The organism is Actinomycetes bacterium (genome assembly GCA_022396035.1).
GTDB lineage: Bacteria > Actinomycetota > Humimicrobiia > Humimicrobiales > Humimicrobiaceae > Halolacustris.
In genome coordinates this window covers 1-57671 of record JAIOXO010000007.1, presented here as the reverse complement: position 1 = coordinate 57671, position 57671 = coordinate 1, and the positions used below count along the sequence as shown (strand labels likewise).

The following is a 57671-nucleotide window of genomic DNA, read 5'->3' as shown; positions in this document are numbered from 1 at the left end:
TTGCCCCAGAGTTATGACCTCCAGTTGTTCGGATATCTGGAGAAAGGGGATAAACCTTCAGCCTCACAACTCAAAAAGAGGCATACTGAAGATGAAAGACGGTTGCTGTATGCGGGAATGACCAGGGCTAGAGATTATCTGTATATAACTTCCAGTAAAGTCCGGCCTTATTCAGCTTTTTACCTGGACCTCAAAAAGATAGCCAGGGATATGGAAATAGATACAGTTGATCATGAGCCTGGCTTTGCTATGGATAAAATGAATTGCTGGCAGATAAAAAGAAGGGCTCTGGTGCTTGCCTACAGAAGAGATAAGGGCTTATATTATTCCCGGTATAAACTTAAAAAATATATAAATTTTTTAGATAAATGGTGGCCTCCCCCAGGCTGGTGGGAAAATATTGAGGTTACCACCAATTCCAATCATCCTTTTCAGGTATTCTGGCCCAGCTTTTCCTATAGCGCTCTGGATGCTTACAGGAAGTGTCCGTTAAGGTACAAGTATGATTATTTTTTTAGGATTGAAACCGGGTTTAATCTGGCCATGCAGATTGGGAGTTTGTATCACCTGATAATCCAATCATTTTTCCAGCAAAAGGAGTTTACCTGGAAAAGATTAAAGTCAATTATAGAAGAGTTATTTGAGGCAGAAGATTTTGAATTTAAAGCAGTAAAAAAGGATGCCCTGGACAGGGCTATGGCTGATTTTGAAAATTTCTATTGTAATCTGATGCCCCCATTCCCACAGCAGTCAGTAAATGAAAAACCTTTCAGCTTTAAGCTGAACAATTATACTATAAAGGGCAAGGTGGACCAGATAAATTTCATTACCGATAATGAAATTGAACTGATAGATTACAAGTCCAGCTCAAAAAATTACAACCACAATGATTTACAGGACGAAATACAGCTTAAAATTTACCGGATGGCCCTGGACCGGAGCCCTGATTTTGAGTTTTTAGAAGGTAGCAGGGTCAAATTAAAATATATCTGTCTAAGCAATGAAAAAAAGCCGGTAGCAGAAATGCCTGACCATTATTATGAGGAAAAGGAATTGGTAGCGCTGATAGAGGATATCATCGGCCATATTAAGCAGGAAGAATTTGGCCCGACCAGGGATTATTTTAACTGCAGCAATTGTGACTACAAGATATTTTGTGAGAAATATTATGGGTAAAACTATAGAGCTAACCGATGAACAGGCCAGTGTAATAAACAGCCAGTGTGGGATAAAGAGAGTGATTGCCTGCGCCGGATCGGGCAAAACCTGGGTTATAACTAAAAGCATAATCGACACCATAAACAGGGGCAAGTGCAGTCCTTCCCGTATCCTGGCCCTGACTTTTACCCGGAATGCAGCTGAAAATATGAGGACCAGGATAAGGGATAATACTGAGAGTGCTGATTTTGATGATATAAACATATATACCTTTAACTCCTTCGGCAATGAAATTGTAAAGGAGAACAGTTTCCAGTTTACCCTGGGAAGAGACTTCCGGGTGTTAACCAGTGCAGAGACCTGGCAGCTGATATACCAGATATTTAAACAACATGAATTTGAATATCTAGACATAAAGAAATCACCGGGTAAGGCGGTTCAGGATATAATGTCCTATATTGACAGCCTCAAGAACAACCTTATTACTCCTGATGAATTAAAGCATTATACCGAGAATAATTCTTCCTTTATAAAGGATTATAAAAGCAGTGCTTTATTAAGAGAGGAAAAGGAAGCGGTAAAGGTACAGAAAGACCTTGCTTTTATATACAGCAAATATGAACAGTTAAAGAAAGACAATAACTGCATAGATTACCAGGACCAGGTGTACCTTCCTTACTTTTTATTTAAGGAGAATAAATCTATAAGAGAGAAATATAAAAAAAGGTACAGCTACATTTTTATAGATGAATTTCAGGATACCAATATCGCCCAGGCTTATTTTCTGGCCATGCTTAATGGCCCCGATAATAAGATGACCGTAGTGGGTGACGATGATCAGGGCATATATTCTTTCAGGGGAGCATGTGTTGAAAATATTCTTAATTTTCACCTCTGGGATTTATTTAAGCAGTGCCGGGTAAAAGATTTTTATCTAACGGTTAATTTTAGGTCAGGCCAGAACATAATTTCAGCTTTAAATAAGGTTATAGCAGCCAATGAAACCCGTTTTGAAAAGCAATTAAAGCCTGCGGAAGATGCCGGGCAGTCAGAGGTAGGCTTTTTTTACCAGGAATCCCACCAGCAGGAAGCATCCACTATGGCCAGCCTGATAAGCAGGCTTAACCAGCAGGGGGTAAGATTGAAAGATATGGCCATTTTAAATCGCCGGAAACAGTTTGATACCATCATCAGGCAGCTGGAAAAAATGGATATAAGATATGAGATAATTGGAAGCAAGAGTTTCTATTTTGAAAAGGAAATACTTTTTTTACTGTCCTGGGTACGTCTGGTTTATGATGTTTTTGACCAAGTCAGTCTTCTCTATATCTTAAAATCAGATAAGTACAAACTGGGAGACAGGGATATATTTTTTTTAAAAAGAGAGCCGGACCAGGGAAGGACAGTAAGTTTGCTGGCCGGAGTGCAAAACAGCAGTGAAAATACTCATGTGAGCAACCAGGCTAAATCAAGGCTGGCCGGATTTTTACAGGAGTTAAATTTTTATTTACAGAAATCAAGTCTTCTTAAGCTCAAAGAGCTGGTTAGCCTGATTTACCAGCATAGCGGACTGCAGAATCATCTGAAATCCAACTTTGGTTCTTCCTATAAAAAAAAGATCAACAATGTAGAGACTCTAATTAAAATAGCCAGTGATTTTGAAGATGATTTTAGCGGCAATAATTTAAGTGCTTTTAATACTTACTTAAGCCAGGTTGCCAAAACAGATTATGAGGGTCCTGACAGCATTGAATTCGGCAGTGAAGACTCGGTAAAAATTATGAGTATCCATGCTGCCAAGGGTCTGGAATTTGAAGTAGTATTCTTACCCATGCTATGGGCCAATGATTACAAACAAAAGAGTAGTAACTCAAAGTTTGTATTACCCTCCAGCCTAAGAAAAGATAGCCGTATATGGCAAAAGAAGGGCAAGTTTGGCAGCCAGGCTAAATTTAAGCAGGAGTTAAAAAAGATCAGGGAAGAAGAGGAGAGAAGAATCTTTTATGTCGCCTGCAGCAGGGCAAAGAAGTTGCTAGTATTATCCCATAGCCAGTACAGGGACCGGTATGATATGGAAAATGAAAAATCCAAAAAAAAGATAGTTCCCTTTTTTAAAGATCTGTCGGATTTTGGCAATCTAAAAGTTCTTAACCAGGCAGGCAGCGATTATCTTCAAGACCTGATTCCTGGCCAGGCTTTTAAGGTAGAAGACAGCGGAATTTTTAAATTTCTGGCTGGTAAGAAGAAAATTAGTTATCCCCAAATTGATTTTAAAAAAGCAAATCAGTATATAATGACCCGGGCGGGGAAAAATAAAAAAACAGAGGTCCACCCCCCGGAGGGTAAAATTAGAACCAAGAAAAAAACCATAAACCAGAATGTATTTTCATTGACCTCTATCCTGGATTATTTAAAATGCCCTGCCATGTACAGGTATAAGTACGTTATGTCTTTGCCCGAACCGCTGAATAAGTCTATAAAAACAGGACAAAAAGTTCACAAACTGCTGGAGAAGGCCGCTCTGGCCAAACTTTCCTTGCCGAAAATCGGACAGCAGGAATTAATTAAATTAACCACCGATAAAGATATACAGAACTATCTTGGCTTCTATGCCCGGAGTCCGTTTTTTAATGTAGATCAGGTAGAAAGAGTATGGCTGGAACAGCTTATCTACCTTAAGCTTTCTGAAAACATAGTTACTTCCAAAGTGGACCGGCTGGATAAACTAGATGGGGAAAATTACAGAATTATTGATTACAAGGTGGCTGAGTGCAGAAACAGCAAGATGAATATAAGCTATATGCGCCAGCTGGCCGCATATGCCCTGGCCTGTTCGGAGATATGGTCAGTAAGTATTGACAGAATAGAGTGCTTCCTGTTCTTTTTAAAAAATAATCATAAGCAGAGTATATGTTTTACCCCCGGTCATATTAAGGAGATTAAGCAGAGCTTTTTAGAGGCAATATCCGGGATTAAATCGGGTAATTTTTCAGCAAATAAGACTCAGGCATGCTCCTATTGCAGCTATAGCCGGTTCTGCGGGCTTTAAACCTCTGTGCACCAGTGGGAATATTTATCTACTTCATTTTTGACTATGGAAAAGTATAGTTGCTGCAATTTTTTAGTTACAGTACCCATAGTGTTGTTACCAATAATCCTCTTATCTATTGATCCTATGGGGGATATCTGGGCGCCTGTACCGCAGAAAAAGAGTTCATCTGCGGTATATAATTCTGTCCTGTCCACAGATCTTTGCTCTACCTCTATACCCAGTTCATTGGCTGCCAGTTCCAACACCGTATTCCTGGTTACTCCTTCCAGGATATCATCGGTAACAGGCGGAGTTATCAGAACCCCTCTTTTAACTATGAAAATATTCATGGCACTCCCTTCACTTACATGCTGACCGTCAGAGGTAAGGACTATGGCTTCATCATAGCCGTTTAACAAGGCTTCGGTTTTTTGAAGGGCTGCATTTACATAGGAACCGGCAATTTTTGCTCTGGGAGGTATGCTGTTATCATTTATTCTGGTCCAGGAGGAGGTACAGACACTAATGGGTTTACTGGTTTCCAGGTAATTGCCCAGAGGTATGGTATATATAAAAATATCCTGGGGATTATCCACCAGTTTTGGCCCTATGGTTAATCCGCTGTTATAGGCGTAAGGCCTGATATAGGAATCTTCATGATAATCTTCTTTTTTTAACAATTCTATGGTTATTTCTGAAAGCTGCTGTATGGATTTATCCAGGTTAATCATTAGAATCTGGCCGCTTTCCAGCAAACGCTGGTAATGATCTTTCATTCTGAATATATAATTTTTTTGCTGGTACTGGTTCCAGTAACTTCTTATGCCTTCAAAAACCGCGGTTCCGTATTGTAGTGAGTTGGTCCTGATATCTACTTTTGCTTCGCTTATTGGTACAATTTTCCCCTCAAAATATGCAAACTTGGGATTAACCATTGATTGCCCCTTTACCCCTTGATAGTAATTTTAATATTTTACTTATTTTAACATGTTTTTGCAATGTAATGGGGCAGGGGATATAAAAAAGTCCCAAGTTATCTTTCACCTTTGCTCACACTTTAGGTTACTTAACACCTTGGGACTCAACCTTAGGACTTTTCTTAGGTACTATCCAGAATTTTAGCTTACTTTCCTACTTCCTTTCGGAGGTCAATTTCAGCTACTCCCAGATGTTGCCTCCTTTTCCTAAGGCAATAATAAATATACCAAAACCAGCTGCTGGTGTCAATATCTCTGGAAATATTTTTTTATTTTTTTTGTTTCTTGCATTATTATTTAGCTTAATGAAAAACATACTCATACTATGTCCCACCCTCAGGGATCTTAGAGAAATCCCACGGCTGGGATATAACCATAATTATATCTATGAAGGTGCTGATACCAGAGAAATATTAAGCAGTTTTGATCCCCTGGTGTTTATTGAATATGTTATAAAAAAAATTAAACATGAAAAAATAGACGCAGTAATTGGCACCCATGATTATCCCGCATCTATAATGGCCAGTATAATAGCAAACATGATAGGGTCGGATGGGGTAAACGTGGCGGCAAATTTTTTATGCCAGCATAAATACTATTCAAGAGAAATGCAGTCAAGATTATTTGGGCCCATGGTGCCGGAATATAAATTACTGGATCCATTCCAAAAAGAGGATCCCCCTTACGGTTTTCCCTTTTTTCTAAAACCGGTAAAATCTTTTTTTTCCATACTTGCTTGCAGAATTGAAAATACCAATCAGTTTTTAAAATATATGGAAGCCAGCAGGGCCCATATACAAGAGTTTGTTGAGCCTTTTAACCGAATGCTAAAAAAATATACCCTGCTGCCAGTGGGTGCCGGTTATGTTATGGCGGAAAAAATATGCACTGGTCAGCAGGTTAACCTGGAAGGTTATGTGTATAAAGGCCAGGTTTTTTTCATAGGAATAACTGATTCTATTATGTATAAAGATACCCAGAGCTTTAAGCGCTTTGATTATCCCAGTTCTATAGACAGTGCAGTTCAGCAGAGGATGATGGATGTTTCCAGAGTATGGTTGAGTCACCTAAATTATGGAAACGGGCTTTTTAATATTGAATTTTTCTATAACCGCAGAAATAAGAGTTTGAGTATTATTGAAATAAATCCCAGGATGTGTTCCCAGTTTGCAGACCTGGTAGAGAAGGTCGACGGCATAAATACTTACCGGCTGCAGCTGGATTTATCTCTGGGCAAAAAGCCTGATTACAGTTTTAACCGGAAAGGAAAATTTAAGTTTGGTTCCAGTTTTGTACTCAGAAAGTTTTCAGACATGAAAGTACTGAGTGTGCCTTCCCCCCAACAGATAAAGCAGGTAATGAACAAATTTGAAGAGGCCAGAATAGAAATTTATGCATATCCGGGTAAAAATCTCTCAGCAACTCTCCAGGATGCCCGGAGTTACCGGTACGGGGTAATAAATCTGGGTGGTAATTCCAGGGAGGAGTTGAAATCAAAATTTGACTTTTGGCGGCGTGCCCTCAAGTTTAAATTCCAGAAAATTTAGTCCCGAGGGGTTGGACATTCTTCCAGTTCCAGCATTATAGACAGGTAGTCTCCGTCTCTGTAAATCTTTAATTCAACTTCCTGGCCACAATCTTTTCTTAACAGCTGGGACAATAGGTCGAATGGAGTGGTTATACTTTTTTGGTCAAACTCAACAATGATATCACCGGTCCTGATTCCTGCTTTGGATGCCGGAGAATTTTCAACTATGTTGCCTACAGCCACTCCTGGTATTTCAGTATTATTGGCGGTTATTTCAATGCCTATAAACGGAATTCTGGCCCGGCCGTATTGTATGATTTGGTCGGCAATATTGGTAGCAGTATCACTGGGTATGGCAAAACCAACCCCGGAACTGGTTCCGGAAGCACTAATACCCATGGTGTTTATTCCGATAACTTCTCCATTTATATTTATTAGCGGTCCCCCGCTGTTACCAGGATTAATAGCTGCATCGGTTTGCACTGCATCCACAATAGGCAGCTGGTCGGAGGAAACAGGCAGTGTCCTTCCCTTGCCGCTGATGATGCCCATAGTAACTGTCTGCTGTATGCCGAAGGGGCTGCCTGCTGCTATTACCAGGTCTCCAACATGCTGGTCTTCAATAGAGGCAAAATTTGCCGGCTTCAGACCGTTGCTGTCTATCTTTATAACTGCAATATCGGTATCCCGGCTGGCTCCTACCAGTTCTGCTTCAACCTGTGTTCCATCATTCAAGGTTACTATTAGCTGCTGGGCATCAGCCGCTACATGGCTGTTGGTTATAATATAGCCCTGTTCATCATATATTACTCCCGAGCCCACTCCTTCCTGTAGCTGGGTCTGGCCCAGTATATTTTCTTCCAGTATACCTACTCTTATGTTTACCACTGAAGGAAGTACTTTGTTTACCAGATCTCTTATATTCTGATTAAACTGTTCAAGGCTGCCGGCAGCAGCAGGTTGGGAATCGGTAGCCTGTGGCTGTTGGCTGGTTCTTAAAAAATCAGGGATACAGGCCATTACCCAGGCCATTAAAAACAATAAGGCGGCAATGGCTATTATCTTAAGTATGATGGTTTTGTTCATTTTGCGTATCTCCATTATTTATATTCATCTTTTATAAAATTTTAACAAAGCGGACCTGTAACAACAATATTTCAAGAATTTGGCCTAATGTTATGGCGGTTGAATACCTGGGGTGGGTAATTTATACTAATTATGGGGTGCATTTAATTCATGAAATCAAATTTGGCGCAATACCTATATAACCATTTAAAATCCAACAGGGGTAAAGTTGTAGCCCGGTCCGAATACAGGGAAAAAACTGCAAGCTGGCAACAGGTGCTGGAATATAGTCTCAAGTTTGGCTCTTTCTTAAAACAGCAGGGTATCAGTGGGGGAGACAAGATACTTCTTAAAGGCGAAAACAGCCTGGAGTGGGTAGTGGTATTCATTGGCTGTATTCTGCAGGGGGTGGCAGTGGTACCTGTCGATAACCGGTCAGGGAGGGCTTTTATCCGCAGGATTCAGGAAAAGGTAAAGGCTGCCTGTATTTTTTGTAAAAATGAATCCGATATTGATATTCAGGAAATCCCCAGGTACTTTCTGAAAGACCTTTTTGGTTATATAAATGACATGGAAGCTGCAGAACCCGGATCCACCAGCCCGGATAGTATGCTGGAAATAGTATTTACCTCCGGTACTACCTCCAGGCCTAAAGGAGTGGTTATTAATCACAAAAATATTTATGCTAATTTACAGTCCGTACAGCCTGCTCTGGATAAATGGAAATGGGCTTTCAGGTTAATGCTGGGGTTTAAACTACTTTCACTGGTTCCCTTGTCCCACATGTATGGACAACTGATTGGAATATTTGCCCCCCTTATAATCGGAGGTTCTGTAGTTTATACCAATATGCTTAATCCTGCCAGAATAATCAAAATTATAAAACAATACCGGGTATGGGCTATAGGGGTTTTACCCCGGATGCTGGAAATTTTAAAGGACTATGTAAGCAGCAAATATGGGCTTGATGACGAAGAATTTAGAGAAAAGTTTGAACAGATTAAACAGAAACACTGGCCCTACAGGTTTCTCTCACTGTGGAGGCTGCATATAAGGCTGGGATGGAGGTTCTGCGCCATTATAGTGGGGGGTGCTTATCTGGAACCGGCAGTGGACCAGTTCTGGAGAGGACTGGCCTATGCCCTTTTCCAGGGTTATGGTCTAACCGAAACTGCGCCCCTGGTAACCCTTTCTGATCCCAGTACTGAAGCCGGCACCATAGGCAGGGCTTTAAAAGGGCAGAAGGTAAAAATCAAAGATGGCCAGATATATGTAAAAGGCGATAATGTCAGCCCCGGCTATTACCTTGATTCCGGGCAGACCAAAAAGGCCTATAGCGGCGGGTGGTTTAAAACGGGAGACCTGGCAGAAATAGATTCACAGGGAAATATAATATATAAAGGGCGCGGGGATGATGTTATTGTGCGTCCGGATGGAACCAATGTGTACCCCGAAGATATAGAAAATGAAATAAAGAAACACCCGGATATAAAAGACGGGGTGGTTTTTGGTTTGAAAAATGAAGATTTTGTACAGGTATATGCGGCGCTGCTCCCAAAATCTTCTGAAGTGGACTTAAGCCGGGCAGTAGAATCAATTAATCAGAACCTGGATACCCATCAAAAAATAGATAACTGGACGGCTTGGCCGGAACATGATTTTCCCCGGACCTCAACCCTAAAGGTGAAGAAGGCAGAAGTAGCCAAAATGATAAATAGAAGCAGCGAATCCAGGGAAGAAGGAGATCAGCTGTACCGTTTGCTGGGATCAGTTCATAATATTAGTGGAGAAAAGTATAAGCCGGAGTCCAGGCTTTCAGGGGACCTGGGACTGGATTCCCTGGATACCATAAAATTGGCGGTAGAGATAGAAAATGAATACAATATAGATGCTGACCAGATACCTATAAGCAGGGATACTACAGTGGGGGAATTGAAAAAATATATTAATTCTCCCCAGAAGACAAGCAAGAAGCTACCCTTTTATAATTTCCCTTACTGGTTTGCGGTAACGGTGGTAAGGACAATCTTTCAGTATATTATATACCCCTTTATACGGATATTGATAAAACTGAAACCATATGGTATTAAAAATTTAAAACAGGCCAAGGAGCCGGTGGTATTTGCAGCCAACCATACCAGCCATCTGGATACGCTGGTTATACTTTATTGTTTGCCCTTGGCCCTGAGGCGTAAGGTTACTGTACTTATGTCCATAGAACATCATTTTACCCATTTCTTTTACCGCCAGGGCTGCTGGGTCAGAAGGTTTATTGAAGCTGCAGGCTTTTATTTACTGGTCAATCTGGCCATGAATACCACTCCTCTTTCCCGTACTTACGGGTTCAAACAGAGTATGGAAAATATAGGCCGTTTGCTGGACCAGGGCTGGTCAATCATAATATTCCCCGAGGGCAGGGTTACTCCTGATGGTAAAATAAAATCATTTGAGCCGGGAATAGGGATGATCTCCAAAGATATGGAAGCAACCGTAGTACCGGTAAAGATAAATGGCCTGTATGGATTATTGAAAAATGGGTTGCTGCCTTTAGGGCATATGCCAAGGAGGCCCAGGGTCTCGGTGGTATTTGGAAAACCTGAAAAATACTCTGAAGGTGACTACCAGAACATAACTGAAAATATTGAGGACAAGCACGGGAAGTTAAAGCGGGATGACTAAATTTTTTAAAGACAGAAAAGATGCAGGAGCCAGATTGGCGATGGCTCTTGAAGAATATATGGATAGAGAAGTGCTGGTACTGGCTATACCCAGAGGCGGGGTAGAGATAGGTTTTGAAGTAGCCAGACACTTAAAGGCATCATTGCATCTTCTGATAACCAGGAAGCTTCCTTTCCCTAATAACCCGGAATCGGGATTTGGAGCTATTTCCGAAGATGGTTCCACCTATATCCACAGGCAGGCTGCCAGCTGGCTTTCTGCCGGGGAAATAGAAAGGATAAAAGAAGAGCAGTCTGAAGAAATAAAAAGGAGAATAAAGATATTAAGAAAAGGCAAACCCCTGCCCGATATTTCCGCAAAGACCGTTATGCTGGTAGATGATGGGCTGGCCATGGGTTCCACCATGCTGGCTTCAATAAATTATTGCCGCCACCAGAAAGTAGCAGAAGTGGTGGTTGCGGTACCGGTAGCTGGGCTACGGGCAGCATCCCTGGTTTCTCGGAAGGCTGACCGGCTGGTGGTGCTTGAGATGCCTGAAAATTTCAGGGCGGTAGCCCAAGTTTACCAGAACTGGCATGATGTTACTGACAGCCAGGTCCTTTCAATTTTAGATCAATGGGAAAAGCTTAAGAAAAGCTATTAATATTCGATGCCGTTCTATGGTAGAATTATTCATATTTAGAATAATATGAGGCTTGGTATTAATATGATCCTCCGTTTTCCTGGTACCAGGGGAGAAATTGAAGAGAGTAGTGAACTTCACCGTTACCATTCTTCCATTATAGTTGAAGAAGCAGACACTAGAATTTTAATAGACTACGGGCAGAAGCATGACCCCGACCTGCACAGAGAGATATCAAATTTTGATGCACTGCTTATTACCCATGCCCATCCGGATCATTATATGTGGACTGTGGAAGAAAACAAGGCTGTAGAAATACCGGTTTATTTGACCAGGGAAACTCTGGAATACAGTCGGAATAAGCCCCTGAACTATAGGATTATAGAACCGGGGAAAAAATTTAGCATAAAGGATATATCAGTAGTTGCTTACCGGGTTATTCACTCCCTAAGGTGCCCGGCAGTATGTTTCAGGCTGGGGGGTAAAAAGACTATAGTTTATGCTCCGGATATAGTGGATACCGAAACTGACAAATCCATTGTATTTAAAGGCGTGGATACGCTTATTGCTGATGGATCAAGCTTAAACATTAACATGGTTAGAAGAAGGGACGGTAAGATCTTTGGGCATACCAGGGCCAGGACGGTTATCAACTGGTGTAAAAAATATGGTATTGAAAACCTTATACTTACCCATTTTGGAAAACAGATAGTAACCATGGACCTGACAGAGCTGGAGCAGAAGTTAGGCCAATATTCAGAAAACAGGGTAAGGGTAGAGGCTGCTTTTGACGGTTTTAAAAAAAATATATAGAAATAATAAATTGTTTAGAAGATAAATACATTAAAAATGCAGACTGAATCAAACAAAAGCCTGGTACAGGCAGTAATAGATGAAATTGTATATCGGATAAAAAAGGGTGAACTTAAACCCGGGGACAGGATAGATTCCCAGAGGGAGCTGGCAAAGAAGTTAAATGTAGCCCGAAGCTGTATAAGGGAGGCTATCCAGGCTTTAAGTCTGGCCAAAATTGTGGATGTCAGGCACGGCAAAGGAGTTTTTGTATCCTCTATTTCCTTAAACTCCATATTAAATCCGGTAAATATGAATGTTTTTATGAACCAGACGGAGTTACTGGATTTACTTAAGGTCAGAATGATTTTAGAGACAGCAGCCATAAAAGAGGCCACCAGGAATATAAACAGTTCTGATTTGGAAGTTTTAAAAAAGCACCTGGACCAGTCCAAAGAATTCTTAAAACTGGGTCAATATGAGGATTATTATGTTGAAGATTATGAATTTCACCGGACTATTGTAAGGTGCAGCCAGAACAATGTCCTTTCCAGTATTTTTAACTTTATTTTTGATTTATTGATCCAGGGGATGAAAACCATTTCCAGGGTTCCGGGCTCTCCTGGCAGAGGACTTAAATGGCATAATGAAATTTATCACAGGATGAGTGTTACCGATATTGATGGTTCACAACAGGCCATGAAGAACCATATAGATCAGGTTATTGAAGATTTAAACAAATTAGATGATTAGGGGGGATTTAAGGTTGAAAACTATCTTATGCTATGGCGATTCCAATACTTATGGATGCAAGCCCATTGGATTTGATCAGCTGGGAGAGGAGGTAATAGCCTCTGATTTAAGGTATGGCCCGGAACAGAGATGGCCGGGAATATTGCAAAAAGAGTTGGGTTCCGGGTTCAGGATTATTGAAGAAGGGCTTAATGGGCGGACTACGGTGTTTGATGATCCGGTAGAGGGGGTACATAAAAATGGAATGACTTATCTGGTCCCCTGTCTGGAGTCTCATGCGCCCCTGGATCTGGTGCTTCTAATGCTGGGTTCTAATGATTTTAAGAAAAAGTTTTCTGCTTCCGCATACGATATTGCCCTGGGACTGGGTAAGCTTGTAGATATGATACAGGGCAGTGGTGCCGGGCCTGGAGGCAGCAGTCCGGAATTGTTGCTTATGTGTCCCCCACCGGTAGGAAAACTGATCCAGTTTGCGCTAATGTTTGAGGGAGCCGGGCCAAAGTCAGAACAATTAGCCGGTTACCTTAAAAAAATAGCCAAACAAAAGGGCTGCCATTTTATGGAGGTAGCCAATGTTATAGAGCCCAGCGATACTGACGGACTTCATTATGAGGAATCCAGCCATAAAATACTGGGGCAGGCGGTAGCCAGGTACATAGAGTCAAATATTTTTTAAATATTGTAAATTTTAAAATTTTAAAAAAAAATTTTAAATAAAGGAGGATACATGGAACAGGAGAAAAATGATAATAAAAATTTAGGCGGCAGTTTTGGTGAGATGATGAAAGAATTTGGAGAAGCGGTATCCAAGGTTTTTAATGATCCGGAACTTAAAAAGAAAGCCAGGGAATTCAGTGAAAGTGCTTCCCGGTCGGCCAGGGCTTTTGGGGACAGATTCAAGGATGAGGAAGTTAAAGAAAAGTTCAGGGAAGCAGGAAAGGCAGCCAAAAAATTTGGTGATGATGTAGCCGAGGTATTTAAAGAAGAACAGGATTCAGATACCAAACAGGAAGAGAGCAGTTCAAAAGATGTGGTCCCAACTGTAGAAAAAAAAAATTATAAGCAGGAAGGAACCAGGGGAAGCAGATTAACCGGATACAGTATGTCCATAGCCTGGAGTATAGTATTTCTGGTATTTTTTAATTTTTTCTACCATTATATTGCATATTATGAATATAATTCCGCACTGCAAACCTGGACCAGATACCCGGTGCTTACCGATGATTTCAGATTTTGGTTGCCTATCTTCACGGTAGCGGTGGTGGTTTCTATTATAGGCAATATAGTGATGATTATAATAGACCATTACTCGGTAAGGCAGATAACCAACATAGTAATGAATATTTTTGGCATTGCCTCGGTATCAACCCTGCTGTCAATTTTTCCTTTTGACTTCAGCAATATACCGGCAGAAAATATTGCCAGTATCCTGATCCCGGTTGTAACTGTGGCTCTTATCCTGGTAATAATTGGTTTAAGTATCGCCACTGTGGTTAGTTTTGTAAAACTGATAGTCTTTACCATAAAGAAAGAAATCTAAGGAGGGGACCATGGATGAAAAAGAAAAATATATAAAAGCAAAGAAAAGGGTAGAGGAAATTAAAGGATTTTATGCCCACCTTATAACCTATATATCGGTTATAATAGTATTGATGGTCATAAATCTGGTAACCTCTCCCGGTTTTCTGTGGTTTCTAATTGTAGCCGGGGCCTGGGGTTTTGGCCTGTTTTGGCATGCTATGGGCGTATTTGTGTTTACCAAGAGTTTTGGTGCCAGCTGGGAACAGAGGAAGATAAAAGAAATAATGGATAAAGAAAAAAATAATGAATAATCAGCTTTTTTTATAAGTATTCAACCATTTTTTCATTGTTTCCAAATTTTCGCTGTGGCTGTATATGTTTTTCCAGGGGTCTTGTTTCTGGCCTAATCTCCGGAATATATTGCCAATATTGTAAGTTTGTGGTCCGATACCCGGCTTTTGGAGCTCTTCCCAATCAAGGGGGGTGGCTATGGGGGCGGTGGGGAGAATCCTTAAAGAGTAGGGACAGATGGTAGTCTGCCCGAAAGAGTTTCTTGCGTAATCCAGGTATAGTTTTCCCTGCCGGTTTTTCTTTAATGGTTCCAGGGTGAATTTGCCGGGGAATTTGCTTACCAGGATTTCTGCTATTTTTCTGGCAACTTCACGGACTTCCTTGAAACTGTATTCAGGGGTAATAGGTATTACTACATGAAGGCCTTTGGAGCCGGTAGTCATAACCCGGCAGTGTACGGACATGGAGGCAAATGAATCCTTTATAATAAGCGCTCCCTCTATGACCGACCTGAAGTCTCCTTCTGGCGGCGGGTCCAGGTCAAAAATCATTTTATCCGGTTTTTTTATATTACCAGCTGTGCTCAACCAGGTATGAAACGAAAGTACAGCCTGGTTGGAAAGATATATCAGCGCTGCTTTTGAATTGCATATGGCATGGCTTAATCTGGTTCCATCAGCCCTGGTAACTTCTATCAGGTCTATCCAGCGGGGGAAATAGTCCGGAGCATCCTGCTGATAAAAAGTTTCGCCTTCTATGCCGTCTGGAGCCCGGTGCATATTTAGTGGCCGCCCTTTTAGGTGGGGCAGCATGATGGAAGCAATTTTCTGGTAATAATCCAGTATGTCCTGTTTGCGGATTTTCTGGCCAGGATAGAAAATTTTTTCCAGATGGGAGGCTTCTATGATTTTACCTTCAATTTTATAGGTTCTTTTGTTCATTATTTCTTTCTGACCTTGTGGGGCGGTTTATCTTCCCTTAAGCTCTTATAGCGGGCAGGTATTTCTTCCGGGTCAAGGCCGGCCAGCCTTTGTTTTGAAAATATATTTTCAAGCAGTGAGTTTTCAGTCATTTTGCTTTTCCAGCTCTTCAATGGTTTTGCCGCTAATTACTGACCGGGGTTCAGTGCTGGTGGGATTTCTGCGGGCATCTGCATGCTGGTCTTTCATTTTTATAAGCAGCCATCTGCTATTATCATCATTTTTCTTGCCTGTCTGGAGCAAAACATAGGCGCCCTGCAGCTTTTTACCCTGAATGAAAAACTCCAACTTTCCCTGCTGCAAAGACTCTGCTGTGCTTTTGTCCTGTTTCAAATTTCGGTAGGTGCCTTTATCCCATACTATTACTGTACCTGCCCCGTATTGCCCTTCCGGAATGATGCCTTCAAACCGGGCATAATCAATAGGGTGGTCCTCGGTGGGAACAGCCAGTCTTTTTTGTGACGGATCGGTAGAAGGGCCCTTGGGGATGGCCCATGACTTGAGTACACCGTCCAGCTCCAACCTTAAATCATAGTGAAGGTTTCTTGATTTATGTTTCTGAATGGCATAAATCAGGCCCTGCTTGCCGGGTTTGACTTTTGCCTGGGGTTCTGTAGTTTTTTTAAAGTCTCTTTTTTTCTTGTACTGGTCCAGATTGTTCATGTTATTCCTTTCTTTGATATTCAGTTTAGGATCATCAAAAGGATATGGCAAGAAAATGAAATTAAGGAGTACATGTTTTTTATGTATTTAAAAGAAATTAAATACAAACCTTAAATATTACTTAAAACTAAAATATTGGCAGCTCAGGGTATCTACAGGTATTTTAAAAATTGCAGTTGCAGCTGTTATGTAATTATGCCTCCGCCCAATAGAAGGTTATCCTGGTAGAAAACCGCTGACTGTCCGGGAGTTATGGCCAGCTGGGCAACATCGAAACAGCATTTGGCACATTGGCTGTCCAGTAATTCTATGGTAGCCGGAACCGGTTTGAAATTATACCTTATCATTATTTGGGCCCTGAATTTTTGGGAAGGGGGATTTCCGGTTAAAAAATTCAATTGATCTGCCCTGAATTCTTTTTGCAGCAGTTCTTCTTTCTCTCCTACCACCACAGCGTTCTGTTCTGGTATTATTTTCTTTACATACAATGGCCTGGCGTGGCTTATACCCAGCCCTTTTCTCTGTCCAATGGTGTAATAGGGGTAACCTTTATGCCGGCCCAGTACCTGGCCCTGGCTGTTTAGTATATTTCCCTCTCCTGTGCCAAATTTGGCAGCCAGATAATGCTGATAGCCTTGGGGGCTTATAAAACATATATCCTGGCTTTCGGGTTTTCCTTTAAGAAAGGGAAAATACCGGGAGCCCATTTTTTTAATATCCCGTTTATGGTACCCGCCCAGTGGGAATTTAATATGGCTTAGCTGATGTTGATTCAGCTTCCACAGCATATAGCTCTGATCCTTGGTCTGGTCTACACCTTTTTTTATAATGCAGGTGCCCTGTTTTTTTTCCAGGATACAATAATGGCCGGTAGCCATATAGGCAGCACCCAGCTGTATGGCCCGGTCAAGAAGCAGCCCAAATTTTATCCGGGGATTGCAGTCTACACAGGGATTGGGGGTTATGCCCTGCATATATTTATCAAAAAAGGTATCTATTATTGTTTCCTTAAACTCATCTGCTATATCCAGCACCAGGTGGGAAATACCCAGCTCCAGGCATACCCGCCGGGCCAGAGTGATATCGGTGGGAGAACAGCAGGTTCCTGATTTATTCTGGTAGTTGAAACTGTCAGGTAAGAGTTTAAGGGTTACCCCTATAACCTGATAACCTTCCTCTACCAGCATTTTAGCGGTTACGGAACTGTCTATGCCTCCACTCATGGCAACCACTACCCGGTTGTCGTCAAGGGGGTAAAGCTTTTGGTTTGCAGACGACCAGTAGCTGGAAAGCATATCAGAAAAAGCACGGAGGGCAGTCAAGGCTGCCGGTTTTAAGTTGCCTGGAACAGCATTAAAATATGGCTGCAGATATCTATAGCTAATAAATGCTGCTTGGAATATATCTTTTCCTTTAACCAGGCCGACGAGGTAGCTGGCAAAGACTGCAGCCGAATCTTGTCCGCAACAGGTAAACTTTATATCTATTATAGTGGTCTGGCTGATACGGGAAGTGAAACCAATCCTGGTTTGTAAGCTGGCTGAATCTGCATTACCTGCTGCATCCGCATTTTCTATTACCCCGCGATATATTGATTTGGGGTGGTTTTTATATATATGGTTTATATTATCCATTTTATCTGTTATATATTATAGTATGCCTATATTATAATTTTTAAATAATTTGTAAAAGAGTGGCCAATTTAAATAACTTCATTATAAAGGATAAGCGTTTCTACTATAACCAGCTGTTTTATGACTATCTTTTTAATTTCGGGCATCTCAAGGATTTCTACCATTATGATTACCGCTCACCGGCCAGCTATCATGAACGGGCCGGACAGGTTTTAAAAAATTATAACCGGGGGTACAGAAAAAGGCTGGCTGGAGCCCTAAAAAAATATAATGGTGAGTTGGGGGCCGGCCAGAAAACCTTAAAAAATATAGGCAAGCTTTCCAAAGAGAATTCACTGATGGTGATTGGGGGACAACAACCGGTTTTTTTGGGCGGGCCCCTGTTTATGATTTATAAAGCTATAACCGTTATCAAGCTGGCTGCTTGTCTGAAACAGGAGCTTGGAGTGGAAGTTATACCCTGTTTCTGGAATGCTTCAGATGACAGCAACATATCCCAGGTAGATCATATAAATTTAATAGGCCGCAATCTGAAGAATATAAGCATAAAGAGACTGCCGGAAAATATCAGGTACTCAGACCTCGGCTTAAACCAGGACCAGATTGATGAGATTATAGACCAGCTGGATAGAAACCTTATACCTACTGATTTTAAACAGAGCTTGGTTGATTTTATAGGGGAGTCCTTGAGCTGTGCAGAGCAGAACGGAAAAATCAGTTTTTCCAAAACATTTTCTTCTTTTATGTTAAAGCTGTTTTCCAGATGGGGCCTGGTGATAATTGATCCGGCAATGGAGGAAATAAAACAGCTGTCATCAGACTTGATTGAAAAAGATATTGATTTAGGTATAAAAGCAGGGGAGCTGATAGATGACGCAGGCATAAGACTTAAGGATGGCGGGTACCATGCCCAGCTGAAAAACAGGGGGAATTACCTTAATTTTTTTGTAACCCGGGATGGTAACAGAGAAAAAATTAAGACTGATGGCCGGCAATACAGGTGGGAAGGCCAAATTTTTAGTGCCGGTCAGATTAAGGAAAAATTTGCCGGCTGCATGTCTGACCTTAGTTTTAATGTAGTGCTCAGGCCCATAATTCAGGATAGCCTGTTTCCGGTAGTGGCAACGGTTTGCGGCCCGGGTGAGATAAGTTATTTTGCCCAGCTGGGGCCAGTTTATAAGCTCTACGGGGTGCAAATGCCGGTAATCTACCCCCGTTTTTCGGCTACTCTGATAGAGAAGAGAGTAAACAAGAGTCTGGAAAAATATGGGATTGATTACCGGTATATATGGGAAGAGCTGGGATTTATAGAGAAACAGGTGTTAAAAAGGCACATGGATGTAGATATAAACCGGGCAGTTCAAGACCTGAACAGCAAAATAACAGAAAATATAGAAGAAGCTGAAAAAGCATTGTCTGAAAGCCTGATGAATATTTCTTCAACTTTTGATAGAATTAAAAGAAACATAGACCGTGAAACTACCGTCCTTGGTCATAAGCTGTACTCACAATACAAGAAACAGAACCAGCATATTAAAAAAGCAGTAGAGAAGATAAAATTAAACCTGTTGCCCCATGGTAATATGCAGGAAAGAGAGATAAGCGTTATTAGTTATATAAACAAATATGATTTCAGGTTAATAGATGAAATCTATAATGAATTCAGATGTTTTGATTTTGGTCATAAGATGATAGAGGTGGAGTAATATGGACATAGGTGTACTGGCTTTTGGGGCTCATCCTGATGATGCTGAAATGGGCTGTGGAGGGTTATTGCTCAAGATGAAGGCTGCCGGTTTTAAGACAGGCATTGCAGATCTTACCCATGGTGAGCTTTCCACCAATGGAAATCTGAAAATCAGGGCCAGGGAATCAGAACAGGCAGCAGAAATATTGAAACTGGATATCAGGGAAAACCTTGGTCTGGAGGATGGCCATATAGTCAATGACACTCCCAGCCGTACCAAAGTAGTGGACCTGTTAAGAGCCTGCAGACCACGCCTGGTCATAACCCCCTATCATAAAGACCGACATCCGGACCACGAACATGCCTATCAATTATTAAAAGACAGCATATTTATATCCGGGCTGGCAAAATTTAGGACATCGTTACCCGCTTACCGCCCACGGGTGGTTATAAACTATATGATGCATTATGAGTTTGAGCCCAGCTTTATAGTAGATATAACCCATTATTTTAAAACCAAGATGGAAGCAGTAACCAGTTACCGGTCCCAGCTTTACAGTGATTACCAGAAACAATCCGAAACCAGGCTGTCTTCAAAATATTTTATGGAGGTTCTAAATACCAGGAACAAGTACCATGGCTTAAAAATAGCTGCCGGGTATGGCGAGCCGTATTATACAGAATATAATATTAAGATTGACGATCCCTTGAACTTTTTTAACTATATTCATATATAAGCATGAAAATAGGAATTACATGTTATCCTACCTATGGCGGCAGCGGGGCAGTAGCTACTGAGCTGGGAATTGAGCTGGCTAAAAGGGGTCATATAGTTCATTTTATAAGTTATGGGCTGCCCTTCAGGCTGAACAGTTACTATGAAAATATATTTTTTCATGAAGTGGAAATCCTGGAGTATCCGCTGTTCAAGTATCCTCCCTACAGCCTTTCCCTGAGTGCCAAGATGGCGGAAGTAATTGATTCTGAACATCTGGATATACTCCATGTGCATTATGCTATTCCTCATGCGGCTTCAGCTTACCTGGCCAAGCAGATATCCAATAGGAGATTAAAATTTATTACTACCCTTCACGGTACGGACATAACTATTGTAGGCAATCATGCCTCTTTTTATGGAATAACCAAATTCAGCATAGAGCAGAGTGACGGAATAAGCTGTGTTTCCAATTATTTGAGGGAGGCTACTGACAGCATATTTAAAGTAAGTAAGCCTATGAAGGTAATCTATAATTTTGTGGATACTTCTCTGTATAAGAGAGGAAAAGCGGCAAAAATGGATTTTATAGGCCAAAATGACCGGGTGCTGATGCATGTTTCCAACTTCAGGCCGGTAAAAAGGGTGGACAATGTAATTCGTATATTCAGCCAGGTAAGAAAAAAGGTGCCTGGTAAATTGATAATGGTGGGAGATGGTCCGGAAGCGGGAAACTGCAGGCAACTGGTTAAGCAGCTGGGATTAAAAGACAGTGTATATTTTATGGGCAGGCAGGATAATATAGTGTCTTTGCTGAGTATGGCTGATTTATTTCTACAGCCTTCCTTAAGTGAGAGCTTTGGTCTGGCCAGCCTGGAGGCTTTAAGCTGCGGGGTCCCGGTAATAGGGACATCGATTGGAGGGCTTAAAGAGGTGGTGGAAGGTTATGGCTGCGGGCTGGTTTTTAATCCTGAAGACATTAAGGGGATGTCTGAAGCGGCCATAAATATATTATCTGAGCAAAAGCTTAAGGATAAGATGGCCCTGGCAGCCAGAAAAAGGGCTATGGATTTTGATTGTAATAAAATTGTTCCTGAATATATTGATTATTATCATAGGATATTGGAATAAATACGGAGGTGTTTTATGGAGCTCTTTGGTGAAGAGTTAACCAAAAGTGAAGTTACCCGGAGGATAGGCGACATCACTCAGCTGGGCGGAATTAAGTGTTACCAATTTTCTGAAGGTCAGCAAAAGGGGGTAAGAGGCATAGATATTAAGACGGTTAGCGGTATTGATATGACTGTGCTGGCTGACCGGGGACTGGATATATCCTCGCTTTCTTACCGGTCCATTCCGGTAAGCTGGCGTTCAGTGGTAAGAGAAACCTCCCCTGCATTTTATGAGAGCAGGGATCTGGAATGGTTAAGGACTTTCTTCGGGGGTCTGGTTACCACCTGCGGTTTAACCTATATGGGTTCTCCCTGTGTGGACCAGGGTCAAAAATTAGGTCAGCATGGGCGTATATCAAACCTTCCAGCCTATAGTGTCTGCGCTGACGGTGAATGGGTAGGAGATAATTACCGGATGACTGTACAGGGGAAGGTAAGAGAGGCTAGCGTTTTTGGAGACAAGCTTGAACTGAGCAGAAAAATAACTGTATGGATGGATTCTCCTAAGATTACTCTGGAAGACAGCGTGGAAAATATTGGCAGCGATACTTCACCCCTGATGGTACTTTACCATATCAATATTGGTTATCCCATAATTGATGAAGTCACAGAACTTCTGGAAGGAAAAGCAAAGGTATGGCCCAGGGATGAACAGGCAAAGCAGGGTACTGACAGCTATAACCGGTTTAGTAAACCAGTAGATGGTTACAAAGAGCAGGTTTTTTTCCATGACATAAATGCTGACCGCCAGGGCTACAGTAATATAGCTCTGGTGAACCCACAGTTTAACAGCGGCAGGGGACTGGGTATCGCGGTTAAGTTTAATAAAGACAGCCTGCCCCATCTGGTGCAGTGGAAAATGATGGGTAATGGCGAATACGTATGCGGTCTGGAACCTGCAAATAGTTTTGTGAGGGGAAGGGCAATTGAAAGGCAGGAGGGAACCTTGAAATTCATACAACCAGGCCAGAGGGTAAATTACCATTTGGAGTTTGAAGTGCTGGATTCCCCGGAAAGTATCAACACTTTTAAAAAAGTATTGATATAAATATTAATAATATTTATAATAATTTATTGACATCAAAGGGTAAAAATATATAATTAAATTATGGGAATCTAAATAGGAGAAAAAAATGGCTAAAAAAATATTAAGGGGTTTCGTTTTCGTTTTTGTCCTGATGCTGGCACTGGGTTTGTCTTCGGCACTATATGCACAGGATGCTACAGATTATGAGTTTACTGCTAAAGACAAGTTGATACTGACCCAGCCCAGTATCTGTTATGTAACCACCATGTATTACGGGTACGTTTATGATCCCAATTTTGAGGATTGGTCTGTGGAGTATATGTACGGTCCGCTGGGAGGTACCGGTTTTGGGGTTAATCCTGATACCGGCCATATTGTTACTGCTGCCCATGTTATCCAGGATGATTATGTAAATATCAAATGGTCGATATTGGATGCCTATATTTTTGACACCTATCCTGATGATTATTATGATCTGACCGATGCTGACTGGAACTGGATTTATGACAATTACAAGGTGGAAGGCCAGAATACCCCAGAACCTGACCATGAAGTGTGGGTGCAGTTTAATACTGCTACTGCCGGGTTGCCGGATAATCCTGATACCACCTATATAAGGGCAGAAATAATTGATTACAGCCCCTGGGACCAGAGAGATATAGCCATTTTAAAGATACAGCCGGTTACCGGCAGGGCTTTATCCAGTGTTATTATTGGTGATTCCTCCATGGTAGAAATACAGGATCCTCTCACCATAATTGGTTATCCCTGGAATGCAGACATAAGCTGGGAATCCGTAATGACTCCTACGGTTACTTCTGGTATGATTAGCGCCAGGAAAATGCTGGAGGGTACCGAGGTGCTTCAGGTAGACGGTACGGCTGCCCCTGGAAACAGCGGGGGACCAGTATTGAATGAAAATGGTGAGGTAATTGGCATACTTACCATGGGAAGCTCTGAGAATATTAATTATTTAAGGCCGTCCAATGATGTAAAAGATTTGCTCAGCCGTAATGGTGTAGAGAATAAGCTGGGAATGGTTGATGATAATTTTGACAAGGGCCTGGCCATGTACAGGCAGTCTCATTATTCTGAGGCCATGAAATATTTTGATGCGGTTCTTAATTCCAGCCAGGGTCATTTGCAGGCTCAGGAGTATAAGGCTAACAGTCAGGCAGCAATAGATCGCGGTGAAGATGTTCCCCTGGCAGAAGAAACGGAGCCGTTGGCTGCTACTGAAGAAGAAGCTGAAGCGGTAGCAGAAGGGGAAAGTCCGGTAGCCGAAGAGTTGGCCCAGGAAGAAGAAGGCGCTGAGGCTGAAGCTGGCCCGGTAGGGGAAGAAGCAGCTGAGGGTGAAGATACAGGCTCGGTTGCTCTGGGAGTAACCCTTATAGTACTGGCTATAGTTATTCCTTTGCTGATAATAATTGCAGTTATTATTATTGTAGTGGTAGTTTTAAGAAAGAGGAAAACTCCTCCGGCAGCAGCTCAACCTGAGCCAGAAGTTAAAAAAGAGACCAAACCGGCAGCAAGATTCTGTCCTTCATGCGGAAAAGAAGTAGGCCAAGATCAGAAATTCTGTGATAATTGTGGCCAGAAAATAGAATAAAGTACTGGTTGAAATTAAAGGGCTGGTGAAAACCAGCCCTTTTTTATTTAATTTTTATTGTTATAATAATACAATTATGATAGTATAATTGGCTAATTATATTTCCTTTTATGAATTATGGATAATAAGGCAATAGCAGGAAAATTGAACAGCTGTTTTGCTACTATTTGGTGTGATAGCAGCGTGTTTTGTGTTGCCATTATTTCTTTAGTCTTTCTATTACTAGTCGGTATTCTATCCTAAACCTTTAGGGTTGCCGGTAGTTACTTTGCTATTCAATCCTATTTTTTTCGGAGGTTTACCTATTTGTATTATTTCATTTAGATATATTAAAAAATACATAAAATTTGAGGAGGAAAATTGAGAAGTGATGATATGAAAAAGGGCATAGAGAGAATGTCCCACCGTTCATTGTTAAAAGCCACCGGGCTAACCGATGAAGAATTATCACGGCCAATTATAGGGGTAGTTAATTCAGTGAATGAACTGGTACCCGGCCATATTAACCTGGACAAGATTGCGGAAGCAGTGAAGGCAGGAATAAGGACGGCAGGGGCTACACCCCTCGAATTCAGTACTATCGGGGTTTGTGATGGAATTGCCATGAATCATAGCGGCATGAAGTATTCCCTGGCTACCAGGGAAATTATAGCGGATAGTGTAGAGGCTACTGCTATGGCCCACCCTTTTGACGGCCTGGTGCTTATACCCAATTGTGATAAAATTGTTCCCGGCATGCTAATGGCTGCCTTAAGGCTGAATATTCCTTCGGTACTGATTAGCGGAGGCCCCATGCTGGCAGGAAGTCTTGGATCTAAGTCCATAGATCTTTCCAATTGTTTTGAAGCAGTAGGAAAATATAAGAAGGGTCAATACAGCGATCAGGATTTGTATGAGCTGGAGGAAGAAGCCTGTCCTACCTGCGGAAGCTGTTCGGGGATGTTTACTGCCAATTCCATGAATTGTCTTTCAGAAGCTATTGGTCTTGCTTTACCCGGTAATGGAACCATCCCTGCGGTCCTGGCCAAGAGGATAAGACTGGCCAAGCAGGCAGGTTTTAAGGTGGTGGAGATGGTGGAAAAAGATATCAAGCCCAGGGATATAGTTAATATTGAAACAGTTAAAAATGCCCTGACTGTAGATATGGCACTGGGTTGCTCTACTAATACTGTACTTCATCTTCCGGCTATAGCTCATGAAGCCAAGGTTGATTTTTCTCTGGAGCTGGTAAATCAGATAAGCAAGGGCACTCCTAATCTGTGCAGGCTCAGTCCTGCTGGCCAGTACCATATAGAAGACCTGTATGCTGCCGGAGGAATACAGGCAGTGATGAATGAGCTGTATAAAAACGGTCTTTTAAACGGTGAGATGTTAACGGTAACTGGTAAAAAGGTTAAAGATAATGTTGAAAATTCTGATATTAAAAACACAGATGTAATAAGGCCTGTTTCCAGTCCTTATTCAAAAGATGGGGGGATAGCAATACTCTGGGGCAACCTGGCACCAGAGGGATGTGTGGTGAAAAAATCTGCAGTGGATCCGGACATGATGAAACACAAAGGAAAGGCCAGGACTTTTAATAGTGAAGAAGAGGCTATGGAGGCTATATGGGCCAATAAGGTAGTGAGTGGTGATGTAGTGGTAATAAGATACGAAGGTCCCAAAGGTGGTCCTGGAATGAGGGAGATGCTTTCTCCTACTTCTGCTATTGCAGGTATAGGTCTGGATAAAGAAGTGGCATTAATTACCGATGGCAGGTTTTCCGGCGCTACCAAAGGAGCATCAATTGGCCATATTTCCCCGGAAGCACAGGCCGGGGGTCCCATTTGTATCGTTGAAGATGGCGATATTATTGAAATAGATATACAGGCAAACAGCATAAACCTGTTAGTGGATGAACAAACCATAAATCAGAGGCTGGATAAGTGGAGCGCTCCGCAACCCAAAATTACTGAGGGTTATCTGGCCAGATATTCGAAAATGGTGACTTCAGCCCATAGGGGTGCTGTATTGGAATAATTAGTAAATGATAATTTAATTAATTGAAATTGTAACAAAAAATGATATAATCATTTAAACTGTTATAAAGTTGTTACTAACTCAATTATTTAGGAGTTGATATGAGTAAAATAACTGGAGCACAGATGATAATAAATTGTCTCAAGCAAGAGGGTGTAGAGGTAATATTCGGCTACCCCGGCGGCAAGGTAATACCGTTATACGATGCTCTCTATGATTCAGACATAAAGCATATACTGGCCAGGCACGAGCAGGGTGCGGCACATGCTGCCGATGGTTATGCCCGGGTTACCGGCAAAACCGGGGTATGTGTATCCACTTCGGGGCCAGGAGCTACCAACCTGGTTACCGGTATTGCCAATGCCTATATGGATTCGATACCCATGGTAGCTATAACCGGCCAGGTTTCTACTTCGGAGATAGGAACTGATGCTTTTCAGGAAGCTGATATTACCGGTATAACTGCACCCATAACCAAACATAATTACCTGGTTAAGGATGTTAAGATGCTGCCATCCATAATCAAGGAGGCTTTCTATATTGCTTCCACCGGACGGCAGGGCCCGGTATTGATAGATATACCGGTTGACATATCCCAGGCAATGGTAGATGAAAATATTACAGCAGAGATAGACCTGCCCGGTTACAAGCCTACTTACAAGGGAAACCAGAAACAGATCAAACAGGCGGCTAAAAAGATATTTGAAAGCAAGAAACCGGTTATCTTTTCCGGGGGAGGAGTGATCTCTTCCGGGGCCAGCCAGATCCTTACTGAGTTTGCCGGCAAGGCTAAAATCCCGGTAATAACTTCATTGCTGGGTATAGGTTCTTTTCCCGAGCATAACCCGCTTTCTTTGAATATGGCCGGTATGCATGGCACCAAGTATGCCAATATAGCTTTTACTGAAACTGACCTCATAATTGCTGTAGGGGCCAGGTTTGATGACCGGGTTACCGGCAAGGTGGCTGGATTTGCTCCCCATGCGGATATAATACACATAGATATTGATCCGGCGGAGATAGGCAAAATAGTAAACACCATCATACCTATTGTTGGTAATGCTAAAGATGTGCTGGCGGATTTAAGCCAGAGATTTTTTGAACTGGATAATAAAAAAAGTATGGACAGGAAGAAGCTCTGGATTGACTTTTTAATGGATCTTAAGCAGAAATACCCTCTGATGTATGATAAGGATTCACCAAATTTAAAGCCTGCCTATATTGTAGAAAAGATTTATGAGGTTACCAAGGGCGAAGCCATTATCTGTACTGAAGTGGGGCAAAATCAGATGTGGGCGGCCCAGTTTTACAATTATACCAAACCCAGAACCTTTGTTTCATCCGGCGGTCTGGGGACAATGGGGTTTGGTTTGCCATCAGCCATAGGGGCTAAAACAGGTCGGCCGGATAAAACAGTAATAGATATTGCCGGTGACGGGAGCCTGCAGATGGTTTCACAAGAACTGGCAACTGCGGTTAGTAATAATATTCCCATAAAGATAATGCTTCTAAATAATGGATATCTGGGAATGGTGAGACAGTGGCAGGAATTGTTTTTCAATAAACGGTATTCACATACCTGTATACGGGAGTGTGTTGATTTTGTTAAATTGATTGAGGCCTATGGTGGGGTAGGGATAAGAGTTACCGACAAGAACCAGGTGGAGAAAGCTATCAAGGAAGCGGTAAATCTGGATAAAGTGGTTCTGGTTGATTTCTGGATTGAAGCTGAAGAAAATGTTTATCCCATGGTAGCCCCGGGAGCTCCCATAAATGAAATGCTAGAATGGAAATATTAAGCAGGTGGTATATATGAATCATATAATTTCAGTATTAGTAGAAAACAAGGCTGGAGTCTTGGCCAAAATTTCAGGGCTTTTCAGCAGAAGGGGGTTCAATATTGACAGCCTGGCGGTTGGCCCCACCGAAGATGACCGGGTATCCAGAGTAACTATTACCGTGCATGCGGATAAGCAGGGTATAGAGCAGGTGATAAAGCAGCTGTATAAATTGATTAATGTACTAAAGATACAGGAGCTGGATCCTAATAATATTGTAGAGAGGGAGCTGGTATTAATTAAGGTGGCTACTGATGCCAGGAATCGTGCCGAGATACTGGAAATAGTAAATATTTTCAGGGCAAATATCGTGGATGTAGCCAAGAAATCTTTACTTATAGAGATAACCGGTACTTCCAGTAAAGTTAATGCTCTCAAGGAGCTGCTGGAGCCTTATGGAATTCTGGAGTTGACCCGCACGGGCAAAATTGCCTGCAGCAGGGGAAGCAGGAAGATTTAATCTCTATCAATAAATAATAACCGAGGAGGTAAAATGATTAAAAAATATATAATGACTCCAGGACCTACACCCATATCTGAAGATGTTCTGCTGGAGCATGCCAGACCGCTCATGCATCACCGGTCTCCTGAGTTTTCTGAAATATTTACCCAGGTAACTGATAAACTGAAGAAACTTTTAAAGACCGAAAACGATGTTTTTTTTCTTACCTCTTCAGGTACCGGGGCTATGGAAGCTGCAGTAGCCAATGCATTTTCCGCCGGTGATAAGGTACTGGTTGCCAGTGTTGGTAACTTCGGGGAGAGATTTAAAAAATTAAGCAAGATGTATGGCCTGGATTTAGTATCTATTGATTATGAATGGGGAGAGGCCATAGATCCGGAAGATGTACGAAAAGCCCTGGAAAATGATAAGGGTATAAAAGGGGTTATGTTTCAGTTTAGCGAGACCTCTACCGGAGTATTAAATGACGCAGAAGCTATTGCCAAAATAGTAAAAGAATATGACGCCATAAGCATAGTGGATGCCATAAGTGGTTTGGGGGCATCTGACCTGGAGGCAGATAAATGGGGCCTGGATATGGTTATAGGGGGTTCCCAGAAGGCGCTGAGTGCTCCCACCGGCGGCGCTTTTATCAGTGTCAGCCAGAAAGCCTGGGAGTTGATAGAAAAATCAACCACTCCCCGTTTTTATTTTAATCTGCTTAATGCCAGGGAAGCAGCCAGAAGGACTCCTCCACAGACTCCCTGGACCCCGGGAATTTCTATCATAGTGGCCATGAACAAAGCCCTGGATATGTTGCTGGAAGAGGGCCTGGAAAAGGTTTTTGTGAGGCATCATGTACTGGCTATGGCTACCCGGACTGCAGTAGAAGAGCTGGGACTGGAGCTGTTTGTAAGCAAACCGGAAAACCGGGGGGACTCAGTAACTGCGGTTATGGTTCCAGAAGATGTTGATGGAAAAAAGTTGACTACTGTAATGAGGACCAAGTATGGAGTAACCATTGCTGGTGGTCAGGGAAAGATGAAAGGCAAGATATTCAGAATCGGCCACCTGGGTTGGTTCGGTATGTTTGACACCCTTACTGCTATTTCAGCTCTGGAGTTGGCACTGGCCGAGCTTGGGTATGATTTGGAGATAGGTTCCGGTGTGGCTGCCGCCCAGAAAGTATTCTATGAAAATAATTATTTTTAGAAACAGGAAAGAGAATAGCTATGAAAAAAAAGGTATTAATAACAGATGGAATTTCCCCCAAACCTAAACAGGATTTGGAAAAGCACTTTACGGTAGATGATAAAAAAGGCATAAGTCCTGATGAACTTAAAAAGGTAATCGGTGATTATAATGCTATCATAATCAGAAGCGCCACCAAACTACCTGCCGATGTTATAGAGAAAGCAGATAGTATGGAGATAATCGGCAGGGCAGGAATCGGTGTGGATAATGTAGACCTGGATGCAGCTACCAAAAAAGGAATTGTGGTAGTAAATGCTCCTACCAGTAATGCGGTTACTGTTGCCGAGCATACTATAGGTCTTCTGCTGGCAGTGGCCAGGAAAATACCTTTAGCCGATATCTCACTTAAAAGCGGCAAATGGGAAAAGTCTAAATTCAAGGGTATGGAAATAGAAGGCAAAGCCCTGGGTATTGTAGGCTTTGGGCAGATCGGAGGGTTGGTAGCCAAGAAGGCTATGGGCCTGGGCATGGAAGTAATTGCCTTTGATCCGTTTGTATCTGAAGACAGATTCAAGCAGCTGGGCATAAAGAAAGCAGATACCCTGGAAGATATTTATAAGGTGGCTGATTTTATAACCATACATCTTCCCAAGAACAAGGATACCCTGGGTATGTTTGGGGCAGAGGAATTCAATAAGATGAAAAAAGGCACTATTATTTTAAATGTAGCCCGGGGAGGCATAGTAGTGGAAGCGGATTTAGCCCAAGCCATAAAGGATGAACAGATAGCGGCTGCTGCAGTGGATGTTTACGAGAAAGAGCCCTGCACCGATTCACCATTATTTGAACTGGACCGGGTGGTATGCACTCCGCACCTGGGAGCTTCCACCAAAGAGGCACAGGACAGAGCAGGAAGCATCATTGCAGATCAGGTTATATCGGTATTAAACGGAGGCAACCCTGCCTTCCCGGTCAATGCTCCTTCGGTGGCTAAAGAGGTTATGGAGGCTTTATCTCCTTATTTTGAACTATGTGATGATATGGGGATTCTATTCAGCAGCCTTTTTGAAGGAAACCTGGAGTCTATAAAAATTATATTCAGCGGCAAGGTTGCTGATTATGACACCAGCCTTCTCAAGTCCAGGATAATGGTACAGATATTAAACAAGTATTCTGTCCGGGAGGTTAATATGGTTAATGCCGGCCTTATTGCAAAAGAAAATGGATTAAAGGTGGAGGAGGTAAAGACCAGTCAGTCCAGTGATTTTATAAACCTTATAACCCTGGAGGGTGAAGGAAAGAACGGCAAGCTGTCAATTTCCGGCACCATAACCGGCAAGAAGAATAAGCCAAGGTTTATTAGGGTGGATGAGTTTGAGCTGGATATGGTTCCCTCAGACTATATGGCTTTTATAAGGTACAAGGATGTTCCGGGACAGATTGGAAAAATTGGTTCTGCATTTGGTCAGCTGGGAGTAAATATTGCGGCTATGCATGTAGGCAGGAAGAAAAAAAGCGGAAATGCAGTGATGGGGCTCAACCTGGACGCAGAGGTCAGTCCAGAAATGCTGGAACGGTTTAAGAAGATATCTGGTTTTGAAAACATAAGAATTGTAAATCTTACTTAGGGCTCAGGCAGGTATTATATGGCAAGAAAAATATATATATTCGATACAACTTTAAGAGATGGAGAACAGGCTCCAGGCATACATTTAAATGTTAAGGAAAAGCTGGAGATAGCCCAGCAGCTGGAAAAATTGAATGTGGATATAATAGAGGCCGGTTTTCCCATATCCTCGGTGGGGGATTTTGAGGCGGTGCAGGAAGTATCCAAAAAGGTTAAGGAAAAGGCCGTAGCCGCCCTGGCCAGGGCGATTATTAAAGATATAGATGCTGCCGGTCAGGCTCTTAAGCCTGCAAAGCAGCCGGTTATACATACCTTTGTCTCTTCTTCGGATATCCATCTGAAATACCAGTTTAAAAAAACCAGGGAACAGGCTCTGGAGATGGCTGCAGAAGCAGTTAAAAGGTCCAGAAAATATACCGATATAGTTGAATTTTCGGCCATGGATGCTACCAGGAGTGACTGGGACTTTCTTTGCAGGCTGTATGAGGCTGCTATTGCCAGCGGGGCTACAATAATAAATGTACCGGATACGGTTGGATACGCTCTGCCTGATGAATTCTCTAGATTGATTGAGCATCTCAAACAAAATGTTAAGGGGATAGAAGATGTAATAATCAGTGTTCACTGTCATGATGATCTGGGATTGGCGGTGGCCAACTCGATAATGGCCATTGAAAAGGGGGCCGGGCAGGTGGAATGTGCAGTTAATGGTATAGGTGAAAGGGCTGGAAATGCATCCCTGGAAGAGATGGCCATGATTATAGATACCAGAAAAAAAGATCTGGATGTCTATACCGATATAAATACTTCCGAGATTATGCGTACCAGCAGTCTGGTCCGTTACCTTACCGGTTATGTGGTGGCTCCCAATAAGGCAATTGTGGGCAAGAATGCATTTATGCATGAGGCTGGAATCCATCAGGATGGTATGCTTAAGGAAAGAACCACTTACGAGATTATAAAACCGGAGGATATTGGAGTTAAGTCCTCCAAGCTGGTACTGGGCAAACATTCAGGCAGGCATGCCTTTGTAAACAAGCTCAATGAGCTGGGCTTAAAACTCAGCGAAGAAGACATAGAGAGGGCTTTCAGCAGGTTCAAAAGCCTGGCAGACAGGAAGGGCCAGATCAATGATAAGGACCTTAAAGCTATAGTTGAAGATGAGACCAGGGAAGTTTCGGAGTATTTTAAACTTAATTACTATCAGGTTATAAGCGGAACCAGTGTAAGGGCTACTGCCACTATAGGCATAACCATAGAAGATAAGCTTCAGCAGTCCGCAGCCTGGGGCGACGGCCCTATTGATGCCTCATTTAAAGCTATTGATGACATCGTAGGTCTTAATACCCAGCTGGTTGATTATAATATTGAAGCAGTTTCAGAAGGCAAGGATGCCATTGGTTCAGTAAAGATTATAGTAAGTTCTGAAGGTACAGAAGTAATGGGCAGCGGCATAAGTACGGATATAATTGAGGCCAGTATTAAAGCTTATGTTGATGCTATGAACAGAATAAAAGAAAGCATTGAATAAAGGAGGATAAGTTGCCACAGGAGAAACCGCAAACCATGGCCCAGAAAATTCTGGCAGCACATTGCGGCAGGGATTTTGTGAGTGAGGGCGAAATAGTAGATGCCCGTGTGGATATAGTGCTGGGCAATGATATTACAATGCCCCTGGCTATAAAAGAATTTAAAAAGATAGGAAAAACGGAAGTATTTGATCCGGACCGGGTGATTATAGTGCCTGATCATTTTACTCCCAACAAGGATATAAAATCAGCCCAGCAGTGTAAAATGGTAAGAGGTTTTGCCGGTGATCTGGGTGTAAATAATTATTTTGAAGTAGGTAAGATGGGCATAGAACATGCCCTGTTGCCGGAGCAGGGCCTGGTGGTGGCGGGGGATCTTATAGTGGGCGCGGATTCCCATACCTGTACCTATGGAGCTCTGGGGGCAGCAGCCACCGGGGTGGGAAGTACTGACCTGGCAGTGGCAATGGCTACCGGAAAATTGTGGTTCAGGGTTCCAGAAAGCATGAATTTTATATATTCGGGCCAGCTTAATCCATGGGTAACCGGCAAGGATTTAATACTTTATACTATTGGACTGATAGGGGTAGAAGGAGCCTTATACCGGTCCATGGAATTCAGGGGCCCGGTTATAGAGCAGATGTCAATGGACTCCCGGTTTACTATGTCCAACATGGCTATAGAAGCCGGCGGTAAATTCGGCATTATCCAGGCTGACCAAACCACAGAGCAGTATTTAAAACAGCGGGCTAAAAGACCCTACCATGTTTATAGAAGCGATAGCGATGTTCATTATTACAAGACTTACAGCATAGACTGTTCAAAGATTGATCTGCAGGTGGCCACCCCTCATTTGCCTTCAAATGCCAAACCTGCCAGCCAGCTTGAAGGTACAGATATTGACCAGGTGGTTATTGGTTCCTGTACCAATGGACGCATTGAAGACCTTGAAATATCAGCCAGGATACTTGAAGGCAGGAAAGTGAAAAAAGGCTTAAGGGTAATCATTATACCGGCTACCCAGAATATTTATCTGGAAGCTATGCGCAAAGGTTACCTGGAGACCTTTGTTGAGGCGGGATGCGTGGTAAGTACCCCTACCTGCGGTCCCTGTCTGGGAGGACATATGGGAATACTGGCAGAAGGGGAAAGGGCTTTATCTACCACCAATAGAAATTTTGTGGGCAGGATGGGCCATCCCCAGAGCGAAGTTTATTTATGTGGTCCTGCGGTTGCAGCTGCTTCCGCGGTAACTGGAAAAATTTCTACTCCCGAGGAGGTTCTATGATTATCAGGGATAAGGCTTTAAAGTATGGCCATAATGTTGATACTGATGTAATAATACCAGCCAGATATCTTAATACCAGTGACCCCGATGAGCTGGCCGCACATTGCTTTGAAGATCTGGATGAGGATTTTGAGGCCAAGCTGAAAAGCAAAAAGATAGTAGTGGCCGGCCAGAACTTTGGTTGCGGCTCTTCACGCGAACATGCACCGCTGGCTATTAAGGGCAGCGGGGTTAAACTGGTAATTGCCGCCTCCTTTGCCAGGATTTTTTTCAGGAATGCTATAAATATAGGTTTACCGGTTATACAGAGCAGGGAAGCAGCCGGCCAGATTAAAGATGGAGATGAATTAGATGTAGATTTAAGCCAGGGCATTATTAATAATTTAACCCAGAATAAAACTTATAACATAAAACCGCTTCCAGAATTCATACAGAGAGTAATTGAAAGCGGAGGCTACATAAATTTTGTAAAAAAACAGTTGGGCAGTCAGGAATAGTATATGAGCAGGATAATTATTTTGCCGGGCGACGGCATAGGACCGGATATTGTCAGGGAAGCGGTAGCGGTCCTGGACCTTATAAATGATAAGTTTAATTTAAACCTGGATTATGAGTATGGCCTGGCAGGCGGAGCCAGTATTGATGAATCCGGTGAACCGGTAACCGATGGAGTGTTAGAAAAATGTAAGCAGGCGGATGCAGTCCTGCTGGGCGCAGTGGGCGGACCCAGGTGGGAGTCAACCGATCCCGGCAAACCCCGGCCCGAGGATGCTTTGCTGGCCCTGAGAAAAGGGATGGGCCTCTATGCCAATTTAAGGCCTGTAAAGATCTTTAATTCTCTGGTATCGGCTTCGGCTTTAAAGCCGCAGTTATTGGAACATGTGGATATACTGGTGGTAAGGGAACTTACCGGAGGCATTTATTTTGGACCCCGTAACCGGATAGAAGAAGAAGGGCATATCCAGGCTTTTGATACCATGCTTTATGCAGATTATGAGATTGAAAGGATTACCAGGCTTGCTTTTGAATTTGCCAGGCAGAGAAGGAAAAAGGTCACTTCCATAGATAAGGCAAATATCCTGGAGAGCTCCAGATTGTGGAGAGAAATAGTGATTGATATTGGTTCCGGGTATCCCGATGTGGAACTGAACCATCTGTATGTGGATAATGCCACCATGCAGCTTATAAGGGATCCCGGGCAGTTTGACGTAGTCCTGGCTTCCAATATGTTTGGTGATATCCTGAGTGACGAAGCGGCCATGATATCCGGGTCCATAGGACTGCTTCCTTCTGCTTCTCTAAGACAGGATATGATGGGCATGTATGAGCCTATCCACGGAAGCGCGCCGGATATAACCGGGGAGGATAAAGCCAACCCCATTGCGGCAATATTGTCGGTGGCATTGATGCTTAAATATACTTTCAGGCGGGATGATATTTATAGCCTGATTGAAAAAGCTGTAGGCCATGTACTGGATCAAGGGTACAGAACCAGTGAAATTTACCAGGAAGGTAAAGAGCTGGTAGGGACCTCACGCATGGGCCAATTAATTATTTCACAGATAAAGAAAAGTATTTGAGGGGAGAAAATAATGCTGGAAAACAAGGTTTATACCTTTGATACCACCTTAAGGGATGGTACCCAGAGCGCAGACGTATCATTATCGGTAAGGGATAAGCTGTTAATCATAGATAAGCTGGACCAGATTGGTATTGATTATGTTGAGGTGGGTTTTCCTGCTTCCAATCCCAAAGATGAAGAATTATTCGGACAGCTTAAGAAAAGAAAATATGATTATTCCAAAATCGTGGCTTTTGGGAGGACCAGATACAAGGATTCGAAGGCTCAGGATGATAAGAACCTGAGGCTTCTGGTTGAAGCCAATACAGATACGGTCTGTATTTTTGGCAAATCTTCTTCATTGCATGTGGAAAAGGTTATTGAAACTTCCCTGGAAAACAATCTGGAGATGATCTATGATTCCATAAAATTTTTAAAGGAATATTTTTCCGAAGTTATATTTGATGCCGAACATTTTTTTGACGGTTACAGAAAAAATCCCGGATATGCATTGGAAACGCTGGAGGCTGCACAGAAAGCCGGTGCTGATTTTCTGGTCTTATGTGATACCAATGGTGGTTTCCTGCCCCGGAATTCACTGGAAATAGTTAAGAAAACTGCAGAGAAAACCAGCGTTCCTCTGGGGGTACATTTCCATAATGACAGTGGATGCGCGGTAGCCAACAGTGTTTATGCCATAGATATGGTGGATAGAGTAAGGATGGTGCAGGGCACTATTAATGGTTATGGAGAGCGGTGCGGGAATGCTGATCTGTGCCAGATTATTCCAAATCTGGAAATAAAGCTGGGAAAGAAATGCTTAAAGGATGACAGCCTCAAACACATAACCAGCCTGTCCAGGTTTGTTAGCGAAATAGCCAACCAGGCCCATAATAATCACCAGCCTTTTGTGGGTCAGAGCGCGTTTGCCCATAAGGGGGGCATGCATGTAAGCGGGGTTAGCAAGATTTCAAAAGCCTTTGAACATATAGAGCCAGAGATGGTAGGTAATACCAGGCGTATCCTTATCTCTGAGATTTCTGGCAAGAAATCAATAATACTTAAAGCCAATGAATTTGGTGTAAATCTGGAAAATGATCTGGAAAAAGTTTCTGAAATACTCAACCGGGTTCAGAACCTGGAGCATAAAGGTTATCAGTTTGAAGCTGCTGACGGAAGTTTTGAGCTGCTGGTAAGGGATGTGGCAGGGATTAAAAAGAAGTTTTTCAGCCTGGAGAGCTTCAGGGTATTAAATGAAAAAAGAGCTGATGGGGAAATGTTGTCTGAAGCCACGGTAAAGGTATATATTGAAGGCAACCGCATTATTGAGACCGCGGAAGGGAATGGTCCGGTAAATGCTTTGGATAAGGCTTTAAGAAAAGCTATAATTAATTGTTACCCTCAAATTGAAAATATAGAACTCAGCGACTTTAAGGTAAGGGTACTGAATGAGAAGAAGGGTACAGCAGCTATGGTCAGGGTACTTATCGAGTCCACTGACGGCGAAACTACATGGGGCACCATAGGAGTGTCTATGAACATAATAGAGGCCAGCTGGGAGGCTCTGGAGGACAGTATAATTTACGGTTTGATGCATGTAGAAAAAACTCAGAACATGAAATAGTTTTATTAGTATAATAATTTTATTTAATTATTAGAGGAATGTATATGTTTTGGAGAAGCAAGCATATCTTGAGCGGTCCTGAAAACTCCATAAAAAGATCCCTGTATAAATCCATGGGTTTTACCGACAATGATCTTAAAAAGCCCATAATAGCTGTGGCCAATTCTTATAATAATATATGTACAGGCCATTTTGGGCTCAATGCAATTGCCGGAAAGGTCAAGGAGGGCATAAGAGTCGGAGGGGGGACCCCGGTGGAATTTGGCACTATTGCTGCCTGTGACGGCATAGCCCAGGCAGGCAGGGGCATGAAATACATACTTCCCACCAGGGAAGTAATCGCGGCCAGCATTGAAACCATGGTTGAAGCCCATCACCTGGATGGGGTGGTATTGCTGGGTTCCTGTGACAAAATTGTTCCGGGTATGCTAATGGCTGCAGCCAGATTGGATATACCGGTTATGCTGGTAAACAGCGGGCCCATGATGCCCGGTATAATCTCTAAGGAAAATCCCTATGGCGGTACGGAAATTGATGGCTCTGCGCTGGTAATGTATGCAGAGAAGATGAAGAAGAACCTGATATCCAGCCGGGAATTTACCCAGATAGAAAATGAAGCCCAGCCTACCCATGGCTCCTGTTCTATGCTGGGAACAGCCAACACTATGTGCTGTATATCTGAAGCTCTGGGTCTTTCCCTGCCAGGCAGCGCCATGATACCGGCTGTAAATGCTCAGAGGCTTCAGGTAGCCATGGAGACAGGGCAGCAGATAATGGAACTGGTCAGGGAATCTATAACCTCCACAGATATTATTAACCGCAAGTCACTGGAAAATGCGGTTATGCTTAATTCTGCAATTGGAGGTTCTACCAATTCTGTCCTGCATCTACTGGCAATTGCCCATGATGCCGGTATTGATTTCAGCATCGATGACTTCAGCAGAATAAGCCAGGAGGTACCCTATATAGCCAGAATGATACCGGCAGGAAAATACAGCGTGGTGGAGTTCTATAAAGATGGAGGTGTGCCTGCGGTTATGAATCAGTTAAAAGAATACCTGAATCTGGATGCAGTTACTGTCAGCGGAAAAAGCGTGGCTGAAAACATAGCTGGAGCCAGTATTAAAACCGGTAAGGTGATTGCAGAAATAGGCCACCCTCATGGAAAATTTGGCGGCATAAAAGCCCTTAAGGGCAATCTGGCTCCCCAGGGCGCTATTTGCAGGCCTTCGGCTATTGATCCCCGGCTTCATTATTTTAAAGGAAAAGCCAGGGTGTTTGACAGCGAGGCAGAGGCAAATTCGATAGTTGAAGCAGGAGGAATTGAAGGCGGCCAGGTGGTGGTTATAAGGTATGAAGGGCCCAAGGGTTCCCCCGGTATGCCAGAGATGTGGAAAACCCTTAAGCTTCTGGATGGGCAGGGGCTGGGTAAAGAAGTTGCTCTGGTTACAGATGGTAGGTTCTCTGGTTCCAACAATGGCTGTTTTGTGGGACATATAAGTCCGGAGGCAGCTTCAGGAGGCCCTATTGCAATTATCCAAGACGGAGATGAGATAATAGTTGATGTTGCAGGAGGCAAGGTGGAAGTGAGTCTGTCGGAGGATGAGATTGACCGCAGGAGGAAAAAATATAAGCCACCGGTCCCCCAATCGTTTACCGGCTATCTTGATTTTTACAGGCGCCATGTTGGTTCGGCTTCCGAAGGAGCAATTCTAAAATAACCAAAAAAAATTGATTATTCGAGAAGTTTTTTATACAATTATTGCCAGTTTGTGGGCTATTCAAATTAATTATTGCTTTATTTCAGGAGGTATTGGTGTTATTTATTAGGATTCTACCTTTTATCGGATCACTTATCTCTTTGGTGCTGGCGGTAGTATTTGCCAGATTGGTTAGCAGGCAGAGCAGGGGAAACCAAAGAATGAGAGAAATCTCTGATGCTATTTTTACAGGCAGCAGGGCCTACCTCAATCAGCAACTTAAAATTATTTCCATTTTTTTTGTGGTGATTACTGCTTTACTGGGAATAATGGTTAAGTTTGGCTACCTGCAGTTTGCTTCCATACCTGCTTTTGCTACCGGAATGGGTTTTAGCCTTTTAATTGGCTATATCGGTATGTGGATTTCTACCACTGCCAACTCCAGGGTTACTCATGCGGCTCAGGAAAAGGGGCTGGGCCATGCTATGAATATTGCTTTTACTGCTGCTTCTGCATCAGGTATGCTGCTGGCTACAGTGGCTCTTTTTGATACTGCTTTCTGGTTCAATATCCTTTACTGGTGGTATGGCCGGTCTGGTTCAGGCCAGACAATGACTCTGGATAATGTGGTAAATATACTTGTAACCTTTACCATTGGTGCCAGTTTTGCGGCCTTTTTTATGAGAACCGGCGGAGGAATATTTACCAAGGCTGCAGACATGGGGGCAGATTATGTAGGCAAGGTAGAGTCAGGATTAAAGGAAGATGATTACCGTAATCCTGCTACCATAGCTGACAATGTTGGGGACAATGTAGGAGATGTGGGTGGAATGAAGGCAGATGCACTGGAATCCTGGGTTGGTTCAATTATTGCTGCCGAGTTTCTGGGCTTTCTAGCTTTTAAGGATTCTCCCCTTATTTTAAACAGCATAATGCTTCCCATGATTATAGCAACCGCAGGGGCTGTTGCTTCCATTATTGCCATATTTATTATCAAGTATATAGTAAGCCGGCACAGGGAAACATCAACGGTTAGCATGCTTACCGGAACCACTCTGTCGGGAATACTGGTAACGGTTGTAATAATTATGGCCATTACCTTTTTTATAGTAAGGTTTTTGATGGGGCCAGAGTATAATTTTCTTTTCTATGCTTCCATAGGAGGGCTTTTAGCCGGTTTTCTTATCGGGCTGTTTACCCTGCTTTACACCGATGCCAGGTACAGGCCTACCCGCAATATTGTAGATAGCGCCAACAGCGGACCTGCCACTCTGGTGGTAAACGGCCTGGCTTACGGCATGGAATCAACTATTCTTCCGGCGCTTACGGTAATAGCGATTATGTTGGTCAGCTTCTTTGTTTCCGGTGGTGCCATGAATTACCAGATGGGCCTGTATGGAGTAGCGGTGGCTGCCGTAGCCATGCTTTCTACTTCTCCATTTGTAATAGCCATAGATGTATACGGGCCTATTGCTGATAATGCTGGAGGCATTGCTGAGATGGCCGAGCTTCCTCCCCAGGTTAGAAAAACTACCGATAAGCTGGATGCAGTTGGAAATACCACTGCGGCCATAGGCAAGGGCCTGTTGATCGGCAGCGCGGCTATAACCGCTCTGGCTCTGGGACAGGCTTATTTTTCCAAAATAGAGCTTCTAGATGTAAAAGTGGTGCTGGACTTTATGAGGGACCCCAAGATACTTGCCGGCCTGTTTATAGGGGTTATCATGCCTTTCCTGTTTACCTCCATGCTTATAGGGGCAGTAAGCAGGGCAGCCAACAAGGTGGTCATTGAAGCCCGAAAACAGATTAAAAAGATTATGGCTGGAGAAGGAAAAGGGGATCCAAAAGCTTTCATCACCATAGTTACCAGGGCAGCACAGAGGGGCATTATTGCTCCCGGTATTCTTATTTTTACCATACCGGTGGTGGTAGGCATAGTTCTGGGCCCGGGAGGAGTAGTGGCCCTGATTATCGGTACCCTGCTGTCCGGGTTCGCCCAGGCTATTTTCATGTCCAATGCCGGAGGAGCCATGGATAATGCCAAAAAGAAAATAGAAGAGGAGGGTAACAGCGGTACACTCGAACATGCTGCTTCGGTAGTAGGAGACACAGTGGGTGATCCCCTTAAGGACACCGCGGGACCATCTATGAACATTTTGATTAAACTTATTAGTGTGGTTTCCATAGAAACAGCGGTATTGGTGGTGGATCTTTCAGGAAAATTATTCCATTTTTAAAAAAAATTAATTATTAAATAAAGTGCATATGTGTTATAAATTAAGTTTAGATATGCACTTTATTTTTTTCTAAAATGAACCAACAGATAAACAACATCTTGGAAAAACTACTTGAAGAATACAGGAGCGGCCAGCTGGATAAAGGTGAGGCTTTATCCAGAATAAAGGATATTTACTTTGAAGACCTCGGCTTTGCCAAAATTGATCATCACCGCAGTATCAGGAGGGATTTTCCTGAAGTAATTTTTGGCCAGAATAAAACCGATGAGCAACTTCTAAAAATAGCGGAGAAGATAAATAAATATTCAGGATTACTGCTGGTAACCAGGACCAGCCACCGGGCTTACCTGAAACTGAAACAAAAGATGCCGGATATAAGTTTTAACCCGGAGGCAAAAATTATATATACCCCGGTAGCCGATGGGCAGGAATTATGTTCAGGTATTACTGTGGTTTGCGCAGGCACCTCGGATATACCGGTGGCCGAGGAGGCAGCAATAACTGCCTATCTTATGGGAAACAAGGTGGAAAAAATTTATGATGTGGGTATTGCCGGAATGCATAGATTGTTAAATTACCGTCAGCAGCTCCAGGATTCCAGAGTAATAGTATGTGTGGCTGGAATGGAGGGGGCGCTTCCCGGGGTAATCGGGGCCATGGTAAGCTGCCCGGTAATAGGGGTGCCCACCAGTGTGGGCTATGGAGCCAGTCTGGGGGGAATATCAGCATTGCTAACCATGCTGAATTCATGCAGCCCGGGGGTAGTGGTGACCAATATAGATAATGGCTTTGGCGCAGGTTATACAGCAGGAATTATAAATAAAAAACATTGCCGGGAAAGTTAATTACTAATCCCTTTGTGGCAATAATTAACTTATATTATAATTAAGTCAATGATATTAACTGGTATTAGGAAGGGCGCAAGATTTGGATAGAGAGAGACTGGGGCAGATTCTTTTAAGAAAAAACCTTATAACCCAGGAACAGCTGCAAAATGCATTAAAATCCCAGGAAAAATCCGGTGAAAAGCTGGGTAAGATTATGATAGACAAGGGCTATATCACTGCCGAGGAGCTGGTAGAAGTCCTCTCTTTTCAGAAAGGCTTTGAGACCATTGACCTGGTACAAAATCAGGAATCCATTGAACCCGGGGTGGTAAATTTAATACCCAGGGATTTTGCCTCCAGGAGAAAGGTATTTTCCTTTAACCTGGAGAACAATAGTTTGTCCGTGGCCATGTTTGATCCTTTGGATATAAACCTTATAGATGAGATCAGGCTTATTACCGGTTATAATATAAAGCCCTATATAGCCACCAAGGATAATATAGATAGTGCTATAAAAATATTTATGAGTGATGACTACAGCCTGCAGGAGATAAAAGAGATAATAGATGACCAGGACTTTATCATAACTGAAAAGTTTGAAGACGAGGTAGTGGAAGGAAATCCCCTGGTCAAGCTGGCCAACCGGATCATACTGAAGGCTATTTCTATGGGAGCCAGCGATATACATATAGAACCCCAGGAAAAGAATTGCTCCATAAGGTTCAGAATAGATGGAGTTATGCAGAAGATCAAAGATGTTCCTAAAACGGTGCAGCGACTGCTTATTTCCAGATATAAAATAATGGGAGGCATGGATATAACTGAGAGCAGGCTGTCTCAGGACGGAAGAAGTTCTTTTAATTATCATGGAAATACCATTGACCTGAGGTTTGCCTCCATACCAACCGTTTTTGGGGAGAATATTACTATAAGGCTGCTGAATGTAAGCGAAAACCTTTTCTATATCAAGAATCTGGGCATGGAAGAGGAAGATGAAGAGAAATTTAAAAAAATGATTGTCCAGCCGCACGGGTCCATAGTTATTACCGGTCCTACCGGGTCGGGCAAGACCACCACCCTCTATGCCAGCCTGAATAAGATATCCAGCCCGGACAAGAAAATATTTACCATAGAGGATCCGGTGGAATACAGGCTGGGCTCCATTATGCAGGTTCAGGTTAATTCCAAAATAGGGATGGATTTTTCAAGGGGTTTACGGGCCATGCTTAGAAGCGACCCGGATATAATTATGGTGGGAGAGATCAGGGATCTGGAGACAGCCAAGATAGTTATGCAGGCTGCGGTAACCGGGCACCTGGTGCTTACCACTCTCCATACCAATGATGCACCTTCTACTCTGGCCCGGCTGCTTCAGATGGGAGTGGAATCCTATATGATTTCTTCGGCTATTAGCGGAATAGTGGCCCAGAGGCTGGTGAGGGTCCTGTGTGAAGAATGCAAGGTGGAAGCAGACCTTGAAAATTATAATATTGACCAGGATACAATGGAAGTCTTAAAAGGACACAAGATTTATAAAGCGGTAGGTTGCAGCAAATGCAATAATCTGGGCTACAAGGGCAGAACCGGCATATTTTCAGTGCTGGTGGTTTCTAAAAAGATTAGGGAAATGCTGCTGCGAAGACGAAGTGTTGATGATATAACCGAAACTTCCCGGTCAGAGGGAATGAAAACTTTGTTGGAAAGAGCGGCAGAAAAAGTAGCTGAAGGAGTTACTTCCTTGGAAGAGATGTATAGGGTGGTTTATTGATATATGGCTTCGAAGAATAATTTTGTCCATTTACATGTTCATAGCGAGTATTCATTGCTGGATGGGGCAGTTCGTATAAAAGAACTGGTTCAGAAAGCAAAACAGCTTAATATGCCGGCGGTAGCCCTGACCGACCACGGAGTAATGTACGGCATCATAGATTTTTATAGGCAGGCGGTGAGCCAGGGAGTAAAGCCTATTATAGGCTGTGAGGTTTACCAGGCCCCCAAAAGCAGGCATCTTAAACAGGCCAGCGGCAGCAGTCTTAAGGACTCGGCCCCCTTTCATCTTACCCTGCTGGCCAGGAATAAGACTGGTTACCAGAACCTTATGAAATTGGTAAGCATGAGCTTTCTGGAAGGTTTCTATTATAAACCCAGAATAGATGAAGAGCTGCTGAGGCAGTACAGTGAAGGAATCCTGGCTTTAAGCGGTTGCATATCCGGAAAGATACCCAAGATGTTTCAGGCGGGAAGGGATGACCTGGCCAAAAAAGCCCTGGATACATATTTGAATATATTTGGAGAGGGTAATTTTTACCTGGAGGTACAGGATTCAGGGATTCCGGGACAGGAGCAGGTAAACACCCAGCTGGTGGATTTTTCCAGGAAATACGGGGTGCCGCTGGTGGCTACCAATGATGTCCATTATCTGGAACAGGAGCATAGCCGGGCACATGACGCATTGCTGTGCATACAGACCGGTTCCACCATTAACCAGACTGACAGGTTGAAGTTTTCATCTAATGAATTTTACTTTAAAAGTTATCAGCAGATGTTCAAAAAGCTTGGCCACTACCCCCAGGCTGTTGAAAATACACTGGATATAGCAGAGAAATGTAATGTGGAGCTGGAATTCGGGTTAAGCTTAATTCCTCCCTACAGGGTACCTTCTTCCCATAGCCCCGACTCTTACCTTAAAGAAATCTGCTATAAGGGAGCGGAGGATAGATATGGAGAGCTGACCCCGGAAATTAAGCAGAGACTGGAAAAGGAACTGTCGGTAATTGAAAAAATGGGGTTTTCTGAATACTTTCTAATCGTATGGGATTTTGTCCAGTTTGCCAAAAAGAACAATATCAGGGTAGGCCCGGGCAGGGGATCGGCCGCGGGAAGTATTGTTTCCTATGTGTTAAAGATTACCGATATTGAACCCCTAAAATATGGTCTTCTTTTTGAAAGGTTCCTTAACGAGGAAAGAAAAAGTATGCCTGATATTGATATAGACTTCTGCTATGAGAAGAGAAGTGAGGTTATAAAATACGTTACCCAAAAATATGGGGAAAACAGGGTAGCCCAGCTCATAACCTTTGGCACCATGGCTGCCAGGCAGGCCATAAGGGATGCAGGAAGGGTTCTGGAGGTGCCTTATGCGGAGGTGGATAAAATTGCCAAGATGATTCCCATGGAACTTAATGTAACCATACAGAATTCACTGGATCAGGTTGCAGACTTAAAAGAGATGTATGAAAAGGATGCAACAATAAAGGAAGTAATTGATACTGCTAGTTCCCTGGAAGGAATATGCAGGCAGGACTCCATACATGCAGCGGGAGTAGTCATTTCCGCCCAGGATCTCTTTAACTACACCCCCATACAGAGGGAAGGAAATGAAGATATAGTAACCCAGTATAAAATGGAAGATGTGCAGGAGATTGGGCTGCTCAAGATGGATTTTCTGGGTTTAAAAACCCTGTCCCTGATAGATAAAACCCTGTTTTTTATCAGCAAGACCAAGAACATAGATATAGATACTGATACCCTGGACCTGGAAGATAAAAAGACTTTCAGGATGTTAAGCGATGGCGAATGTCTGGGTGTGTTCCAGCTGGAAAGCTCGGGAATGAGGGAGCTGGTAATAAACTTGAAGCCCAGCCGTTTTGAAGATCTGGTGGCTCTGCTGGCCCTGTACCGCCCCGGTCCGCTGCAGAGTGGAATGGTTTCTGATTTTGTGGAAGCAAAAAACGGCAGGAAGAAAATAAATTATCCCCATCCCAGCTTGAAGCCCATACTGGAAAGTACCTATGGCATCATTTTGTATCAGGAGCAGGTAATGGCTATTGCCAGTGAACTGGCCGGGTTTACCATGTCTGAGGCAGATATACTGCGTAGTGCTATAAGCAAGAAAAAGCGCAAGCTTTTGGCCAGGCAAAAAACCAAATTTCTTCAGGGGGCCAAAGGTAAGGGAATTGAAGAAAAAACGGCCCAAAAGGTGTTTGAGCTTATAAATCATTTTGCCGAATACGGTTTCAATAAGTCACACAGTACCGCTTATGCCATGATCTCTTACCAGACCGCCTACCTGAAGGCCAATTACCCGGTGGAATTTATGGCTGCGCTGCTCAGCATAAGGATGGGCAGCCAGGAAAAGGTAGCCCAGTATGTTAATGAAACCAGGAGATTGGGGATAGAAGTTCTGCCGCCGGATATTAATGAAAGTTATTCAGATTTTACGGTAGTAACAGATTCTATAAGGTTTGGTCTTTCTGCTATTAAAAATGTGGGGTCTAATGTGATAGAAGAGATTGAAAAAGAGAGGAAAAAGGGTGGAAAGTTTGAAGATTTTATAGATTTCTGCCAGCGCATAACCTCAGCTGCCCTAAACAAAAAGACACTGGAAAGCCTTATTAAATGTGGTGCCTTTGATTCCCTTAAACTCAGCCGCAAATTCCTTCTGGAGCATTATGAAAGGATTGTAGAAGAAACCCTGAAGGTCAGAAAAGACAGACAGGCAGGGCAGTTTTCCCTGTTTGATTCCCAGGAAGGCCAGCAGGAGGATGTTATGCTGGGCAGTTTAATGGAAAAAGCTGCAGGATATGGAGAGTTTGCCCAGAAGGAACTGCTTAATTTTGAAAAGGAGATGCTGGGCTTATATATCAGCGGGCATCCTCTTAAGGAATTCAGTCAGGCCTTAAGAAGTTTGACTCCATTACACCAGCTTGCCGATCTAAGGGATAAGACCAATATTGAAGTGGGAGGCATTATTGCCGGCATTAAATCTATTTTTACCAAAAACAACAAGCAGATGCTGTTTGTTACCCTGGAAGATATCAGTGAAAGTGTAGAGATTATAGTGTTTCCCAATGTTCTGGAAAAGAATAAGGATGTCCTGCTTGAAGAGAAGATTGTCAGGATAGCAGGCCGGCTGGACAAGAAAGAAGACCAGTTTAAGATAATCGCTTCTGAAGTAAGCTTGCTGGGAAGAGAGGACAGCCATACAGTCCCTGTTCAGACAGCTTCCGACAATCAGGAGGCTTCTGTAAAAAAACCAGCAGCGAAAGTGATATTATCCATAGAAGAGCAGTCACTTAATCATGACCTGATAGATAAACTGTATCAACTGCTAAAGGATAACCAGGGCCAAACCAAAGTTGAGCTTATGGTGGTAAAAAATGGTAATGGCGGCCATAGAAAGAAATTCCATCTGCCCCATGATTTTTGTATAGATTTTAACCATTCATTTGTAGATAAACTAAAGGATAATTTTAGTGACAATGTCCATTGGCAAGAAGTGCCAACCGAAGAAAGGAGTAATTTTGCATGACCTTAAATTCGCGGTTGTGGGGGCAGGCCATGGTGGTAAAGCTATTGCTGCCCACCTGGCTATTAAAGGCTTTGATGTAAACCTTTATAACCGTACTTTGGTACGTATAAAACCAATTATAAAGTTAAAGGGTATCGAGCTGGAAGGTGAGGTCAGCGGTTTCGGCAAGCTGAAGCTATCTTCCAATAGGATAGACAAAGTAATAAAGGGCGCGGATGTTATAATGGTAGTGGTTCCGGCCAATGCCCATGCTTCTATTGCCCAGAGGTGCGCGCCCTATTTGGAGGATGGGCAAATTGTGGTTTTAAACCCTGGAAGAACCTGTGGAGCACTGGAGTTTCTAAATGCCTTGAGAGCCCATGACAATAACCGGAAAGTAATTGTAGCAGAAGCCCAGACCTTTATTTATGCCAGTAGGGGCATGGGTCCGGCTACTGCCAGGATTTTCAGGATAAAACAGGCCATACCGGTAGCGGCCATACCTTCCAGTGCTACCGCAATGGTTTTAAAGAAGCTTAATCAGGCTTTTAAAGAGTTTATCCCCGCCAGCAATGTAGTGGAAACTTCCTTTAATAATATGGGGGCAGTATTTCATCCAGCCATAACTATTTTAAATGCCTCCCGGATTGAATCTACGCTGGGAAATTTCCAGTTCTATATAGAAGGGGTTACCCAGTCGGTGGCTTCCATTCTGGAAGCTGTGGATGAAGAGAGGGTCAAGGTAGCCCATAAACTTAATTGTCCCAATGTCTATTCGGCTATTGACTGGCTGGGCATGGCCTATAATGTGGTAGAGGACAATCTGTTTGATGCCATACACAGCAATCCCGGATACGTGGGCATCATGGCTCCCAGAACTACCAATGTAAGGTATATTACCGAAGATGTCCCCATGAGCCTGGTTCCCATATCTGAATTCGGTAAGATACTGGGGGTAAAAACGCCCATAATTGACTCTCTTATCAATATTGCTGATTCCATTTTTAAGAAAGATTTCCGGAAGGCAGGCCGTAACCTGTCTACCCTGGGGCTGGAAGGGCTGGATATGGCGCAGATTAAACAAAAATTAACAAAGGGAGAGTTACAGGAGTAAATTTTATGAAGAAAATACTGGGTGCCAGCATAGGCAGTTGCGTGCATGTTGCCGGGGTGATTAATTTTTTAAACCTGGCCCAACAATACGGGTACCAGACCAGGTTTTTGGGGCCGGCCTGCAAGTTTGAACAAATTATCGAGGCCATAGAAGAATATAAACCGGATATTGTAGCAGTAAGTTACCGTTTATCCCCGGATAATGCCCGGTTACTTTTAGAGCAGTTTGATAAACAGGTAGCAGGCAAATACAGGGATAGTATATCCTTTATCCTGGGGGGCACCAGGCCGGTGACCGAGGCTGCCAGGGATTTAAATATTTTTGATGTTATGTTTACCGGAGAGGAAACCAGGGATCAGGTGGTGTCATACCTCAAGCAGGGAGAGATAACCGAAGAGCAGGTAAAACCACCCCAGAATCTGGTGGACAGGATAGACTTCTTATCGCCTTTTCCGGTAATAAGACACCATTTTGGCCAGCCTGATCTGGAGGATACCATAGAGGGGATAAACAAACTGGCTGAAAGCGGAGTCATCGATGTGGTATCCATAGGACCGGACCAGAATACCCAGGAGTACTTTTTTCATCCGGAAGAAATGGACCACAGCCAGGATGGTGCCGGTGGGGTTCCGGTAAGATCGGAGCAGGATTTCAGAAGGCTTTTCGAGGCTACCAGGCGGGGCAATTATCCTATTATGAGATGTTACAGCGGCACCAATGATATTCTGAGGATGGCCCAGGTACTTAAGGATACTATAAATAATGCCTGGTGCGCTGTTCCTCTGTGCTGGTATAATGAGCTGGATAATCGCAGTCATAGAAAGCTGCAGCAGGCTATTGAGGAAAACCAGAAGGTTATGGCCTGGCATGGCCAGCGGGATATACCGGTAGAGGTAAATGAATCCCATCACTGGAGCCTTAGATATTCACCGGATTCGGTGGCGGTAGCTGCTGCTTATCTGGCTGCCTATAATGCAAAAAAAATGGGGGTTAGGGTTTATGTCTCCCAGTATATGTTTAACACTCCTCCAGAAACTTCATTTACCATGGATCTGGGCAAAATGCTGGCCAAGGTTCAGATGATTGAGCAGCTGCATGATGAGAGGTTTACCAGTCTGAGGCAGACCAGGGCCGGGCTGTACAGTTACCCCGCTGATTATGATGAGGGCAAGGCACAGCTGGCCACTTCTACCATGCTTCAGATGCAGCTGAACCCGCATATTGTTCATGTAGTGGCCTATTGTGAGGCCAATCATGCTGCTAAAACGGAGGATATTATTGAATCGTCCAAAATTGCCAGAAAAGCCATAACCAATTGCCTGGCGGGATGTCCGGATATGAAAAATGATGACAGGGTGCAGAGCCGCAAACAGCAGTTAATAGCTGAAGCTGAACTTATATTGGAAAAAATCAGGAAACTGGATAAACAGAACAGATACCAGGACCCCCTGACAGCCCCTGCTATAATAGCAGAGGCTATTGGAAGGGGGGTCATGGATGCTCCCCATCTGCATGGTATGAAGGCGGCCAGCGGCAAGGTCAGGACTGTTTTTGTAAATGGAGCCAATGTTGCGGTTGGCTCTAAGGGAGAAATTTTAACCGAAGAGCAGCGCCTGGCATCCCTTTAATTTTACTTTTAGGGTAAAATATAATATTATTCAAAACTTATATTAAAAAAATTTTTGGTAATAATGTTTGAATCTGAAAGTGAAAACCTGATGGTAAAGCTTCCCTACGGTTTCAGGGATATATTTCCCCTGGAGTGCAGGGAACGTAAGGTGATTGGAGATATAATAAGCCGCCAGTTCAGGCAGTGGGGTTATGGAGAAGTAAAGACCCCGGTAGTGGAATATACCAAAAACATCTCTACAGGGGTGGGAAGCAAGTGGTCCAACAAGCTTATTAATTTTTTTGATATAGACGGCAGCCTGGTATCTTTGCGTACGGATATGACTATACCCATAGCCAGACTGACCGGCATGAGGATAAAGAAAAATCAGCTTCCGGCACGTTTCTGCTATTTTGCCAACTCCTTCAGGCAGTCAGCGCTGCAGGAAGGGGTTAAAAGGGTTTACAGCCAGGCAGGCCTGGAGCTTATAGGCAATGATAGTTTTACTGCTGATGTGGAAATACTGACCATACTTAACCATGTTTTGAGGGAACTGGGGTTCAGGGATTACAAAATAGGCCTGGGCCAGGTGCAGATTATTGAGGGGCTGTGTGAATGGTTTGGGCTGAACCAGAAGGACAGCCGGTTTATAAAGGAAAGTCTGGTTAAGAAAAACTTTGTGGTCATAAACCAGTTTCTGGGCCAAAAAGATAAACATAAAACCCGGGTTTTTATGTCCCTTATAAAACCACAGCAGAATCTGGAACATCTCAAACAGGCACTGGCCCAGGTAAATCTGGGTAAAGCTGACAGGGGCCTGAATTATCTGGAAAAGGTTTATAAGGTGCTGGAGCAGATGGGATATGGCCATAAATTGTTAGTAGATTTGAGCATATTGAGGGAGTTTGATTATTATTCCGGCCTGCTTTTTGAGGTGTATTCTGCAGTTACCACTGATCTATTGGGTAACGGGGGACGCTATGACAGGCTGATTAAGAAATTTGGCATGGGGGTTGCCGCCACCGGTTTTGCCCTTGATCTGGATATGCTGCACAAATCCATGGACAGCAGTATACTGCTGCCGTACATGGATGATTACAGGGTATTGCTGGCAGGGAAAGTGCATGATTATGCCGCTTTTGTGCAGTTATCGGATAAGATGAGGAAAAGCGGAGCCTGCGTGGAACTCTTCTGGGGCAAGGACAGGGAAGCTGGGGCTGAAGCCCGGTCCAGGGATATGGATTTAGCCTGCATCTGTTCAGAAGACCTGCAGAAGGTTGAGGCGGTAGAAGTAGGCAGCGGCCGAAAATTTGAAATGGAAACTGATAAATTTTTAAAATATATACATGAAAAAACCAACACTTAACATAGCCATACCCAAAGGGTATTTAAAAAAGGACTGCATACAGCTTATGGGGGATGCCGGATATGATGTCAGCAACCTGCTGAAAGATAACCGCAAGCTTTTTGTTTATTCTCCCCAAAGGGATATAAAGTATGTGATTGCCCGACCCATGGATGTACCGGTTTATGTTGAATACGGGGCCTGTGATCTGGGTTTTGTAGGCAAAGATGTGCTGGCAGAAAAGGAGAGCAATGTTTATGAGCTTCTGGATGTGGGAACAGGAACCTGCAGGCTTATTGTGGCCACCAGGAAGGACTGCGTAGAAGAAGTAAAGAGCCATTATGAACATTTTGGCTCCATAAGGATTGCTACCAAGTATCCCCATGTGGCTAAAAAGTTTTTTGACCGGAAGGGTATGCAGGCGGAGATAATTAAACTGCATGGTTCGGTAGAACTGGGACCCATTCTGGGAATTGCCGAAGAGATAGTAGATATTACTGCCACCGGACAGACTTTGAAGGAAAATGACCTGGTCGAGATGGAAACCATTATGGTTTCTACCACCAGACTGGTTGCCAATATGGTGAGCTACCGGGTAAAATATGAGGAAATAAATGAGTTTACGGAAAGAATAGGTAAGGTAATAGATGGAAAATCAAAGCCGTAGCAGCCAGATTAATCGAAAAACTCTGGAAACTAATATTAAACTGAGGCTTGATCTGGATAAAAGGGATGAAACCAGTATTGATACCGGTTTGCCCTTTTTTGATCATATGCTTGGCAGCTGGTGCAAGCATGGCCGGTTTGGTTTGCAGTTGGAAGCTGCCGGGGATCTGGAGGTAGGCTCACATCACCTTGTTGAGGACACTGGAATCTGTCTGGGGCTGGCTTTAAAGGAATGCCTGGCTCAGAAACAGGGCATAAAAAGGTTTGCCCACACTATAATCTGTATGGATGATGCCCGGGTTACGGTGGCTGTAGATTTGGGCGGGAGGCCTTATTTAAGGTTTGATGTGGATATGGCTGCTGAAGATATTCAGGGCTTTAATACTTCAGTGACCGAGGATTTCTTCAGGGCGATGATCTCCAATGGCGGTTTTAATCTGCATATAACCAAAAATTCTGGTATAAATTCTCACCATATTATAGAAGCAGTATTTAAAGCGGTGGGTATAACCCTTCACCAGGCTACCAGGATAGAAGGCACGGATATCCCCTCCACCAAAGGTATCCTTTAATCACTTCAGGCAGGGAATAATTATGTATATAGCTATTATAGATTACAATATGGGCAATATAAGTAGTGTTAAAAATGCCCTGAAAAGACAGGGGGCAGAGGTCAGGGTGACCTCTGATATTGCAGTTATCAATAAGGCGGCTGGAGTGGTGCTTCCCGGCGTGGGAGCTTTTTCGGATGCTATGAACAGCCTGACCCGTCTGGGGCTTAAGGACACCATCAGGGACCTGATGGGCAGGAAGCCTTTTCTGGGGATATGTCTGGGTTTCCAGCTGCTGTTTGAATACAGCATGGAGGACGGAAAGACTAGGGGACTGGGAGTATTTAAGGGTGTGGTGGAAAGAATTCCGGCCATACAGAAGGTTCCCCATATGGGTTGGAACCTTATAAATATTGTTAAGCCCAATCCTTTGTTTGAAGGCATAGAAAGCGGCCAGCATTTTTATTTTGTTCACTCCTATCATGTGGCTCCGCATGACAGGACCATAATTTCCAGTACTACCAACCACGGGATTGATATTGTAGCCGGTATAAACCAGGGGTTGGCTTATGCTTTTCAGTTTCATCCGGAGAAGAGTTCCACCGCTGGCCTCAGGATTTTAGAGAATTTTATAAAATTAACCGTCAGGGAGCAGTGATGCTGGTAATACCGGCCATTGACCTTATAGGAGGAGCCTGTGTAAGGCTCAGCCGGGGTAAGTTTGATACCAAGAAGATCTATGACCGGGATCCGGTTAAGGTGGCTTTGAGCCTGAAGCAGGCGGGAGCCAGCTGGATACATATAATAGATCTGGATGGAGCCAGGACAGGAAATATTCAGAACCTGGAGGTGGCTGCAGCTATAAAGCAAATTACTGGTGTATGGGTGCAGATGGGCGGAGGTATAAGAGATTTTTCCACTCTTGAACAGGTTCTGGAGGCAGGGATTGACAGAGCTATTCTGGGTACCAGGGCCATAGAGGATATAGATTTTTTGGAGGAAGCCAGCCGCCAGTTTGAAGAAAGGATTTGCCTGAGCCTTGATTTTGACAGCCAGGGCAGAATCTTAACCAAAGGGTGGCAGCAGGATTCGGGGCTGAACATATTCAGTTTTGGCCAGAAGATTTACAGTCTGGGCATAAGCCATGTTATTGTTACCGATGTAAGCAGGGACGGAATGCTAAAAGGCATTAACAGGGACCTAATCAAATCCATAATGGAGACCACCGGTTTGAATTTAATTGTTGCCGGGGGAGTATCCAGCATGGAGGACATAAGGGAACTCAGGCAGCTGGGAGTGGCAGGGGCCATAACCGGTAAAGCTATCTATGAAGGAAAAATTGATTTAAAGCAGGCCATAAGGGAGGCTGGGCAATGATAACCAAAAGGATAATACCCTGTCTTGATGTAAATCAGGGCAGAGTAGTTAAAGGTGTAGAATTTGTAAATCTAAAGGATGCAGGCGATCCGGTAGAGCTGGCTGCTTTTTATGACCGGGAAGGGGCAGATGAGGTGGTTTTTCTGGATATAACCGCTTCCCATGAGAAGAGAAAAACTGTAATTGAGCTGGCTTCCAAGGCAGCCCAGAAGGTATTTATCCCCTATACTATCGGCGGGGGGATAAGCGGGATAGAGGATATACGGGAGATCCTTAAAAAAGGGGCAGATAAGGTATCCATCAATACGGCGGCGGTTAATGACAGCAGCCTTATCAGTAAGGCAGCCAGAATTTTTGGCAGCCAGTGCATAGTGGTAGCTATTGATGCCAAGGCCGGCGAACAGGGCTGGGAAGTTTATACCCATGGGGGAAGGACACCTACCGGCCTGGATGCGGTGGAATGGGCCAAAAAGGTAGAGAAGCTGGGTGCAGGGGAAATACTGCTTACCAGCATGGATAAGGATGGCACCAAGGATGGTTACGATATACCCCTTACTGCAGCGGTTACTTCAGCGGTTAATATACCGGTGATAGCTTCCGGAGGAGCAGGTAAGCTGGAACATTTAAAACAGGTAATAGAGGAAGCAGACGCCGATGCGGTATTGGTGGCTTCTATTTTTCACTACGGACAGTATTCGGTAAGGGAAGCCAAGCAGTATTTAAAATCACAGGGAATTAATGTAAGGATTTAATATGGAAGATAAAACAGGGCTTTTGCCCGCTATTGTACAGGACTATAAGAGCAAACAGGTGCTTATGCTGGCCTATGTTAACCGTGAATCGCTTCAGAAAAGCATAGAGACCCAAACCACCTGGTTCTGGAGCAGAAGCAGAAACCAGTTATGGAATAAGGGCAGCACCTCGGGAAACTACCAGTATATAAAAGAGATAAGGTATGATTGCGATATGGATGCTTTGTTGTTTCTGGTGGAGCAGAAGGGCCATGCCTGCCATACCGGCAATATGAGTTGTTTTTACAGAAAGCTGGAAGACAGCAATCAGGTTAATCTTAATTTTAAGCAGGGATCTGCAGAAACTGTAGTGGATCAGGTGTACCGGGTAATAACCGACAGGATAGATAAGAAGCAGCCGGATTCCTATACTTATTCCCTGCATCAGAAAGGCCTGGATCAGATACTAAAAAAAGTAGGGGAAGAATGCATCGAGGTTATTCTGGCAGCCAAGCACCAGAAAAAAGAGGATGTGGTCTATGAAATATCTGATCTGGTTTACCACATGCTGGTGCTGATGGCGGAAAAGGGTATCAGTCCCCGGGATATTTATGACCAGTTAGAAGATAGAAGGAGGTAGTACTAGTTTTGGCTAAGAAAAGAATAGCTCTTTTAACCAGTGGAGGAGATGCCAGCGGCATGAATGCTGCCATAAGGGCAATTACCAGGTATGCCATTTACAGAGGGCATGAAGTGTTTGGTTTCTACGAGGGTTTTAAAGGGTTAATTAATAATAATTTTATTCAGCTCGACCGGAATTCAGTGGGTGGAATCATAGACCGGGGAGGAACTTTCCTTTATTCTGCCCGTTCCAGGAAGTTTAAAACTGAAAAGGGGATGCAGGAGGCTATAAACAATTTAAAAGAAAATGACATTGAAGGGCTCATAGTCCTTGGCGGGGATGGAACCTTCAGGGGTGCCCATGACTTACACCAGAGGGAGGTACAGGTAGTGGGCATACCGGCCACTATAGATAATGATATCCCTGGAACTGATTACAGTATAGGTTTTGATACCGCTCTGAATGTTATAATTGACCTGGTATCCAAGATAAGGGATACTGCATCTTCCCATGACCGCCTATTTGTTATAGAGGTTATGGGGAGGAACTCGGGCATGATTGCTATTAATGCCGGGGTAGCCTGTGCTGCCGATTATGTACTTATCCCTGAAGTTGATTTCGATCTGGTAAAAATATCTGACGAGATTAAGCATCACCGCAGGACCAAGAGGCATACCCTGCTAATGGTGGCTGAAGGAGCAGGCAATGCCCATGACATAGCTTCTTCCATCAAGCTGCTGGTGGGGCATGAAGTAAGGGTATCGGTATTGGGCCATATACAGAGGGGCGGGTCTCCCACGCTATTGGACCGGATACTGGCAGCCCAGTTTGGCCAGATGGCAGTAGAAGCGGTTGAACAGGGTAAAAGTGACTGTATGGTTGCCTACCAGGGCAGGGATATAAAGCTGGTAGAGCTTGATTATGTGTTCAGCCATAAACGGGAGATAAATAAAAATCTCTATAATCTGACTTCAATACTTTCCAAATAGTTGGTGCCGAAGGTCGGGGTCGAACCGACACGGACCTCGCGGCCCACTGGATTTTGAGTCCAGCGCGTCTGCCAATTCCGCCACTCCGGCCAGGTAAAATAATACAATCATTCCTGATTATAATCAACAGGATTTAGTATGATTCCTGCAATTCAGACACTAACAGGCTGGCGATGGGCCCAGAGACCAAGCAGTTGGCACTTTTTCTGATACAGGGCAGCCAAAAGGGAAACATTTTAGAGAAATTTTTCGCAGATCTTAGGAGAAGCTTTAGAAAGTGGCGAAAAAAGAGATGGATCCGCTAGGGACCTTGACAAAAATTATTGAAAAAATAGACCAAGCAAGCATAAGTTTTTCCCATATCTTAGTCCTGGGGAGGGCTCTTATTCCAGGTTTTTATTCTCCGGGAAAACCTTTTTTTGGCATCAGTTTTTAAGTTCATGATAATAAAGCTATACTCTTCTAAGTCAAATACCCCGTAATGGGTTCCGCTATAAAGGATTACCACACACTCTCCCGCCCTTTCCTTTTTCTTTATGGTAGCAATTGTTTTTCTTGCTAACTTGGCCATATCGGCCCGCACAAGATAGAGCTGCATAAGGGAATAGGTGGCAAGTTTAGTAAGTATCTGGGTTACTACCAGGGAGAAGGCAGGAGAGCTGAACCTGGCCAGATCCCAGAACTCTTTAAGCTGGCGGTGGCGCTCCTCTATAGTGGTCCTCCTCTTATAGAGGTCAAATGCCTGGCTGGGGTATTTGTATCTTTTGCTATGGGCCAGCACAAAGTAGTTAACCTCTCCGTTTTCGTAATCGGTCTCCCTTTTTATAGAAACATGCAAGGGGCAGAAGAGGTTTTCCCAGGAGCCGATGTTAAAAAAGGAAGCCACCTCTTCCTTTCTTTTAGTAAAGCCCTGCCCGTCCTGCTCCAGGCAGTAGGACTTCCAGTCTAGGTTTTTAGCCCGGGCAAGGCCCATCACATCACTGTAGGCGTCCATGTCTTTTCTTAGGGGAATCACCCAGTTTATCTTTAGGTCCTTTTTGTAGTGGGTAAGGGTGGACCCGCCAATATAGCCCCGATCCATCAGCAGGGTATCTATATGCCCCCCACTTTTAGTAAACCCATCTACCAGCTTGCATCCTTCATTTAGGCCATGGACATTTCCGGGGTCTAGCCTTGCTCCTGCATACAGGTAGTAGCTGCCTTGCCTGTCTGTATTAAGCAGGGTGGTAAGCTTGTAGCACAGGGTAGCTTTTGCTCCGGGGGTGTCTTTGTTTGTATGGTGTTTATCCTTATCCAGCCATACACGCTCGGCCATTTGGTAGTTTTTGTTATCAGGAAGGATGATATAGCTTGCATCCTCTACAAAAATACCGCTTTTGTAGGCACCTTTAGCTCTTACCCAGGAGGAAAAATCATAGTTAAACCATTTGGTTAGATCGGCCGGGTCACTGTCAGCAAAAAACTTTCTTATGGTATCGGGGTCTACCGGGTACTTCCTTTGCTTTTTGTTTTTATGGTTAAACCCCGCTACCGCACCCAGGTTAAATCCCAGCATCTTTAAAATTGTCCCATTACCTATCACATAAC

The 57671-nt window shown here is 43.4% G+C and carries 46 protein-coding genes and 1 tRNA gene (1 of these 47 running past the window's edge); 40 read left to right on the top strand and 7 right to left on the bottom strand.

The genetic code is table 11. From position 1 onward, the window contains the following. Positions 1 to 1176, top strand: partial view of an ATP-dependent helicase gene (locus tag K9H14_03760; GenBank protein ID MCG9479308.1) — the end only. It extends 1809 nt beyond the left edge of the window; only the last 1176 of its 2985 coding nucleotides appear in the window; its start codon lies off the left edge, out of view; it ends in the stop codon at positions 1174 to 1176. After that, entirely contained in the window at positions 1139 to 4207 is a 3069-nt protein-coding gene (locus tag K9H14_03755; protein ID MCG9479307.1) for an ATP-dependent helicase, read from the top strand. Before K9H14_03760 ends, K9H14_03755 begins: the two co-directional genes overlap by 38 nt. On the opposite strand, the gene K9H14_03750 is transcribed toward K9H14_03755, so the two are convergent. Then, the gene (locus K9H14_03750; GenBank protein MCG9479306.1) at positions 4204 to 5124 is read right to left on the bottom strand and encodes a branched-chain amino acid transaminase; all 921 of its coding nucleotides are present in this window, start codon (positions 5122 to 5124) and stop codon (positions 4204 to 4206) included. The genes K9H14_03755 and K9H14_03750 overlap by 4 nt on opposite strands. 347 nt (positions 5125 to 5471) lie before the next feature. Between K9H14_03750 and K9H14_03745 the strand changes: the two genes are divergently transcribed. Beyond that, positions 5472 to 6713, top strand: a complete 1242-nt coding sequence (locus tag K9H14_03745; GenBank protein ID MCG9479305.1) for an ATP-grasp domain-containing protein — start codon at positions 5472 to 5474, stop codon at positions 6711 to 6713. Here K9H14_03745 and K9H14_03740 read toward each other — a convergent pair. Beyond that, on the bottom strand, positions 6710 to 7780 hold the full coding sequence (locus K9H14_03740) for a trypsin-like peptidase domain-containing protein (GenBank protein MCG9479304.1): 1071 nt from the start codon (positions 7778 to 7780) through the stop codon (positions 6710 to 6712). The two genes, K9H14_03745 and K9H14_03740, sit on opposite strands and share 4 nt — an antisense overlap. A gap of 150 nt (positions 7781 to 7930) precedes the next feature. On the opposite strand from K9H14_03740, the gene K9H14_03735 reads away from it, so the two are divergent. The 7 genes from K9H14_03735 (at position 7931) to K9H14_03705 (ending at position 14437) form a co-directional block, all read left to right on the top strand. Further along, a complete protein-coding gene (locus K9H14_03735; GenBank protein ID MCG9479303.1) occupies positions 7931 to 10438 on the top strand; it encodes an AMP-binding protein in 2508 nt (835 codons plus the stop codon). After that, on the top strand, positions 10431 to 11081 hold the full coding sequence (locus K9H14_03730) for a phosphoribosyltransferase (protein ID MCG9479302.1): 651 nt from the start codon (positions 10431 to 10433) through the stop codon (positions 11079 to 11081). Before K9H14_03735 ends, K9H14_03730 begins: the two co-directional genes overlap by 8 nt. A 63-nt stretch (positions 11082 to 11144) precedes the next feature. After that, a complete protein-coding gene (locus K9H14_03725) occupies positions 11145 to 11873 on the top strand; it encodes an MBL fold metallo-hydrolase (GenBank protein MCG9479301.1) in 729 nt (242 codons plus the stop codon). Positions 11874 to 11909: 36 nt separating this feature from the next. Further along, positions 11910 to 12605 (top strand): FadR family transcriptional regulator, encoded by a 696-nt coding sequence (locus K9H14_03720; GenBank protein MCG9479300.1) that lies wholly within the window; start codon positions 11910 to 11912, stop codon positions 12603 to 12605. Positions 12606 to 12618: 13 nt separating this feature from the next. Continuing rightward, a complete protein-coding gene (locus K9H14_03715; GenBank protein MCG9479299.1) occupies positions 12619 to 13281 on the top strand; it encodes an SGNH/GDSL hydrolase family protein in 663 nt (220 codons plus the stop codon). A 51-nt stretch (positions 13282 to 13332) separates the two neighbouring features. Next, a complete protein-coding gene (locus tag K9H14_03710; GenBank protein ID MCG9479298.1) occupies positions 13333 to 14145 on the top strand; it encodes a hypothetical protein in 813 nt (270 codons plus the stop codon). A 10-nt stretch (positions 14146 to 14155) separates the two neighbouring features. Beyond that, the gene (locus K9H14_03705) at positions 14156 to 14437 is read left to right on the top strand and encodes a 2TM domain-containing protein (protein ID MCG9479297.1); all 282 of its coding nucleotides are present in this window, start codon (positions 14156 to 14158) and stop codon (positions 14435 to 14437) included. Here the strand turns inward: K9H14_03705 and ligD are convergent, their stop codons facing one another. The 3 genes from ligD to mnmA form a co-directional block, all read right to left on the bottom strand. Next, positions 14438 to 15358: a non-homologous end-joining DNA ligase gene (ligD, locus tag K9H14_03700; GenBank protein MCG9479296.1), complete on the bottom strand. Its 921-nt coding sequence runs from the start codon at positions 15356 to 15358 to the stop codon at positions 14438 to 14440. Between the two features lie 123 nt (positions 15359 to 15481). Next, positions 15482 to 16060 (bottom strand): DNA ligase, encoded by a 579-nt coding sequence (locus tag K9H14_03695; protein MCG9479295.1) that lies wholly within the window; start codon positions 16058 to 16060, stop codon positions 15482 to 15484. 185 nt (positions 16061 to 16245) lie between these two features. Further along, positions 16246 to 17694, bottom strand: coding sequence for a tRNA 2-thiouridine(34) synthase MnmA (gene mnmA / locus K9H14_03690; protein MCG9479294.1), 1449 nt, complete (start codon positions 17692 to 17694; stop codon positions 16246 to 16248). 59 nt (positions 17695 to 17753) lie between these two features. On the opposite strand from mnmA, the gene bshC reads away from it, so the two are divergent. The 30 genes from bshC to K9H14_03540 all read left to right on the top strand — a co-directional run bounded on the left by bshC (position 17754) and on the right by K9H14_03540 (position 56084). Continuing rightward, positions 17754 to 19400, top strand: coding sequence for a bacillithiol biosynthesis cysteine-adding enzyme BshC (gene bshC, locus K9H14_03685; GenBank protein ID MCG9479293.1), 1647 nt, complete (start codon positions 17754 to 17756; stop codon positions 19398 to 19400). Between the two features lies 1 nt (position 19401). After that, a complete protein-coding gene (gene bshB1 / locus K9H14_03680; GenBank protein MCG9479292.1) occupies positions 19402 to 20118 on the top strand; it encodes a bacillithiol biosynthesis deacetylase BshB1 in 717 nt (238 codons plus the stop codon). Positions 20119 to 20120: 2 nt separating this feature from the next. Continuing rightward, positions 20121 to 21227: an N-acetyl-alpha-D-glucosaminyl L-malate synthase BshA gene (bshA, locus tag K9H14_03675; GenBank protein MCG9479291.1), complete on the top strand. Its 1107-nt coding sequence runs from the start codon at positions 20121 to 20123 to the stop codon at positions 21225 to 21227. 15 nt (positions 21228 to 21242) lie between these two features. Beyond that, the gene (locus K9H14_03670; protein MCG9479290.1) at positions 21243 to 22316 is read left to right on the top strand and encodes an aldose 1-epimerase family protein; all 1074 of its coding nucleotides are present in this window, start codon (positions 21243 to 21245) and stop codon (positions 22314 to 22316) included. Between the two features lie 85 nt (positions 22317 to 22401). Next, positions 22402 to 23904 (top strand): trypsin-like peptidase domain-containing protein, encoded by a 1503-nt coding sequence (locus K9H14_03665; protein MCG9479289.1) that lies wholly within the window; start codon positions 22402 to 22404, stop codon positions 23902 to 23904. A 360-nt stretch (positions 23905 to 24264) separates the two neighbouring features. Continuing rightward, on the top strand, positions 24265 to 25923 hold the full coding sequence (gene ilvD, locus K9H14_03660; protein ID MCG9479288.1) for a dihydroxy-acid dehydratase: 1659 nt from the start codon (positions 24265 to 24267) through the stop codon (positions 25921 to 25923). A 101-nt stretch (positions 25924 to 26024) separates the two neighbouring features. Next, the gene (ilvB, locus tag K9H14_03655) at positions 26025 to 27722 is read left to right on the top strand and encodes a biosynthetic-type acetolactate synthase large subunit (GenBank protein ID MCG9479287.1); all 1698 of its coding nucleotides are present in this window, start codon (positions 26025 to 26027) and stop codon (positions 27720 to 27722) included. A gap of 13 nt (positions 27723 to 27735) precedes the next feature. Next, positions 27736 to 28221 carry an acetolactate synthase small subunit gene (gene ilvN, locus K9H14_03650; GenBank protein MCG9479286.1) on the top strand — a complete coding sequence of 162 codons (486 nt, stop codon included), beginning with the start codon at positions 27736 to 27738 and terminating at the stop codon, positions 28219 to 28221. Between the two features lie 33 nt (positions 28222 to 28254). Continuing rightward, entirely contained in the window at positions 28255 to 29415 is a 1161-nt protein-coding gene (locus tag K9H14_03645; protein ID MCG9479285.1) for an alanine--glyoxylate aminotransferase family protein, read from the top strand. A gap of 20 nt (positions 29416 to 29435) precedes the next feature. Beyond that, positions 29436 to 31025: a phosphoglycerate dehydrogenase gene (serA, locus tag K9H14_03640; protein MCG9479284.1), complete on the top strand. Its 1590-nt coding sequence runs from the start codon at positions 29436 to 29438 to the stop codon at positions 31023 to 31025. A gap of 18 nt (positions 31026 to 31043) precedes the next feature. Next, the gene (locus tag K9H14_03635; protein ID MCG9479283.1) at positions 31044 to 32555 is read left to right on the top strand and encodes a 2-isopropylmalate synthase; all 1512 of its coding nucleotides are present in this window, start codon (positions 31044 to 31046) and stop codon (positions 32553 to 32555) included. 35 nt (positions 32556 to 32590) lie between these two features. Continuing rightward, positions 32591 to 33841 carry a 3-isopropylmalate dehydratase large subunit gene (gene leuC / locus K9H14_03630; GenBank protein MCG9479282.1) on the top strand — a complete coding sequence of 417 codons (1251 nt, stop codon included), beginning with the start codon at positions 32591 to 32593 and terminating at the stop codon, positions 33839 to 33841. Continuing rightward, the gene (gene leuD / locus K9H14_03625) at positions 33838 to 34338 is read left to right on the top strand and encodes a 3-isopropylmalate dehydratase small subunit (GenBank protein MCG9479281.1); all 501 of its coding nucleotides are present in this window, start codon (positions 33838 to 33840) and stop codon (positions 34336 to 34338) included. Before leuC ends, leuD begins: the two co-directional genes overlap by 4 nt. Before the next feature lie 3 nt (positions 34339 to 34341). Beyond that, the gene (leuB, locus tag K9H14_03620; GenBank protein MCG9479280.1) at positions 34342 to 35421 is read left to right on the top strand and encodes a 3-isopropylmalate dehydrogenase; all 1080 of its coding nucleotides are present in this window, start codon (positions 34342 to 34344) and stop codon (positions 35419 to 35421) included. A 12-nt stretch (positions 35422 to 35433) separates the two neighbouring features. Continuing rightward, entirely contained in the window at positions 35434 to 37026 is a 1593-nt protein-coding gene (cimA, locus tag K9H14_03615; protein MCG9479279.1) for a citramalate synthase, read from the top strand. A 44-nt stretch (positions 37027 to 37070) separates the two neighbouring features. Continuing rightward, positions 37071 to 38747 carry a dihydroxy-acid dehydratase gene (ilvD, locus tag K9H14_03610; protein ID MCG9479278.1) on the top strand — a complete coding sequence of 559 codons (1677 nt, stop codon included), beginning with the start codon at positions 37071 to 37073 and terminating at the stop codon, positions 38745 to 38747. A 95-nt stretch (positions 38748 to 38842) separates the two neighbouring features. Further along, entirely contained in the window at positions 38843 to 40963 is a 2121-nt protein-coding gene (locus K9H14_03605) for a sodium-translocating pyrophosphatase (protein ID MCG9479277.1), read from the top strand. Between the two features lie 74 nt (positions 40964 to 41037). Then, positions 41038 to 41808, top strand: coding sequence for a nickel pincer cofactor biosynthesis protein LarB (gene larB / locus K9H14_03600; GenBank protein MCG9479276.1), 771 nt, complete (start codon positions 41038 to 41040; stop codon positions 41806 to 41808). 82 nt (positions 41809 to 41890) lie between these two features. After that, a complete protein-coding gene (locus K9H14_03595; protein MCG9479275.1) occupies positions 41891 to 43558 on the top strand; it encodes a GspE/PulE family protein in 1668 nt (555 codons plus the stop codon). 3 nt (positions 43559 to 43561) lie between these two features. Then, entirely contained in the window at positions 43562 to 47101 is a 3540-nt protein-coding gene (locus K9H14_03590; GenBank protein ID MCG9479274.1) for a DNA polymerase III subunit alpha, read from the top strand. Beyond that, on the top strand, positions 47094 to 48194 hold the full coding sequence (locus K9H14_03585; GenBank protein ID MCG9479273.1) for an NAD/NADP octopine/nopaline dehydrogenase family protein: 1101 nt from the start codon (positions 47094 to 47096) through the stop codon (positions 48192 to 48194). The genes K9H14_03590 and K9H14_03585 overlap by 8 nt, the downstream gene beginning before the upstream one ends. A gap of 5 nt (positions 48195 to 48199) precedes the next feature. Next, positions 48200 to 49822: a cobalamin B12-binding domain-containing protein gene (locus tag K9H14_03580; protein ID MCG9479272.1), complete on the top strand. Its 1623-nt coding sequence runs from the start codon at positions 48200 to 48202 to the stop codon at positions 49820 to 49822. A gap of 63 nt (positions 49823 to 49885) precedes the next feature. Beyond that, on the top strand, positions 49886 to 51169 hold the full coding sequence (locus tag K9H14_03575) for an ATP phosphoribosyltransferase regulatory subunit (GenBank protein ID MCG9479271.1): 1284 nt from the start codon (positions 49886 to 49888) through the stop codon (positions 51167 to 51169). Further along, positions 51150 to 51815: an ATP phosphoribosyltransferase gene (gene hisG, locus K9H14_03570; GenBank protein ID MCG9479270.1), complete on the top strand. Its 666-nt coding sequence runs from the start codon at positions 51150 to 51152 to the stop codon at positions 51813 to 51815. Before K9H14_03575 ends, hisG begins: the two co-directional genes overlap by 20 nt. Beyond that, the gene (gene hisB, locus K9H14_03565; protein ID MCG9479269.1) at positions 51796 to 52386 is read left to right on the top strand and encodes an imidazoleglycerol-phosphate dehydratase HisB; all 591 of its coding nucleotides are present in this window, start codon (positions 51796 to 51798) and stop codon (positions 52384 to 52386) included. The genes hisG and hisB overlap by 20 nt, the downstream gene beginning before the upstream one ends. A 22-nt stretch (positions 52387 to 52408) precedes the next feature. Further along, complete coding sequence (hisH, locus tag K9H14_03560) at positions 52409 to 53023, top strand: imidazole glycerol phosphate synthase subunit HisH (GenBank protein MCG9479268.1); 615 nt, start codon at positions 52409 to 52411, stop codon at positions 53021 to 53023. After that, entirely contained in the window at positions 53023 to 53742 is a 720-nt protein-coding gene (hisA, locus tag K9H14_03555; protein ID MCG9479267.1) for a 1-(5-phosphoribosyl)-5-[(5-phosphoribosylamino)methylideneamino]imidazole-4-carboxamide isomerase, read from the top strand. Before hisH ends, hisA begins: the two co-directional genes overlap by 1 nt. Then, positions 53739 to 54494 carry an imidazole glycerol phosphate synthase subunit HisF gene (gene hisF / locus K9H14_03550; GenBank protein MCG9479266.1) on the top strand — a complete coding sequence of 252 codons (756 nt, stop codon included), beginning with the start codon at positions 53739 to 53741 and terminating at the stop codon, positions 54492 to 54494. Before hisA ends, hisF begins: the two co-directional genes overlap by 4 nt. Before the next feature lies 1 nt (position 54495). Next, positions 54496 to 55113 (top strand): bifunctional phosphoribosyl-AMP cyclohydrolase/phosphoribosyl-ATP diphosphatase HisIE, encoded by a 618-nt coding sequence (hisIE, locus tag K9H14_03545; protein ID MCG9479265.1) that lies wholly within the window; start codon positions 54496 to 54498, stop codon positions 55111 to 55113. Between the two features lie 59 nt (positions 55114 to 55172). Then, positions 55173 to 56084: a 6-phosphofructokinase gene (locus K9H14_03540; protein MCG9479264.1), complete on the top strand. Its 912-nt coding sequence runs from the start codon at positions 55173 to 55175 to the stop codon at positions 56082 to 56084. A 1-nt stretch (position 56085) separates the two neighbouring features. On the opposite strand, the gene K9H14_03535 is transcribed toward K9H14_03540, so the two are convergent. Further along, positions 56086 to 56174: transfer RNA gene (locus tag K9H14_03535), tRNA-Leu, on the bottom strand. 274 nt (positions 56175 to 56448) lie between these two features. Next, the coding region (locus K9H14_03530) for a transposase (GenBank protein MCG9479263.1) at positions 56449 to 57671 on the bottom strand (1223 nt) is incomplete at its 5' end.

What these genes read in the sequence shown, in the direction of transcription:
- larB (MCG9479276.1), top strand. Translation starts at nt 41,038, where the DNA reads ATGAACCAACAGATAAACAACATCTTGGAAAAACTACTTGAAGAATAC.
- K9H14_03575 (MCG9479271.1), top strand. Translation starts at nt 49,886, where the DNA reads ATGTTTGAATCTGAAAGTGAAAACCTGATGGTAAAGCTTCCCTACGGT.
- K9H14_03705 (MCG9479297.1), top strand. Translation starts at nt 14,156, where the DNA reads ATGGATGAAAAAGAAAAATATATAAAAGCAAAGAAAAGGGTAGAGGAA.
- hisF (MCG9479266.1), top strand. Translation starts at nt 53,739, where the DNA reads ATGATAACCAAAAGGATAATACCCTGTCTTGATGTAAATCAGGGCAGA.
- ligD (MCG9479296.1), bottom strand. Translation starts at nt 15,358, where the DNA reads ATGAACAAAAGAACCTATAAAATTGAAGGTAAAATCATAGAAGCCTCC.
- K9H14_03695 (MCG9479295.1), bottom strand. Translation starts at nt 16,060, where the DNA reads ATGAACAATCTGGACCAGTACAAGAAAAAAAGAGACTTTAAAAAAACT.
- leuC (MCG9479282.1), top strand. Translation starts at nt 32,591, where the DNA reads ATGGCCCAGAAAATTCTGGCAGCACATTGCGGCAGGGATTTTGTGAGT.
- leuB (MCG9479280.1), top strand. Translation starts at nt 34,342, where the DNA reads ATGAGCAGGATAATTATTTTGCCGGGCGACGGCATAGGACCGGATATT.
- hisH (MCG9479268.1), top strand. Translation starts at nt 52,409, where the DNA reads ATGTATATAGCTATTATAGATTACAATATGGGCAATATAAGTAGTGTT.
- K9H14_03720 (MCG9479300.1), top strand. Translation starts at nt 11,910, where the DNA reads ATGCAGACTGAATCAAACAAAAGCCTGGTACAGGCAGTAATAGATGAA.
- K9H14_03750 (MCG9479306.1), bottom strand. Translation starts at nt 5,124, where the DNA reads ATGGTTAATCCCAAGTTTGCATATTTTGAGGGGAAAATTGTACCAATA.
- K9H14_03735 (MCG9479303.1), top strand. Translation starts at nt 7,931, where the DNA reads ATGAAATCAAATTTGGCGCAATACCTATATAACCATTTAAAATCCAAC.
- hisA (MCG9479267.1), top strand. Translation starts at nt 53,023, where the DNA reads ATGCTGGTAATACCGGCCATTGACCTTATAGGAGGAGCCTGTGTAAGG.
- bshB1 (MCG9479292.1), top strand. Translation starts at nt 19,402, where the DNA reads ATGGACATAGGTGTACTGGCTTTTGGGGCTCATCCTGATGATGCTGAA.
- ilvD (MCG9479278.1), top strand. Translation starts at nt 37,071, where the DNA reads ATGTTTTGGAGAAGCAAGCATATCTTGAGCGGTCCTGAAAACTCCATA.
- K9H14_03740 (MCG9479304.1), bottom strand. Translation starts at nt 7,780, where the DNA reads ATGAACAAAACCATCATACTTAAGATAATAGCCATTGCCGCCTTATTG.
- K9H14_03745 (MCG9479305.1), top strand. Translation starts at nt 5,472, where the DNA reads ATGAAAAACATACTCATACTATGTCCCACCCTCAGGGATCTTAGAGAA.
- K9H14_03645 (MCG9479285.1), top strand. Translation starts at nt 28,255, where the DNA reads ATGATTAAAAAATATATAATGACTCCAGGACCTACACCCATATCTGAA.
- cimA (MCG9479279.1), top strand. Translation starts at nt 35,434, where the DNA reads ATGCTGGAAAACAAGGTTTATACCTTTGATACCACCTTAAGGGATGGT.
- hisIE (MCG9479265.1), top strand. Translation starts at nt 54,496, where the DNA reads ATGGAAGATAAAACAGGGCTTTTGCCCGCTATTGTACAGGACTATAAG.
- K9H14_03540 (MCG9479264.1), top strand. Translation starts at nt 55,173, where the DNA reads ATGAATGCTGCCATAAGGGCAATTACCAGGTATGCCATTTACAGAGGG.
- K9H14_03730 (MCG9479302.1), top strand. Translation starts at nt 10,431, where the DNA reads ATGACTAAATTTTTTAAAGACAGAAAAGATGCAGGAGCCAGATTGGCG.
- hisG (MCG9479270.1), top strand. Translation starts at nt 51,150, where the DNA reads ATGAAAAAACCAACACTTAACATAGCCATACCCAAAGGGTATTTAAAA.
- mnmA (MCG9479294.1), bottom strand. Translation starts at nt 17,694, where the DNA reads ATGGATAATATAAACCATATATATAAAAACCACCCCAAATCAATATAT.
- K9H14_03725 (MCG9479301.1), top strand. Translation starts at nt 11,145, where the DNA reads ATGATCCTCCGTTTTCCTGGTACCAGGGGAGAAATTGAAGAGAGTAGT.
- bshA (MCG9479291.1), top strand. Translation starts at nt 20,121, where the DNA reads ATGAAAATAGGAATTACATGTTATCCTACCTATGGCGGCAGCGGGGCA.
- leuD (MCG9479281.1), top strand. Translation starts at nt 33,838, where the DNA reads ATGATTATCAGGGATAAGGCTTTAAAGTATGGCCATAATGTTGATACT.
- hisB (MCG9479269.1), top strand. Translation starts at nt 51,796, where the DNA reads ATGGAAAATCAAAGCCGTAGCAGCCAGATTAATCGAAAAACTCTGGAA.
- K9H14_03710 (MCG9479298.1), top strand. Translation starts at nt 13,333, where the DNA reads ATGGAACAGGAGAAAAATGATAATAAAAATTTAGGCGGCAGTTTTGGT.
- ilvB (MCG9479287.1), top strand. Translation starts at nt 26,025, where the DNA reads ATGAGTAAAATAACTGGAGCACAGATGATAATAAATTGTCTCAAGCAA.
- K9H14_03635 (MCG9479283.1), top strand. Translation starts at nt 31,044, where the DNA reads ATGGCAAGAAAAATATATATATTCGATACAACTTTAAGAGATGGAGAA.
- K9H14_03665 (MCG9479289.1), top strand. Translation starts at nt 22,402, where the DNA reads ATGGCTAAAAAAATATTAAGGGGTTTCGTTTTCGTTTTTGTCCTGATG.
- serA (MCG9479284.1), top strand. Translation starts at nt 29,436, where the DNA reads ATGAAAAAAAAGGTATTAATAACAGATGGAATTTCCCCCAAACCTAAA.
- K9H14_03670 (MCG9479290.1), top strand. Translation starts at nt 21,243, where the DNA reads ATGGAGCTCTTTGGTGAAGAGTTAACCAAAAGTGAAGTTACCCGGAGG.
- ilvN (MCG9479286.1), top strand. Translation starts at nt 27,736, where the DNA reads ATGAATCATATAATTTCAGTATTAGTAGAAAACAAGGCTGGAGTCTTG.
- K9H14_03590 (MCG9479274.1), top strand. Translation starts at nt 43,562, where the DNA reads ATGGCTTCGAAGAATAATTTTGTCCATTTACATGTTCATAGCGAGTAT.
- K9H14_03580 (MCG9479272.1), top strand. Translation starts at nt 48,200, where the DNA reads ATGAAGAAAATACTGGGTGCCAGCATAGGCAGTTGCGTGCATGTTGCC.